Here is a 57,671-nt window from a genome sequence, read left to right as displayed (position 1 = left end):
TTTTCTGCATCATAACAGTATGTTTTATAAGGAAACGATAACGTAATGTTAACTGCATTTCATTAAGTCCCCAGCCAGCATCCTTATAATTAAAGTATGACCATATTGTTACAATTAGTAAAAACAGTAAAGAAAAATATCCATATGGTCTAAAAAAAATGATTGCAGCTAGTGTAATTGGAATGGCAAAAAGACTGCTACAAAATAAATATCTCTTTAATGCTCTTTTTGGAGCAGGGGAGATTTGCGGCTGCAACTGATAATCCGGCAGGAAAGATTCTAGCAATTGGGGTATAGAACTTTTTTTCACGATCGGTAAAAAAAGAATCTTTGAGCTTTCTTGATTTTTAACAGAGCCACCTGCACTTTCAACAAACACTGATGCATAACCAATCGGTTGCCTTAATAGGTTCTCGCTTATCCTAATTGCTTGGATTCGATGAAGCGGAATCGTTAGTTGCCTCTTCTCTAATAATCCACGTGAAATAATAAATTCATTTTCAACTTTTTTTACTGTAAATTGTGCATATTTAATCATCGTACCTGTCAAGGCGATGAGCCAAGCGATAACAAAGCCTAAAAAAACCATAAAGCTTACGACCATTATTCCGCTAGAAATAAAGTTCTCTAGCCCCCGAAAAATTTTTCGATACGGTATAATCTCATCAAATTGTGAGACAAAAGCAGCAACTGCCGAAATCACAACCCCTACTCCACCAGAGCTTGAAGCAAGTAAAAACAGCTGAGGAGTTGTGATTTTGTAGATGATCTCTTCCGTATCTACCTCTTCAGCCCTCTCGTCTTCTTCCCTTTGCTTTTCTCCTTTTTTTATAAGAGAAAAGACCTCTTGAATTCTCTGTGCTTCTTGTTTTGTTACAGCAGATAAAACCGCCTCTGCTTCTAACCCTGATCCAGCTGTCTCCACCTTTACTTTTACCAAACCAAAAGGGCGATGCAAGATGCCTTCTGATAAATCGATGCTTTGAATTTTTTCAAACGGAATATATCGTTTCTTTTTAATATAAACACCATATTCAATCCTTAGTTCACGCTCTTCAATGCGATATGAAAATCGGAGCCATGAAAGAATCCCGCTTATTAATATAATCACTACCGCACCAATAGATATGTATAAATCCCAATTCGTACCCTTACTTCCAAACACGACTAGGAAAATAAATGGAAGCAGCATCTCCTTTAGCTGCTTAAGGGTTCCAGATACAGCAGCGATTGGATGTAGCCTTTTAGAATTAGACATCTTCATCCGCCACCCTTGCTAATTTAGAAATATAAGAGCGCATTTCCTCTGCTTCTTCTAAATTTAAAGCTGGTATTTCATGTACGGTGGCAGCAGTCGACACGGTAACAGAGGCCAAACCATATTTTCTTAAAATAGGACCTTGTTTTGTATCTACATGCTGAACCCTAATCATCGGTACTAGCGTTCTTTTCTTAATTAAAACGCCACGCTGTAATTCAATTTCTTGCTCTCTAACTTCATAACGCCATCTTTTCCACTTTAGTTTGGGAAGCAAAAACACTAAAACATACACATTTATCCCTAAAAATAAGATCCCTGCTCCTATAATCCATTTAGGTAAATCAAACAAAATAGTAAGTACAATCGCACCTGCAGCTAGCAGTAAAGCATAAATAGAGTAAATAGCACCTGATATTTTCCAAACACTGAGGGCGCGTATTGAAATTCTCTTTTTCGGTTCTGTAATCATTTCATCCCCCCTGAATTTCCAATATTACACATTATTACTATACATTATATAATCTTCTTAATGAAAAACTTTTTTCACCATTTTTAAAAATAAAAAATGCCTAGCCTCTCATATCCAATAAATGGAACAGGAAAGGCTAAGCACTTCTTAAACAACTAATTAATAGCTTTTTGATTTTGATTTTTCGGAGTGGCTAGAACGTCCATGTGATTGACCTTGTCTCGAACGATAAGGTGCTCTTTTCTTTCCATTGGAATCATAGTTGCGTCTGCCTTCAAAAGATTTTCTTTCTCTTTTTTGAGGAAGAGACTTCTCTTCAGTTAATTTAACTGGTGTTGTGTCAGGTTCTTTTGTTAACATTTTCAATACCGCAGCAACTATTGTTTGAGCGTCTTGCTGCTCTAAAAGCTCTTCTGAAGCCTGCTTATAGTATTGAAGATTATTTGAATCGATCGTCTGTAGAATTTTTTCAATTACAGCTTTTTGTTGACCTTCTAAAGCTTCATCTAAAGTAGGCGGCTTCATACGATCCATTTTTCTTTTTGTTGTCTTTTCAACAATTTGTAAATATTGCTTTTCTCGATGAGTAATAAATGTCATAGCCATTCCTGCTTTACCTGCGCGTCCAGTTCGGCCAATTCGATGAACATAGCTTTCAGGGTCTTGAGGAATATCAAAATTATATACGTGAGTTACACCAGAAATATCTAGTCCTCTCGCCGCAACATCTGTAGCTACTAGAACATCAATGGAGCCTTCTTTAAATTTACGCAGAACTGACATTCTCTTTGCTTGACTTAGGTCTCCGTGAATACCTTCTGCCATATAGCCTCTAAGGTTTAAAGCTTCTGACAGCTCATCTACACGCCTTTTCGTACGACCAAAAATAATAGCAAGCTCAGGAGATTGAATATCAAGCAATCTTGTTAATACATCAAACTTACTTTTTTCCTGAACTTCTAAATAGTATTGTTCAATAAGTGGTACTGTTACTTCTTTCGCTTTAACTTTCACAATTTCAGGATTCTTCATAAATCTTTCAGCCATTTTTCTAATTCTTGGCGGCATTGTAGCTGAGAACAGAAGCGTTTGACGTTCTGATGGAATCTGAGAAAGGATTGCTTCGATGTCATCAATAAAGCCCATGTTTAGCATTTCATCTGCTTCATCTAGAATTGCTGTGTGAACATTATCTAATCGTAGTGTTTTACGATTAATATGATCGAGAATACGTCCAGGTGTTCCGACAATAATATGAGGATGCTTTTTTAACGCTCGAATTTGGCGATTAATATCTTGCCCCCCGAAAATTGAAAGGACGCGCACCTTTTTACCGTAACCAATCTTATACAGCTCTTCTGATACTTGGATAGCAAGCTCACGTGTTGGGGCAATGACGATCCCTTGAACAAAGTTACTGTCTTTGTCGATTTTATCAACCAACGGAATACCAAATGCTGCTGTTTTTCCCGTTCCAGTTTGCGCTTGACCAATTAAGTCCTTATTCTCTAAACTAAGCGGAATTGTTTGTGCTTGAATTGGAGTCGCTTCTTCAAACCCCATTTTCTTTAGAGATTTCAATGTAGCTGAACTAATACCTAAATCTTGAAACATTGTCAATGTATTCATTCTCCTTCTAAATTCATTAAAAAATATTTATTAAATAACTTTCTTTCCAAGTTGTATTCGCCGGACATAGCAAGAAAAGCGGAAGTGCCTTGATCAGCCCTGAAGAAAAATGTTCTAATGGCTCAAAAAGTGTTTTTTACTTTTAGAGACATTAGGTTATTTTTCACAAGAGCTAAGCGCTGGCCGATTAAGGACGCCACGTCCTGTGGCAACATCGCCACTAGTACGTTCTGTACGTCGGAGCTAGACACTCATCTAACTTCAAAAACATATGCTTTCTTTACTTTAAATAAAAACCTTGTACTTAAACCGATTAATAAAGTGAAAAAAGACATTCTCTCTAGGAGTATGTCCGGGATTCTAAGGATTTTCACTAAGACACTTTGGTTTTAATTGTAACATTTTTAAAACTTATTGGCAATAATATCATGCACAGGGAACGTTCATTATTGGTTAAGAAATAAATTATCGGAAGTTAGACTGGCATTTAGCTCCAGCACTTTACGTCGATGAGCAAGGGCGCTTGCGCTTTTCTTATTTATCATCTCTTTTTCCATGCAAAAAATGTAATACTTGAAAAAACAATTGATCTCTTTCATGGCTATGGCAAATTAAATGCTTCGCATCCTTTAAGTAAAGGATTTTCTTATTCACCGTCCCAATATGATGATATAAATATTCTGCTGCTCTAGGTGGGACAATCCCATCACTTTCACCTTGTGCAATTAACGTAGGGATACGCACTTCTGACAATAAAGGACGGGTAGAAGCGACAAGCTTACGGAATTGAAGAGTGGCTGCAATCGGAGTTTCTTTTAATTTTCTTTTGTAACGATTATATAGTTCATTTTCAAAAAGCTTGCCTTTAAATGCATCTCTTACCATTTCTCCTATATCCACTCTTAACTGCCTTGGGTTTACATAGTAGGCAGCAGCACTTAATAAGACGAGCTTTTTAATTGGATAATGAACCGCTAAATAACTAGCAATAAGCCCTCCCATAGAAAAACCAATCACATAAACGGTATCACATTTTGCAAGTAAAAGCTTTAATTCATTTTCAGCATGTTCAATCCATTGATTATATTGAACCCCTTTAAGATCGAGCGTTTCACCATGACCTGGTAGAGTGGGTATTACCAAGGACCAATTAGTATTTTCCTGTAAATACTGAGCGAGAGGCTCTATTTCAGAGGGAGCACCCGTAAAGCCATGAATGCACAAACACCCAATCATCCTAAGTCACCACCAAAGAAAGTAGATTTACTTTTATTTTACACTTTTTACACTCCATCATTCGAATCTTTTTTCTTCTTTTTATATTTGTGTGAAACAAAGACATACCAATGTATGATACATTCATCAGGCGGAGTAGATACTCCACCTGATTCCTCATGTTTTAATGTACTGATAGTGAGTTCAATTTTCTTTTAATGAAGCCACAACTTCTTCTAGTTTCATTCCTCTTGATCCCTTGACTAAAATAATCATGTCCGATTGACAATATTTTTTCACTTTATCAATCAGTTCTTGTTTTTCAGTAAAGGCAAAAACACGTTCAGATGGGAACACCGCCTTAGCACCTTTGGCAATAAATGAGCCTAGCTTTCCAAATGTAAAGACATAGCTTATTTTCTCTTGGTTAATCAATTGACCGATTTGTTCATGAAACTGTTCTTCATCTGGACCGAGTTCAAGCATGTCACCTAAAACAAGAAGCTTATGTTCGTAATCAGGAAGATTTGAAACTAGATCAATTGCGGCCTTCATTGAAGTTGGGCTGGCATTATAGGCATCATTAATGATTTTTACACCATTTATACCCTCTACTAATTCCATTCGCATGCCTGTTAGCTTTAGATTATTTAATCCATTCTTCATTTCATCAAAGGAAATATCGAAATACTGCGCGACTAACATAGCACCCAATGCATTCAACACATTATGAGTCCCAAGTACAGGCAAAAAGTACTCAGCATTCGATGCATTGATTTTGAATTGGCTTCCGCTGCTGCTTTGATTGATGTGGGTTGGGAAAAGATCATTTGAATGATTGTTTCCAAACGTTTTAATCTCTATTTTCCCATTTCGATTGATTCGTTCTGATAAAAGAGTTTCATCTCCAAAATAGATGACTCTTCCATTCTCTTGAAGACCATTTAATATTTCTAGCTTCGCCTCGGCAATTCCCTCTCGTGAGCCCAAATCAAGCAAATGAGCTTCTCCTATGTTTGTAATGATTACCGCATTTGGCTTTGCGAGCTTGGTTAAAAAATCGATCTCTCCTTTACCGCTCATTCCCATTTCTAGTACAGCTATGTCTGTATCTTCATCTAGCCTTAGAATGGTTAAAGGAAGTCCGATATGATTATTAAAATTCCCTTCTGTTTTCTGCACCTTATATTTTAAAGAAAGCAGACTTGCGGTCATATCTTTTGTAGAAGTTTTCCCATTGCTTCCCGTAATGCCAACTACTTTCGTATGAAGCTCATTCCGATAGCTTCTAGATAATTCCTGCAATGCAGTTAAGCAGTCTTCAACGATCAATATGGGTAAATGAGTAGGTGGATTTGGGACATCCTTTTGCCAAAAAGCTGCTGCAGCACCTTTTGAAATCGCATCTTCTACGAAACGATGCCCATCCGAATGCTCTCCCTTAAAGGGAATAAATAATTGGTCCGATTCAATTTTTCTTGAGTCAATAGAGACGCCATGAACCATGACATTCTCAAAAGGAGTAAGATCATTCTCAATCTTAATCATGTCTGCTATTTGCTTTAATGATCGGCAAATCATTCGTTAACCTCCTAAAATAAGGAACACGGCTATAAAAAGCCGTGTACCATGTTGTTAAAATGTATATTTAATTTTTTGTTTTTCTTCATGTCTTTCTAAAGCAAATTTGACAAGCTTTTCAATGAGCTCAGGGTAATCAACACCAGAATGCTTCCAAAGCAATGGGAACATGCTAAATGGCGTAAAGCCAGGCATTGTATTCACTTCATTAATATAAACTTTTCCATCTTTCGTTAAGAAGAAGTCTGCTCTCACAAGACCAGAGCAATCCAGTGCTTTGAATGCTTTTATCGCGGTTTCCTTAATTAAGCTGTATTCCTCATTTGTAATATCAGCAGGAATAACAAGAGCTGTATCACCATCTTCATATTTAGCTTTATAGTCGTAAAATTCCGTTTTCGGTACAATTTCACCTGCAACGGAACATTCAGGCTCATCATTACCTAAAATACCAACTTCAATTTCTCTCGCTGTTACCCCTTCTTCAATGATAATCTTTCGGTCAAATTGAAAAGCTTCTGCAAAAGCTGCTTCAAGCTCAGCTCTGTTCGTACATTTGCTAATGCCTACACTCGACCCTAGATTTGCAGGTTTTACAAAGCAAGGATATCCTAAATCGTTTTCAACCTGATCATAGATAGAAAGCTTGTTTTTTTCCCATTCACTTCTAATAAAAGAGACATACTTTACTTGACTAAGGCCTGCTGCAGCAAATATGTTTTTCATAATTATTTTATCCATACCAGCTGAGGATGCAAGCACACCATTCCCAACATATGGTAAATTAAGTAATTCTAATAACCCTTGAACCGTTCCATCCTCACCATTGGGACCATGTAAAAGTGGGAAGATAACATCAAAAGGACCTTTCTCCTCAGGGGCTTGAAATAAGGTTGGCGATAGGGCTGTTGATTGTAGTTCTCTAGTCGCTGTAAAGGCAAGCTCTTTCACATTTTCAACGGGTCCAGTTAGCTTTGGACCTTTCACCCATTGCCCTTCCTCGGATATGTAAATTGGATGAACATCAAATTTATTAGGATTTAACGCTTTTATTACAGCTAATGCCGTTTGCATGGATACTTTATGTTCGGCGGATTTTCCCCCATATAATAATCCAATTTTCGTTTTCATTTTTGAGACCTCCATTATTCGATCAGACTCATATATTGTACCACAGAACATGGATCTGAAAATTGATTTTCCATAACAGAAAGGAGAATATATTCTCTCTCCTTTACCATAATTATGCATAAAAAGCCTATTTGTAGCCTGATTATATATGTTTAAATTGGAAATATTAAAAAATGAAAAGGAGAGGGCCTCTTCCAAATGAGTTCCCTCTCCTTTTACACTTGTTTATATAGATAAGACATAAGTAATGATACTTACATAAATCAACAAGAACAAACTATATTTAATGGTCATCCTAAAAAGTGAGGACTCTTCTCCTGTTTTTTGAACAGCTGCTGTCGCAATTGCAACAGATTGAGGTGAAATTAATTTCCCCATTACACCTCCACTTGTATTGGAAGCAATTAGAAGCTTCGGATCAGCTCCAATTTGATTGCCTGTTACCCCCTGCAAATGACCAAACAAGGCATTACTTGAAACGACAGAGCCTGTAAGGAATACGCCAAGCCAGCCTAAAACTGGTGAAAATAACGGGAATAAATCTCCCGTTTTAGCAAGGGCTAAACCGAGCGTAGATGATAAACCTGAAAAAGTAGCAATATTTGCAAACCCTAAAATAAAACAAACAGTAAGAATAGAAATATAGAAATCTTTAATGGTCTCCCCTAATATGTGAAGACTTCCTTTTACGTTTAAATTTTTAGAAAAAAGAACGACGATCATCACAGACACTAAAATTGCTGTACCGGTAGCCGAAATAACATCTAGCTTAAAAATGGCATCATACGGGACTTTCTCAGGAGCAATTGGAGGGATTTTCAAAACCTCCTGATGTAAAAATGGCATTTTCAACTTAAGTACAGTAAATGATAATGGTCCATTATCTGCAAATAAGCTTTTAAAAAATGGCATGCTCCAAATGACAATGACACCAGTTAAAATATAGAAAGGTGACCATGCGATCAGAATATCTTTGAATGAATATTTTTTATCATCTTGTTTGCCGTTTTTCATACTATCTAAACGAAAAATCGATTTTGGCTGCCAAAATCGTAAGAAAACAGCCAATCCTCCCATACTAGCAAGAGAAGCAATGATATTTGCTAATTCTGGACCAAGTGTAACCATTACTAATAATTGTAGACCTGAATAGATGATACTTACGAATAGCAATGCAGGAAATGTTTCTTTAATTCCTTTAAACTTGTCCAATATAAACACAAGCAAAAAAGGAATAATAAATGAAATGACTGGCAGGATAAAAGCCACTTTTTGCGTTAATTCAAGTGTTTCCATCCCTCCAACCTGTGCACCTACGATAATAGGAATTCCGATTGCGCCAAAAGCTCCAGAAGCCGCATTTGCGATTAAACATAGAGACGCTGCATATAAAGGTCTGAAGCCCAATTCAACTAATAAAGCTGCTGAAATGGCAATGGGAACACCGAAGCCTGCAGCCCCTTCTAAAAAGGCATTAAAACAAAAGCCAATGAGTAGCAGCTGCAATCTTTGATCGGAGGATATGCTCGATATACTTGATTGAATAATAGTGAATTTTCCCGTTTTAACCGATATTTTATATAACCAAACAGCCATGATAATAATAAAACCAATTGGCCAAAAACCATTTAATATTCCTAAAAACGCTGCTGATAGAACTTTTAACAACGGCATTCCAAAAAGAAAGCTGGCAATACACACAGAAATAATTAATGTAATGAGTGAAGCCACAATTCCCTTCATTTTCAATAAGGTTAGGGCTAACAAAAAGAACACGATTGGCAATGCAGCAACTAGTGCTGATAAATATATATTTCCTAGTGGATTATAGTTTTGAATCCAAATATCCATCTTTTTTACTCTCCCTTTACGATGTCGATTCTTTGCTTAGCGACGAGTTCCCTACCAGAAAACATAATAATAAAAGATTAATAACTGTAAAAATATTATTATCGTTATCAACCATAATAATGCATAATTCCTTTAAAACCTCTTCGTTTTTTAACAATTGTGTGTCAATCTTTTTCAAAGAATGCTCTTTTTAAAAAAAAATTCACCAGTGAATGTCTTTTCTCAAGACCATACTGATGAACATTACTCCTATTGAATACAACTTTGTTATACTTAAATCCATCTAATAGGATGGAATAATGATTGAGCCCTCGTCTTAATGACATTCTCCTGTTGAATAGGATAGGAAACGATAAAACAGGTCGAAGGGCCAGAAGATTTCAAAACATCTACATCCACCTGTATGAGCTGATCACTTATTTCTTCCGAAAAGAATTGATTTAACTCATATAATATCCCTTTTGAACCAACGGGAATGATTATAACTCCTTCAATTCGGGAAATTTCATAGAATAAAGATAATGGAGCGATTTCCTCCTGCTTTTCCATTACTTCTTTCCCTACTAACGGTAAACCAATGACAGCTAGCTGCTGTTCGCCCATATAAAGCTTAGGTTGATTTTTTCCGGCTGCAGCTTTTCCTAATACGGTCATTCCAAGAACCGATTGCTTTAATGAAAAATTACTTTCCGTACTCCCGGTGATATGAACATCATGCCCAAACCCTAGCTCCTCGAGCCCAGATTGTACACCATTCACAAGCTCCAGCCAAGCATCATCATCACAAAGATTATGGATAATAACCGAAAAAGGATGCCCACCTGCTGCTATACATTCCATCACAGAGGTACGAAAAGCAAAATAAGAAATAATCGAATAAGGCGCCTTTAGTTCGTCATACTCTTTCATTCCAATAGCTCCACTATTATCAACTGCGACAATAATGGATTCGTTCTCGCTAAAAGGAATAATCGAAACATCCCTCATCGTTTCTCCCATCTCACCTTAAAAACTGGATAAAGTCGAGGAATGGCCAATAAAGCAAGACCAATATTCAATAATGAACCAATTAATAAAGAAGGAACAATCATAACATAAAAGGCCTTACCCATAATAAATAGAAAAGGCAAAGGAGCAATCAAAGCATTCCCTAAAAGAAAAACAAGTCCTGCGATCATTTTTTTCCCACGTTGATAAATCCATGCAAACATTAAGATGAGTATAGCCATTTCTCCTGCGATAATTAAATGGAAAGGACCTAAAGGCATTCCACTTAAAAAAGAAGATATAAGATGGCCAAAGGCTGCGACAACAGCTCCAGCCGGACCTCCTAAAAGAGCAGCTGCAATTAAACTTGGGAAGCTATCAAGTGCTACACTCCCCACAATCGCAGGGACTTTAATAAATGCTCCAGCTGTTGATAAAGCAACAAAAATAGCTAGCAAGGTCCACTTATTTTTTTTCATTTGCATTCTCTCCCTTTCTTTTTCCTCCGCGAAAGACATTTGCACTGCGAATATATTCAACGTCTTTAATTTCTAATCGATAATTGATCACTCTGGCTAAAGCGAAGAAATAGTCTGAGAGACGGTTTAGAAATTTAAGCGGTGTTTCTGGTACATTTGAGTTATTCTTCATAAGAGAAACTACGAGCCTCTCTGCTCTTCTAGTTACCGTACGTGCAATATGAATGCTAGCTGCCGCTTCTGCTCCTCCAGGTAAAATAAATCGTTCTAATGCAGGAGCCTCATCAATAAAAAGATCAATTTTCTTTTCTAAATAATCAATCGCCTCTTCCGATAGTTTAAAGGGACGATTTTTTGAAACATTAGCTAAATCTCCCCCGCAATCAAACAATTCATGCTGTATTTTCTCAAGATCCTCTAAAATATCTTGAAAGATTTCTTTGTCTAGCTGAGTCATCGCTTGACCAACAAAACAATTCACTTCATCTACAGTTCCGTAGGCCTCTACACGGATATCATCTTTATCGACCCTTCCTCCAATAATGCTTGTTTGACCTTTGTCGCCTGTACGAGTGTATATTCTCATATGCTTGTCTCCTTTTATATTTATTGTTCAGGTTAGTTTCTTTCCACTATGGCGTCAGCTAAAACATTCACATTCTTACTTCAATCTTTGATTAAGACCATACCAAACGACATCGACACGATCAGCTTGTTTGACTGCATCTTGAAACACCCATCCTGTAACGTCTCTCCACAATCGATCCTCCATAGCCATCGGAACAATTCCCTTTGTAATATCGGTCCCAATCAAAATGAATTTGCGATTCGGATGCTGTTTTTCCCAGCTGATCCATCTCCTAATCTCGTCCTTAAAGAAAACTCTAGTCTGATCTGGTGACCGTTCATCAAGCTCCGTTTTCACCCACTGCTCTAAGCCTTCGATAATTATTACTTCATTATTGGTCTGATTCACATCACTTAAAGTGATCGGTTCCTTATAAGCTGAAAATATAGGAAAAGAATTTGAATACCTTGACTGATAGTAATTCTTTACCCATTCTTTCTTACCGTTAAAAGCACCTCCTGTAACAAAGTGCACGCTTGCCCCCTCCTAAATGCATCTTTACTTTCCCATGCTAGTTTATAGCCATTTCCATGTGTAACAGGCCAATCCCAAAATCCTTTTTTTTCATTACTAATGGAGGATAATAGGTACCTGATCACTCCCCCATGGGTCACAATAGCGATATTAGTAAAATGGTTCATCCTTACTTTCTCTATGATTTTATGCCAGCCGTGATCGACACGATTCGTAAATTCCTGAAAAGACTCACCATCAGGCGGCTTAACTTCAAAAGGATTTTGCAGCCATTCCTTATATTCCCTATTTCCTTTTAATTGTTCATAGGTTTTGCCTTCCCATCTGCCAAAATTCATTTCTCGCAATTCAAAAATAGATTCATTCGGAAGATCAGGGAACAATCGATTTGCCGTTTCTAAACAGCGCTTTAAATCACTAGTTATGACAAAATCGTAAATATCATTTGTTGATCGTAATTGTGTCTTTCCTAATATACTTAACGGAGAGTCCATCCAGCCTATATAAGCCCGGCGCTCATTCTCTTCTGTCAACCCATGACGAAATAATGTAATAGCCATACCGTCATCCATAATAATAACTCCGTCCCTTCAACAGCAGCTCCAATCACATCACCTGTAATGCCTCCAAACCACTTAACTGCTTTTCGGGCTATGATCAAATAAAGAATCATTGCGGCAAGTATGAGTATTGACGCTCCAATTAATGCATTAACACTCATCCAAGCTGATAAAATAAGAATAAAAACACCATATAAAGGGTAAATTTTAAAAACGTTTTTATTTGCTGATTTTTTAAAATAAGCCCCTAGTCCGTCACTTTTCGCCCCTTGCACTCTTACAAGTAAAATCCCCATGATGCTTTTACTTAGAATCGGGATCATCATCATGAAAAAATACGACTGCTTTTCTACCTGAATGCCAATTTCATAAACAAAGAAAAATTTTGATGCTAATAACACAATAACAGAAAGGACGCCAAATGCCCCAGTTCTAGGGTCCTTCATGATTTCTAACCGCTTTTCTTTATCCTGGTAAGCAAAAAAAGCATCACTCGTATCAATCCATCCATCAAGATGAATGCCTCCTGTTAAAATAATCATTGTCAGCCAAACTGAAAAAACAGCTGTAAGCAAAGAAAAAGGCGTCCAATGGATGAAAACATAGAAAACAAATGAGTAAATGATTCCTTGAATGAATCCCAAAACAGGGAATGTTTTAATCGCTCCATTTACGTTGTTTTTGTCCATTGAAATCGAGATTGGAATAGGGATCGATGTAAAAAATTGAAAATTAATAATTAAGCCTTTGATCCATATCATTACTTTTTCCACTCAAATACAATCTTTTTTACTTTCTCCCAATCCAAGCTTTTTGCCACCTCTTCAGCAAGCTGATCATATCGATCTCCTTTATAAGACATGCTTTCTTTTTGAGGCAGCCCCTTTGCTTTTCTTCGTTCATTTAACCAACTGCATCGCCATTCATCATTATGAAATAAATGATGCAGATAGGTTCCAATCACTCGCCCGTTTTCACTATAAAAACCATCCTGTTTATCATGATCTAAGACAAGAAAAGGAGCTTTGTTTGATGTATAGATCGTTTCTCCTAGATGAATTTCATAGCCACTCATCGGCAAATCTAAGCCAGTTTGTGGATGACAGATTCCATATGCCCGCACAGTTTTTTTATCCTTTTGAAAAATCGTCTTAGCAGGAATCAAGCCTAGTCCATTTTCTTCGGCGGAGGAAATCCCTGTATCTGTACCATCTGGATCGATTAGTCTTTCTCCGAGCATTTGATAGCCTCCACATATGCCAACGATCGATCCTCCATTTTGCACATAGTCTATAATTTTTTCATCTATTCCTTTCTCTTTTAGAACCTGTAAATCTCGTATCGTGCTTTTTGTCCCTGGAATGATAACTCCATCCGGAGATCCAAATTCCTCAGCATGCTTAACAAAACGAATGGAGACATCTTCTTCACGATAGAATGGTTCAATATCACTGTAATTTGAAATAAATGGGAGATCGATAATAGCAATATCTAAGCCGGCTGCCTTCCTCATGTTTTTATGCTTGTCTAATGATAAAGAGTCTTCTCCATCGATTCCATGATGTTCTATATATGGCAGTACAGCAAGGACAGGGATACCCGTTTTTTCCTCGATCCATTTCACTCCATCTTCGAATAATTGAAAATCACCGCGAAATTTATTTACAATAATCCCCTTAACTCTATCTCTCTCTTCTTTTGTAAAAAGCTCAAGCGTTCCAACGATACTAGCAAATACCCCTCCTCGGTCAATATCAGCCACTAAAATAACAGGAATATCAGCTATTTCTGCAACCTTCATATTAACAAGCTCTCGATCCTTTAAATTAATCTCAACAGGACTCCCTGCCCCTTCCATAACAACGACCTCGTAATCCTCTGCTAGCTTCTCTAGTGAAGTCTGAATGACTTCAACCCCTTTTTCATAAAACGATTCGCGGTATCCTTTACCTGACAACGTTTGGATCGCTTTCCCAAGGAGAACAACTTCAGATTGTGAATCTGAACGGGGCTTTAATAAAATCGGGTTCATCAAAACGGTTGCTTCTGTTTTTGCCGCCTCTGCTTGAATCCCTTGTGCTCGTCCGATTTCTTTTCCATCGATTGTCACATATGAATTGTTAGACATATTTTGTGATTTAAAGGGCGCTACTCTTATACCTTCATTGACAAATAAACGGCAAAAAGCAGTTGCAATCAGGCTTTTCCCAACATCTGAGGACGTTCCTTGTATCATTACCCCTTTCATAAAGACTCCCCTTTCATTAATAATGGAATTCCAGCTTCAACGAGATAAACACGTTTGGCTATTTTCACGATTTGTATATGCAGCTGGGCAAGTAGCTTAGCATATAAAAGAACCAGTTTTTGATCCATTGGCTCAAAAAGAAGCTCATTGCTCACTATAATGAGTTCCTTGCAATTTTTTGCTAAGGCGATTACCCCGTTCATAATATGATCCTTCACTTTTTCTTGATAGGACTCATTCTCCCAATCTCCCGCGCCATTAAATAGTTCATTGCTTAATAGAGTCGTTAAGCAATCAAGCAACAAAACGTCCTTTTTTTGAAAAAAGGAGGCAAGTCTGCCAATCTCTTTTGGCTGCTCCCATGTTTGCCATGAATAGCGCCCTGCTTGTCTTTCCTCTTGGTGACGCAAAATTCGACCGGCCATTTCTTGATCGGTTACTCTTCCGGTAGCCACATAATGGAGCGATCCGGACATGCTTTCAGCTAATTGAATAGCTGTTCTTTCTGCAAATGAGCTCTTGCCGCTTCTTACTCCACCTGTAATAAACGTCAACGATACTGCTTGCGCCATTCTTTTAACGCCTCCATTAATCGGTCGTTTTCACTTGAACGTTTGATAGCAAAACGCAAATAGCGTCCATCGATGCCTGGAAAATTATATGTATGCCGTGGAATCAAGCCCCTTTGTAATAGATAAGTAAAAAGAAGCTTTTGTTCGTCTATGAGAGGATCCCTTAGTAAATAAAAATTCACTTCAGAAGCTGAAATCTCAAAGTGATTCTCATCGTAAAAGCTTCGTAGTCTTTCCCTCTCTGCTTTTATGTATGCTTTTGTTTCATCAATAAACCATTTATCATCCAGACACAATGATCCTGCATAAAGGGCGATACCGTTTACACTCCAATGAGTCTTCCATTCAGCCATTTTTTTGATGATTGTTTCAGAAGCTATCGCATACCCTAATCGAAGGGCAGGAATAGAAAACATTTTTGTCATTGACCTAAGGATGATTAAATTTGTATATTTCTTCAAAAAACAGGTAATAGTCTTATAACGCTCAACAAAATCGTAAAATGCCTCATCTATTATGAGAAGACAGTTAGCTTCCTGACACGCTTCTAAAAGCTCTATTATTTCATTGTGAGAATAATAGATTCCTGTAGGATTGCTCGGATTACAAAGAAACATAGCATCCATTCCATTTAGGTTCTGCTTAAGAAGATCAAGCTGCAAGCTCCATTGTTGTTCCTCAAGCTGATGATAGGAGATAATGCAATCATTTGCTTGGCAAGCTTTTTCATATTCAGAAAACGCTGGCTGAACAATTAGCACCTTTTTCCCCGCTAGCAGCCTTGCAACTAAGGAGATGAGTTCTGCTCCCCCATTCCCTATTAATATATTGTTTTCCTCTATCTTTTCTTGTTCGGCAATTTTTCTTTTTAAATGCAGTCCATACGGATCAGGATAGCTCTCCAAACACGAAAGGAAGGAATCCCAATGCTCCTTTATTGCCTTAGGAGGACCAAGGGGATTAATATTCGCACTAAAATCAATCCACTGCTCCGGAACTTCGATACCTGCAGCTTCATACAAGTATTGCGGATTAGCACCATGTGACGGCCAAGACATAGATGATCCCTCCTATCAATAGCGTCATGAGAAACGAAAGTGAGGCTGATTTTAATAGATTAATAGCTTTTAAGATATGGGTGTGATCAAGTGAAACAATCGGGTCTCCCATTTTTGCCCGATTAGAGATTTTTCCTTTGTAATAATTTACTCCTCCTAATTGAACCCCCAAAAGAGCTGCAACTGCAGCCTCACCCCACCCGCTGTTTGGGCTTGGATGCTGTACTGCATCGCGAAACAATACCTTCCAAGCAGCATTAGAGGAAAAATGCACTGGTTTTCTAGTCAATAATAAAAGAAAGGCTGTTAATCGGCTTGGAATCCAATTGACGACATCATCAAGTTTTGCAGATGCCCAGCCAAAGTCCTTATAAATATCATTCTTATACCCTACCATGGAGTCACAAGTATTAATCGCTCGATAAACCATCGCTAAAGGAGCCCCGCCAATGAAAGCCCAGAATAAAGGCGCCGTTACTCCATCACTTGTATTTTCTGCTACCGTTTCAACGGTTGCTCGGACAACTTCTGATTCGTTTAACTGCTCCGTATCTCTTCCAACAATATAAGAGAGCTTCAGACGCGCTTCCTGAAGATTGCCCGCCTTTAATGGAATATACACATCCATTGCAGCCTCCATTAAGCTTTTTTGTGCAATGGTTGTTGAAATGATAATGCTCTCCACTAGAACGCCTGCCAGCGGATGAAGCTGATAGAAGCTCCAAGTTATGAAAAAGGTGCTAGAAAAAACGATCAATAATACGGTCATCAGCATTCCAAGCCCTTTTTCTTTTTTCCTTGTGCCTTTATTCCAGTTCTTATCTAATATGGATATTAGAGATCCAATCCATTTAACTGGATGAGGCCAGTGTGGAGGATCTCCAATGATACGATCGATGATAAAGGCCAAAATCATTGCTATTAAATGATAAAAAATTAACATAGAAATCTTCTCCTACTCATTTGCAGTGCTTCTTTCGTGCATTCATAGACTCCTTTTCCTATAAGTTTGCCTAAAGGAGTAATCGTGCCTGCAAAGTCCAGCTTCTTTCCTTGTTGAGTGGCTGCTACTAATATACTGTCTGTAGAGGTCCCTGTCGCAACGGTATTCGTTACCTTGTCTATAATATTTAAGTCTTGAAGTACTTTTGCTTTTGACTCCGTTGCCGTCATAATGCTTTGGATAAAAGCTTCCTCCGACAGCTCTCCATTGATAAAAAGCCACGTATTAATCGTACTAGAACGCATAGAAAAGACATGCTCTTCTCCTTTTGAAGCATCTACTGCATTGCCTGCACCTGCTGTGACAACGACAAACAAAGAGAAGCTATCCCCCTTGTATAAGCGATACGAAACATCCTCAAGTACTACAGCCGTCATCATTCCAACCGTTTCACTCGGCTCAAAACCATTATTTTTTAAGAATGAAGCCATTTCATTTTTAAAATCATCGCACTGGTAATCTTTTCGAACATGGCGGTTGACGAAATATTGGTACCATCCTGTTCCTGCTCCTAGGACGCCTGAAGACATTGTTCGAAGCTGAGAAGGAGCTTTTAGGGAAATCCATTCGTCCTGAATAACTAAACATGATTCATCGATCACCACAACTTCCTTCATTGATCCCGTATCAGGCTGAATGACCATTTGTGGAGCAGCTACCATTGGATGTGGAAGCTTTTTCACTTCTGTACGGTAAACATTTTTTATCCTTTCCTCTTTTAGTACTTCATTCGGACAGTCATCAATATTTATTTCTCCATTTTCAAGCAAAAGCAAACGGTCGCAATATAACCCTGCCAAATTCAAATCATGAAAAATAGAAATGACCGTTAACTTTTTCTGAATGGTCCATTGTTTCAGTAAATCTAGAAGTTCTTTTTGAAAGGAAAGATCTAAATGATTGGTTGGTTCATCTAAAAGCAGGATTTCTGGCTCTTGAGCGAGCGCTTGAGCTAAAAAAACGCGTTGGCGCTCTCCTCCAGATAGTTCTTGAACCAATTTTCTTTCCAAGCTTTTTATATTTGTTTGTTCCAATACCTGTTGAACAATGGCTTCATCCTCTTGGCCCCAAGCTCGAAACCACCCTTTTTGATGGGCATATCGACCAAGAGCAACCGTTTCCTTTACTGTATAGGAAAAGGCTTGCGAAGAAAGCTGTGGAAGGACAGCCATAATCTTTGCTAATTCTTTTGGAGTATAGTGATGAAGCAGACGATTTTTTAATACAATTGAACCGCGTTGATTAGGTAAAATTCCGCTTAGAAGCTTTAATAATGTTGTTTTTCCACTGCCATTCGGACCTAAAATACCAAATAACTCTCCCTTTTGAACATAGAAGGATACATCCTTAATAATCGCATTCTCTGTGTATCCTCCTGAAACATTTTGCAGCTTAAGCATCCTTTACCCTCTTCCTTCTCTTCTTCTATTCATCAATATCAACGCAAAAACCGGCGCCCCAATTAAGGCGGTAATAACACCAATAGGCAGCTCTCTTGGAGAAAGAACGGTTCGCGCAGCCAAATCAGCTAATATTAAAAAGCCACTTCCAGTTAAAATCGATAAAGGTAATAAATGCTTATGATCAGATCCCCATAATAAGCGCGTTAAATGCGGGATCACTAGACCAACAAAGCCAATCGTTCCTGAAACAGCTACTGCTGCTCCAGTCAAAATAGACCCTGCTGTTAAAATAAGCATCTTCCTTTTTTGAACATTCACACCTAGATGATGCGCCTTTTCTTCGCCAAAGGTAAGAGCATTTAGTTCATTAGCATTGATAATAAGGATGATGGAGCCAATGATGAAAAAAGGAAAAATGATTTGAATATAAGCCCAGCCTCTCATCGAAACTCCTCCAAGAAGCCAGCCAATGATTTGTCTAAGCTCTTCGCCAGTTAAGGCAATCATTAAAGAGATAAAAGCACCCAGAAAGGAACTAAAAATAATGCCTGTAAGAATGATTGTCTCAACTCGCATCGATCGTTCTACTTTTTGTGCAAATAATAAGACGAACAAAATCGTAATCCATGAAGCAGCAATGCTTAGTAAGGGTAAAGTATAAAGACCCAAAAAAGGGATGCTTAAGTGAAAGAATATTGTCAAAACAGCTCCTACAGAAGCACCAGATGAAACCCCTAACGTATAGGGGTCAGCTAAAGGATTTCTTAATAACCCCTGAAAAGCTGCTCCCGCAATGGCAAGAGAAGCCCCTACTATACCTGCAAGAATAACACGTGGAATACGAATATTCATGACAATGGCTGATAAGCCCTGATCTACTTGATCCTTCGGAATCACATGAAACACTTCAACCAAAATAATTTGAATAAAGTCCTTCATTGGGACAGAAACAGTTCCTACTGAAATAGCAAGGAAAATGGAGACAATGAGAAAAAAAGCGGCTATCACATAAGCCGCTCCTTTCTTCTTATTTAAACACGTCTGGATAAACTGCTTTTGCAAGCTCCTCTACCCCTTCAACGATTCTTGGACCTGAACGAGTCACTTTGTCAGAATCGACATCTACTACTTGTTTATTTTTAATCGCACTAACATTCTGCCAGCCTTCTCGGTTTAATACTTGATCGACTGCATCTTTTACATAATATCCATATGTTGTAACGATCACATCCGGATTTTGTTTAATGACTTCTTCTGGATCAACCTTAACCCAACCATCTTCAGTAATAATGTTTTCGGCATTTATAACTGACAACATTTCATCCATAAATGTATTTTTCCCTGTAGAGTAAACGTCTGGAGCACCAGATATTTCAACATATACCTTTTTCTTATCTGCGGCTTGAATGTCTGCTGCTTTTTTCTTAATGTCAGCGATCTTGTTTTTCATCTCGTCAACAAGGGTGTCTGCTTTTGCTTTTTCACCAGTAGCTTTCCCAATCATTTCGATAGAATCATACACTTGATCAAAATTTTGAGCATCATTTACAACAAGTACCGTAATGCCAGCATCTTTAAGCTGCTGCAAGCCCTCTTTAGAGTTATGAGCACTAGAAGCATGAGCCAATACTAGGTTCGGCTTTAAGGAAATAATTTTTTCAACATTAAAATCCATTCCGCCTACTTTTTCCTTTTTGGCTACTTCTTCAGGATAATTATCAAATTCAGAAACGCCAACTATTTCATCCCCAAGTCCTAATTCAAAGGCAATCTCTGTATTACTCGGAATTAAAGAGACAATTTTTTCGGGCTTCTTATCGATAACAACCTCATTATCGCCAGCATCTTTTATCTTTACCGGAAATGCTGCTTGTTCCGTTTGCTCTGTCTTTTTCTCGTTTGAGCTGTTTTGGTTATTCGTTTGGCCACATGCTGTTAGTACCCCTAACACAAGCATTACAGCCATTAACAATGAATATAATCTTTTCACTGTGCAATTCCTCCTATAAATCATAATTAAGGTTCTCGCGCAAAAAACATAAAGTTAGGGCAGAACTTAACTGTCTTTTTTTCCTAACTAAAATAAAAAGCATCCCCACATAGTAGAGATGCTTGAAAGGCTAGTTGAAAAAAACAACCATGACACTCGTCTTCATAAGCACATCCCTATCCTCGTAGGTTTTTTGTGTGATGAATGAGGCAGGTCTCCTGGCTTTTGATCATCGCTTTCTGCGTCTTCCCATACATATCTTGTATAGTGACAAATCGTGCAGATTGCTCCCAATTACAGTGACGGGATCGCGTTGGATTTTCACCAACTTCCCTTTTAAGCTTTCAAAAGAAAGCACCTGAATTCATTATGTATGAAATTTCACGCTAAAGTGATTATACACTATGATGCTGAGGAAATGACAAACTTTTTTATTTTATATTGAACCTGAAACTTCCGTTAGTTTGTTTAAGATTTTGGGAAACTATACTTTTTTAATATATATTTACTTTCCATTCTCTTGTCTTTTTATCAAATATAAGTTTAGCATCACTTTGTTGATTGGAAACCTTCTCGTACTCATCATACATGTTGTCCATATCAGAAAAATCTCCTAAAACCCAAATTGGAATCTCCATTCGATTTCGATTTTGCCAAATTTTTTGAAGAGAAATAACGATCCCTTCCTTCATCATTTCAATTAAAGGAACAATTACCTCAATTGGTACTGATGGATACTGTTTCTTTTTTTTAATTCCTAACAATGATTTTTCCAGCTTTAAATGACTTTTTTTATACGCAATGACATCCCCAAGCATTTTATGAAAATCATTTAAGCTGCGATAATAGGTTTTGTTATACCAACCATCATCATGAGCCAAATAGACAAATTGGTTGTTTAGATAGTTGTAAAACGGCGGTTTCAGGTGATCCATAAGATGCCCTAGGTAAAGAAGCTCTGCAATTGCTTGTCCAGGAAGTTCATTTAACCCATCCAACTCTTCAAAATCTATCCAACAAAAGTTTCCATATGCATATACATCATCTTCTGCCAAACTTTTTAGTTTTTTCTTTGAAGCAAACTCAAGAAGGGTATGTACATTAAAATCACCATCGTCAAATGAATGCTCTAATAAGAGTAATTGATTTAATGAGTCAGATAAAGAATAATAAAATTCCGAAAATTCAATACCATAAGACAGGACATAGTGCTCTGCTTCATTTAAATGAACATATATGACTTCATGGATGTCTTGGTTCTTTCTTTTCATAATTGAAACCCCCGAATTAAAAATAACAAAGGTGAAATAAGAAATGCGTAAGGCGCCCGCCTATCGGCGAAAAGCATAAGGTGTATCACGCAGAAAATCCTGATTGACTTGCGTATTGTGGTTTATGATCCGAGCAGCTAGGCGCTGGTCGATTAAAAACGCCACATCCTGTGGCAACATCGGCACTAGTACGTCCTGTATGTCGGAGCTAGACACTGGTCGCAGTTCCGAAAACTTAACTCTTAGCCTTTAAGAAATGTGAAGATCATGAAAGCTAGATAATCAATGTACTTCATTAGGTTAGTTTTTAATCTTTTATTGAGACTATCTGTAATACCAATACGACTCTTATCTGTCCATTCTCCACTTCATATTTTACCAAAAAGCAAACACAATATCTTATATTATTTTTTCATTAAATTTTTTTATAAAAAAAATAATTTCCAAATAGTTTTTTATTTTTACAAAACTTTCATTTCAATTAAGTTTTATATTTCATATAATAATCATGGAATGACAACCTATGACATCTCGAGGAAGGAGCGTGAGAAGTATGATTAAAAATCTTTCAGAAAACCAAATCACACTTCACGTAATAAAAGCATTAAAAGAAAACAAGAAAAATGAATTTGAGCTCATCGTAGATGAACTCCAGCCGTATGATATTGCTCAAATTTATGAGAACCTTCCCGAAAAGCATAGGACCAAATTCCTTCTTTACTTAAATATCGATTTATTAGCGAAATTAATTGAAGAACTGAATCGTGATCAACAAATCGAAGTTTTAAATAAGCTTGGGATCGAAAAAACTGGTAAAGTCCTTGATTTAATGGATAATGACGATTTAGCTTCTTTATTGGATGATTTATCTCCAGAGAAAATGGAAGCACTTTTAGCTGGAATGAAACTGGAAGAATCAAAAATCGTTCAAGACATTATGAACTATCCAGCTGAAACAGCTGGACGTCTAATGACGAATCGGTTTGTATGGATTCGCGATTACTATTCCGTTCGTGAAGCTGTCGATAAGCTAAAAACGTTTGCCGAATTTGCTGAAACCATTAATTATCTTTATGTCATAGATCATGATCGCAAGCTTGTAGGTGTTGTGTCTTATCGAGACTTGCTTATCGCTGAGCCCCAAGAGATCATTCGCAATATTATGTACGAACGTGTTATTTCCGTTTCTGTCACAACCGACCAAGAAGAAGTTGCACATATCATTCAGAAATATGATTTCCTAGCTATTCCAGTTGTAGATGAAAACGAAACCCTTATGGGGATTGTTACATTCGATGATATGATTGATGTTGTCATGAAAGAAGCAAATGAAGACATAGAGAAGCTATCAGCATCTGGAAAATCCATTGATTTTGACACAAAAGCTTTTGTCGCTTCCTATAGAAGATTACCTTGGCTTATTCTTCTCTTATTTATAGGACTTGTTTCTGGCAGTATCATTAGCAGCTATCAAGCAACTCTGGAAAAAGTAGTAGCTCTTGCTTTTTTTATGCCAATGATATCTGGTATGACAGGAAATACTGGGACCCAATCGCTTGCTGTTGTCGTACGTGGACTTATTTCACACGATATTGATAAAAAGACCGTTTCTAAGCTTGTTTTTCGAGAGTTACTAGTTGGTGCCATTATAGGGCTTTCATGTGCCATTCTCATCTCCTTGATCGCCTATTTTTGGCAAGGAAATCCTATATTAGGTTTAGTCGTAGGCTGCTCGCTCTTTTTTACATTAATCATAGGGACACTAGCAGGAACAGTTATTCCACTTATCCTTTATCATTTTAAAATAGATCCCGCCGTTGCTTCGGGACCTCTCATTACAACATTGAACGACATATTTTCACTCGTGATTTACTTTGGAATTGCAACTATGTTTATAAAACATTTAATGTGAAATAAAAAGTGTCAATCATCTTTTTAGGTGGTTGGCACTTTTTATTTCATCTTTCCTAACGATTTAGGAAACCCTTGCTTCTACTGTTTCGTCTATAAATACATACATAGAAATTTATGACAAATTTTTTATTATATTATTGAAATAAGGTGTGTATTCTATGAAACGATCATCAAAACCAATAGATCGATTTGATTGGACATTATGCTTACTTTTGCTCTTATTTTTTATTGTTAGCTGCGTTGCCATCTATAGTGCACAACAAACAGCAATACCAAAGGACAATTATTTATTTAAACAAATCCGATGGTATGTAATAGGAGTCATTATTATAGCAGGATTTATGTACTTTGATAGTGAACAAATTAGAAAAATCACTTGGGGACTCTATGGATTTGGGATTATTCTACTGTTTATTTTAGCTGTCTCACCAATAACGAAATTCACACCCTCTATTAATAATGCACAAAGCTGGTTTAAGCTTCCGTTTATTGGTACCATTCAGCCTTCAGAATTTATGAAAGTTTTTCTAATCCTGGCATTAGCAAATATCGTTTTTCAGCATAATGAAAAAACGATAATCAAAACGTTGAAGACAGATTTTTATTTATTAATTAAAATCGGTTTCATTACTTTTCTGCCAATTGTTCTTGTTATGTGTCAGCCTGATTTAGGTACTTCTCTTGTCATTCTGGCTATCATGACAGGTATGATATTTGCTTCAGGAATTTCTTGGAGAATTATTTTACCTATTTATGGAATGGGAGCTACTATCGCTGGAACGATTTTATATTTTGTAATATGGGCTCCAAGTATACTTGAAAAGTACTTACATGTAATGCCATACCAATTTGATCGTATATATTCTTGGTTAGATCCAGCAAGTAATCCAACTACTGGGTATCAATTACTAAATTCTTTAAAAGGAATCGGTTCAGGACTATTAACTGGGAATGGGCTTGGGGATAGTAAAGTGCATATACCTGAGAATCATACTGATTTTATTTTCAGTGTCATTGGAGAAGAATATGGATTTATCGGGAGCAGTATTGTTGTTAGTTTATTTTTCCTATTAATTTATCATTTAATCAAAACTGCTTTGGATACAACTGATTCCTTTAATACATATTTGTGTGTAGGTATCATTTGTATGATTACTTTTCACGTATTCCAAAATATCGGGATGACGATTCAAGTCCTTCCAATTACAGGAATTCCACTTCCGTTTATTAGTTATGGTGGAAGCTCTTTAATGGGAAATATGATGGCAATGGGATTAATATTTAGTATACGATTTCATCATAAATCGTATATGTTTTCTTCAGAGTAAGAAAAGCGGAAGCGCCCTTGCTCATCGATGTAAAGTACTGAACTGAATCGAGTGGAGATATAGGAGAGTCGAAGGACGGTAGTCGTTCGTTCTCGACTTATCGTAGACGAGATGAGGGAAGCACTTCTAGTCGATAGGGTGCTGGTCGATTAAGAACGCCACGACCTGTGGCAACATCGGCACTAGTACGTCCTGTACGTCGGAGCTAGACACCAGTCTACCTTCAAAAAATTATACTTTCCTAAAAATAAAAGAAAATGCTGCTCACTATGAACTAAGAGCAGCTGTTTCTTTTATTAATACAGAGCATACATTTTGGGTACTTTAAAAAAAGATCTTTCATTCCTTTAACAGTTTTGATTATATTAAATATAAATTTAAAATTATTTTAATTTAGTATTGATTTTAATTTAATATTTGATATAATTAACTTATAAATAATTAGGAGGTAATAAAAATGGCAGTTCAATCTACAGTAACTACTCAATTACAAGTTTCATTAAACACGCAAATCGCAAACTGGAGTGTACTTTATACGAAGCTTCATCATTTCCATTGGTATGTAAAAGGTCCTTCATTCTTTACCCTTCACGCAAAATTTGAAGAATTATATGATGAAGCAGCTGGAGTTGTCGACCAAGCTGCGGAACGTTTATTAGCTATTGGCGGAGAACCAATTTCAACTTTGAAAGAATTTTTGAATACAACAACGTTGACCGAAGCATCAGGTGAAAAAACAACGAATGAAATGGTTGCCTCTCTTGTAAAAGATTACAAACAATTAAATGAAGAATTAAAAGCTCTTGCCGCTCTTGCGGAATCTGAAAATGATTCAGTAACACACGATTTCGGGATCGAACTTGTGGAAAAAAATGATACACATATTTGGATGCTAACTGCATACTTAGGTGAATAAATTAATAATATTCTTTTTATTTAAAAAAGTCAGTGATTATTATCACTGGCTTTTTCTCTTATTCGAAAAAAATACACTTCTTTCCAAGCAACGATTGACAATCCTTCACACGAGTAGTATTTTTAGATCATCAAAAACACTAAAACCTTGCTGAATCTTATTTAAGACCGGGGGAACCACTTAACTCTAGGGGTGTATCTTACTTTGTAAGAGGAGATCTCTCATTCTCTAACCCGACAGCTAACCTCGTAAGCAATTGAGAGAAGGGCCAATACATATTATATTGACCATTCTTATCTATAGATTTGAATGGTTTTTATTTTTTATTTTCAAAACAGCACTTTCCCATCTTGAAATTTTACATAGCGAAAGGAGTTATATTTCATTCATAATGACTATTAAAAAAAAATCAAACAAGCTAGAAAAAGAAGGGATTTAATGTGATTAAAAATATGAAGAGAAAAAATATAACGATGAATCCAGCTCAATTGCTTATTTTTATTTTTTTGATATTTATTTTAATTGGCACCGCACTATTAAAACTGCCCTTTGCAACAACAGAAACAATTTCTTGGCTTGATGCACTTTTCACGACAACTTCTGCTATGACAGTAACAGGACTTGTTGTATTTGATACAGCCACAGTCTACACCTATTTTGGAGAAATTGTCATCATGTGCTTGATTCAGCTTGGCGGACTAGGTATTATGTCTTTTGCAATTCTAATTTATATGATGCTAGGGAAAAAAATTGGTTTTAAAGAAAGACTGCTCTTACAGCAAGCTCTAAATCAAACCTCTATTGGAGGGGTCATCCGCTTAGTTCGAAATTTATTTATTTTTTCTTTCACTATTGAACTTGTAGCTGTCATTCTTTTAAGTGTAAGATGGGTTCCACAATTCGGGTGGGCGAAAGGAATTTATTATAGCTTTTTTCACTCTATTTCTGCTTTTAATAATGCAGGTTTTGCTCTATGGGAGGACGGCTTAAGTCAGTTTGTTGGTGACCCAGCTATTAATCTCATCATTTCTCTTCTGATCGTTGTTGGAGGAATAGGCTTTACTGTATTAGCTGATCTTATCCATGCTAAAAACTTTCAACAGCTATCTTTACATTCCAAATTAATGATTATTGGCACTCTAGTGATTAATGTAGTTTCAATTATTATCATCTTTAGTCTTGAATATAATAATACTCGTACAATTGCGCAGCTTCCCCTTTCGGATAAGATATGGGCTTCTTATTTTCAAGGGATTTCTCCTAGAACAGCTGGCTTTAATACGATTGACATGACAGGAATAGAGGATCCAACAGCATTTTTTATGCTTTTCTTAATGTTTGTTGGTGCTGGCAGCGGCTCGACAGGTGGTGGAATTAAGCTCACGACCTTCATCATTATGATTCTAGCTGTGATCACCTTTACAAAAGGAAAAAAAGAGATTGTTCTTTTCCGCAGATCAATTCATCCATCTTATGTTTTAAAAACCTTAACGATTGCTATGATCTCAATCATGGCCATTTTTATCGCCGTATTTATCTTATCAATAACGGAAAAAGCTCCTTTTATCAAAATCATCTTTGAAGTTATATCTGCTTTTGGTACGGTAGGTTTATCGATGGGGATTACAAGCAGTTTAAGCGTCATAGGGAAATTAGTGATCATTCTTGTTATGTTTATTGGGAAGCTTGGTCCGCTTACGTTAGCCTTTTCATTAGCTAAGCCTTCTAAGGAAAAAATCCGCTATCCAAATGAAGATGTTTTAACTGGTTGAAAAAATGACTCAATAACATTGTGCACTGCACTTGTTATTGAGTCATTTTTTTAATATGTTCTATAAACATACGGGTCTTTCGGCTGGCTTATTGTTTGCCACGAGGTTACCTTTATAATCGGGATTGTTTTTTTAAATGGCTGATAATAGATCGTTTCTAACTTCCCGGACACCTTCAGCCATTCGTCATTTTTTACTTTCAAATCATCTGGGAATTCCACGAGCATTCCATATACGCCTGAATCAGCAATACAATGAATAATTCCAAAGCGAAATAAGAACAATTGATTATTAGCAAGCTCACTCGTTTTATACGAAAAACCAGTAATCGACATGTCTCTTCCAATAAAATCTCCTGAGTAATTATAAACAGTCTCTAAGTCTGATAAATAATTATCTTCATTCAGTGTGATTTCAGGCTTTTTTAAAAGTTTTTTTAATGAGCTGTCCATTAAATCTTCATACCCTTCTTCCCCGTAGTATACACTCGTATCCGGCTGAAGAAATTGGTGCCTGCTATATGGATCATTATCATCGAATACAGGAAAATTGAAGCCTTTTTTCTCAACAATATTAGAATCAAGAGTAGCAATAGGAAAAAAGAGCCCTGATACAATCGGAAATAAGAAAATAAGATAAGTTGCCCATCTCTTCCACCATCTATTTATTTCGTGGGAATGATCATGGTCACAATGTTCATCATGACAATGAGAATGACTAGTTTCCCCTTTTTGATAAAAGTAAATCGAAATAAGAGTAAATATAAGCAAAATATAAATGGCAAACTCCGATATATACGCATACTTCATATTAATATATTTCGATATATCTCCAGATGCATGCAAATGAATAAATAAATAGGTAAATCCAATTAAGATAAATACTCGTATCATGAAAGCACCTCTTTTAGGTTAAACAAATAACGTAACCACTAAAACAGTCACTGAAATATATAGAGTTAAATATAAAACAAACTTTGCTTTAAATGTCCCAAGCAACATAACCGTATTTTTTATATCTAACATAGGTCCAAATACTAAAAATGCTACTAAGGAACCTGTAGAAAAGCTGCTTCTAAAGGAAGCTGCGACAAAAGCGTCCGCCTCTGAACAAAGTGAAAGGACATAAGCTAGTCCCATCATAACTAAATGGGAGGAAACAAAGCCATTTCCAATGTCTAATAGCATAGATGTTTTTACATAGGTTTGAACGCTTGCGGCGATAAAAGCCCCAAAAATTAAAAATTTGCCAACTGAAAAAAATTCATCAATGGAATGCTTTAGCATCCCTATAAATCTAGCCTTTAAGGATAATGATTTCATTTGAATAGAATCATCATTTTTTAACTGAGATGTTTTAAATTGTGCTGCTAATATAAAACCAACAATGATTGCCACGATAAATGCTAGTCCACCTCTATAAAATACCATTTTCCAGCTATTCCCGAATGCAATGTAGGTTGAGAACAATACAATAGGGTTAATGACTGGACCTGTTAGCATAAAGGCAATCGCTGCATGGAGTGGGACACCTTTTGTCATTAACCGCTTTGTAATAGGGACAATTCCACATTCACAAGCTGGAAATAACGCACCTATAACTGAAGCGAATAAAACAGATAAGAAACGATTTTTTGGAATAAGTCTTGCCATCATTTGCTCCGTTACAAACATTTGGATCGTTCCTGAAATTAGTACACCGATTAATATAAAAGGCAAGGCCTCTATCAATATACTTATAAAGATCGTATTCATTTGTAAAAAAGATTCCATATTCATACTAAAACTCCTTAACGCCTTCACATGCTTTTGTTAATTGAGTGTAAAAAAAGCGTTTATTTTCTTAAATATATGTCAATAGTGGTGATAATCATTGACAGTGATAAAAAAAATCTTTTATACTTTTCGTAATAATATAGCTCGTTTTAAAGGGGAGTAGCTAAACAATAAGGTCGTGCTTACATGTAAATCACTGGCTTTATTCACTGAACAACTATGTTGTCGCTGGACCTTTGCCAATATAGAACATATTTTGGCAAAGGTCTTTTTGTATTCGTAACACATATACTATATCTATGTGAAAAAGGTGCTTAACCTAATCTAACCTACAAAAAGGAGAGGAACTTTTTTGTTATTAAGAAAATATATGTGTCAATTGGGCATTGGTTCTGCAAAGGTTGATCTAATTATTGAGAAGTCTGGATATATCTCAGGAGATATTGTAAAAGGTGAAATTTTGATTCAAGGTGGCACAATTGAACAAAAGATGAATCGAATTGAATGTGATCTAGTCGTTTCAAATCAACTCGAAAAAACGGAAAAAACGATTGTCACAACCAAAACGATTTTGAGTGCTAAAGAAATTCAATCCGACGAAAAAACCAAATTTACGTTCGAATGCCATTTGCCTGAGGATTTAGCGCCTTCATCCAAAGTAATCTCCTATCATTTTAAAACAACCCTTTTCTTTGAAAAGGGAGTAGAAAGTCTTGATTTTGACCCTATTCAAATCTATAACAAATAAACCCTTTTCCGCAAGATGAAATGTTACCCAGCAAAATTGAGAACCCCACCTATACCGTTAAATAGGTGGGGTTCAAACAGGTAGAGTAAATTAATGACATTTTGCTTTCTGAACGATATTAATTAGCTTTGAGCATTATTGCTAGTCAAAGTGACATAGACCATTTTTAATTTTCCTTGATGATACACTTGAAGCTCTACTTTGTCACCAACCTTTGATTTATTATACAAGTATTTTCTTAAATCAATGGCCCCTTCCACCTTGCTGCCATTAATGGAGACAATGACATCCTGAGCTTGCAATCCAGCTTTAGCTGCGGCAGAATTCGGATCTATATTGGTTATAACTGCCCCTTTATCTACATTATCAGGTAAAGTAGGCATATACATTTGTGGAACCTCTTCTAAATCAGCCAAACCAACACCTAAATAAGGCCGAATAATTTTACCGTCTTTAATGATTTGATCAACAATTGGAATTAAATCGTTACTTGGAATAGCAAAGCCAAGACCTTCTACACCGCTTTCTGAAATTTTCATACTATTGATCCCAATTACTTGCCCTGCTGCATTGATAAGTGCTCCCCCACTATTCCCAGGATTGATCGCTGCATCTGTTTGAATGACATTTAAGTCCCAATTTCCTGCAGAAGTAGAAGCTGTTACACTTCTATTCACCGCACTAACTATCCCTTGTGTCACGGTTCTTGATAAATCAAGACCAAGCGGATTTCCAATAGCCCATACAGGATCACCAGGTCGAAGAGTAGTTGAGTCCCCAAAATGTATCACATCTGTAACATCTTTTGAATCGATTTTTAATACAGCTAGATCTGTTAGTGCGTCCGACCCAATTAATTTTGCTTCCACCTTTTTACCGTCATAAAGGGAGATTTCAACTTTTGAAGCCCCTTCAATAACATGATTATTGGTTACGATATAAGCGGTGTCCCCCTCTTTTTTAAAAATAATTCCAGATCCAGATCCTTTTTGAACAGTCTGTGAGCTTTGGGAATAGAAATCATTTTGTTTTTGATAATTCACGATTCCTACAACCGCTTTTGATGCTTGCTCTACGATATCCGCAATTGAAGAATTCGCTGGTGCTGCTGTTGGCTGAGTTTTAACATTGGATGAGCCTGATGTTTTTTCTTGATTACTAACAGCAGCATTCTGCTGTTCAATTTTTTGATATTGCTCTTTAAAATAATCCGTATGGGGAAATGCAAACAATGTTATACTTGATCCTAATATTCCAGATGCAAGAATAGCAGCAAAGCCTTTTAAATTGCCTTTTTTTCTTTGCTTGTTCTCTCTTGACATGACGGTTCCTTCATCAATTGGAACGGTCTCCTTCTCATTCATTTTATCACCTATGACTGGCTCTTCTTCCCGCTCTTCACTCATTCGATGCTCCTCCATTTCGTTTTCTACATGGTCAATCATGTCTTTCATATCCGTCGCTTTATTATTTACACTTTCGTCTATATTGTTAAGCTCTTTTCTATTCATTTCATCCATGATAAAGGCCTCCTTTATATCTTTCCCTGTCATTATCATAGCTCTAAGTTATTACCAAATTATGAACAAACTTTTAATAGTTCAGGAAAGAAATATTGAAAATTAGTGAAATAGGACCTTCCAGATCGGAGGTCCTATTTCATTATTCATAAGTATGTAAACTAGTTGGGAATGGAAATCGAATGACAAATTTTGTTCCTTGTTCTTTTTGACTTGTGACTTCAATTTCCCCATTGTGGAGCTGAACTAATTTTTTTACAATCGACAATCCTAGACCAAACTCACCATAAGGATTGCTTGTCCTGGAAATATCAGCTTTATAAAACCTTTTCCAAATGTTTTCAATTTCTTTCGGTTCGATTCCAATACCAGTATCTTCAATTTCAATGATGGTTTCTTTATAGCTTGCCATACCACGCAACCAGATTGTTCCATTTTTTGTGAATTGAATACTATTCTTCGTAATATTGATTAAAATCTGTACCAATCTGTCATAATCTGCATAGACAATTATATTCTCATCTACTTCTACGATGAGCTTCGTCCGCTGATCCTCAGCTTGCAAAAATAATTGCTCTTTAATAATTTCTAATACTTCCATGACCTGAATATTTTCTTTGTTTAATGTAATTTGATTTGAACGAATTTTATCATAATCTAAGTTCTCATTTACTAAACGTATTAATCTTTTTGTTTCATGACTGACTAAACGCATTCCCTTTTCTTTTTCTTCTTCAGGAATCATATTGTTTCTCAACCCTTCAATTACGCCACTAATGGTTGTCAAGGGGGTTCGAAGCTCGTGAGAAACATCAGACATGAATTGTCTCCTTCTATTCTCTAAACTTTCAATTTCTTCCATCGATGAATGAAGCTTTACTACCATATGATTAAAATCATTCGCTAATTCACCAATTTCATCAAAATCAGAAGCCGGCACATGAACCGTAAAATCTCCAGAAGATACAAGAGAAGCCGCTTCTTGAATTTTCTTGATTCTATTGACATGAATTCTAGATAAAAGCCAGCTGAGTAAAAGCGATACAGATAGAGCAATAATCACTGTATAGAATAAAAATTTGTTAATCTCCGATATCATTTCTCTAGATCCACTAATTGGAGAAAATAAAAAAATCCCTCCTACGAATTCACCATCAGACACATATGGCATCGCAACAAAAGTTACCTCTTGATCAAATCGTCTAATATCTTGCCTAATGACGACTGTTTGACCATTTTTAATTTGCTTCCATATACGTTCCCATTCCTCTGCCGTCGTATCAATTTTAGGGAATTTCCCAACTGGCAAGATCGGCAGTAACCTTCCATTTTCATCAAATATAACAAAGTGTATCTTTCTACCATCTAATACATTGTAATATTGCAGCAATACATCTCTCTGTCGGAATTGATTGAGCTGCATATCCTTCCATATGTGCCCACCATACTGCTCCAATTCCTCAACTTTATTTTGATACACCTGTGTTTCCACATAGTAAGCGAATAATAGGCTTAGTACTAAAAAAGCTACAATGATGACACTGATATGACTAATGAATTGCTGATAGATATATTTCATTCTCATTTTCTTCCACCATCTTATTCAATTTATTACCTACATAAAGAGCCTAGAAGATATTGCCCTCATACTCATTAAAACGAATGAAGAGCTGATTGGCAACACATTCAAAAGATTTCTCATTTTATTAATGTCTGTGAAATAGTTTGGTCATACTTTTTTCAAATTTATTAAATAAGCTTGTTAACATCAAGATTTCATTTTTGCAAATAAGGAGAGTGTGTATGAATTTTTTAAAGCGATCGTTTCTGAATGTTAAAGCTCGAAAAGGGAAAAGTTTATTACAAATTTTTATTTTTTCAGTGATTTGTATTTTAGTATTATCTGGTCTTTCTATTCAATCAGCTGCAGAAAAAGCTAGTGATTTAGCAAGACAAAAGCTCGGTGGAGATGTTACGTTACAAGTTGATATGGAAAAAATGAGAGAAAAAATGCAGAGTTCAGGCTCACAGCTACGATTTGGGCGTGAACCTATTCCTGTCAAATCGGCGGAAGAACTTCTGTCTTACTCTCAATTAAAAGGGTACAACTTTTATTCTTCTACTTTAGGGAAAGCCAATAGCTTTAATCCAATTGAAAATGAAACATCGGGTACAGAGGAAAATACAAATCAATCAAATACCGGTCAACCTGATGGAGGTAGAATGCCAGGCGGGATAGCAAATGCAGATGTAAGCATTCAAGGGGTTTCTTTTACCGACTCTGTACAAGAGTTTTTAGACGGTAATTCCAGCATAACGGATGGGAATCATATTACAGACAATGATTTAAATTCAAATGTTGCTCTTGTTGAAAAAACGTTAGCAGAAGAAAATAATTTAAAAATAGGGGATACCATAAACGTATCCTCTGCAAGGGATGAGAGTACTTCAGCAGAATTAAAAATTGTTGGGATCTATGAAACGTCTTCTTCAGGTGATGACCAAGCCATGAATTTTACTGCAATGAATCCCTACAATAAGATTTATGTTCCATACACCGTTGCGAATACGTTAAAAGGGACAGATTACAAAGACACGATAGATAATGCGGTTTATTATATGAAGGACCCTGCTAAAATGGATAGCTTTGTTTCTGAAGCAAAGAAAAATAGCAGCATTGATTTTAATACTTTTAAACTGGATGCAAATGATCAGTTATACCAACAAATGATGGGCCCGATTCAAAATGTCGCCTCTTTCTCTAAAAATGTGGTCTACTTAGTAACCATTGCAGGAGCGATCATACTTGGATTAATTGTCATGATGTCTATCCGGGAAAGAAAATATGAAATGGGTGTTTTGCTTGCGATTGGGGAAAAACGCTGGAAACTTATTGGCCAATTTATTACTGAAATTTTAATGGTCGCTGTTATCGCTCTTGGGATTGCAACGGTTAGTGGAAAGGTCGTTGCCGATAAAATAGGCGATCAACTATTAAGCCAAGAGCTGACCGCACAAACTAATGAATCTGCCTCATCTCCTGCATCATTCGGTGGTCCTGGAATGGGATTTGGAAGAGGGATGCAAGGAATGCTGGGAATGCGAGTACAACAGCAAGTTGATCCTGTCGACGATCTGCAAATCGAGGTGACATCTCATGATCTGGGCATGTTGTCCTTAATCGGGTTTCTAATCGCCGTACTATCTGCTTTACTGCCATCTTTATCTGTTCTGCGTTTACAGCCAAAAACCATTTTAACAAAACAAGATTAAGAGAGGGAGATTACATGAGTACTTTACTAGAATTTCAAAACGTTAACTACTGGTATAAACATGAAAATAAGAAACACGAGATCTTAAAGGATATCAATATCACTTTTGATAAAGGAAAGTTTTATACTGTTGTTGGTCCCTCAGGATCCGGTAAAACAACTTTTCTCTCACTGGCAAGTGCATTAGATATACCGAAAGAGGGCAGTATCCTATATGCTAAAAAAGATATAAAAAGAATTGGTTTAACAAAATTTCGAAATAGGTATGTATCGATTGTTTTTCAGTCGTATAATCTCCTTCCATATATGACAGCATTACAAAATATCATAACCGCTATGGAGATTACTCATTCATCACATAAAAATAAAAAAGCGTTTGCTTTAGAAATACTTGAAAAAGTAGGGATATCCGATAAGCAAGCAAGACAGAAGGTTTTAACGTTAAGTGGAGGACAGCAGCAACGTGTTTCGATCGCCCGTGCCTTATGCTGTGATGCAGAATTGATTGTAGCAGATGAGCCAACCGGCAACCTCGATGAAGATACTGCCAGAGAAATCGTTAGGCTGTTTCAAGATTTAGCTCACAAGGAAAATAAGTGTGTGATTGTTGTTACTCATGATCCGCAAATTGCGGAAATATCCGATATTACTGTAAAGCTATCAAAAGGAAACTTTACTATTTCTAATAAATTGAATCCTACCATGGTATAATATGAATAAGGGACTGATTTTTCAGTCCCTTTTACATTTAACCCTCGTTAACGGGCAGTTATCCCCAGCTAGTTACGACTACTGCTGAGTTCTAGCCCTGTAATTGTCTTATTGAGAAACATTAATTTTATTCTAGTGAAGATGGGTTCACTAGATCAAAATTATAAAAGCTGCTCATCATTTTCCATCCAATAAATTAAACAAGCCACCGGCAATGCTGCCTTCATCCTTTGTTCCGCCACCTTGAGGCATCGCAGCAAACACACGACTTGCTAAACGGCTGAATGGAAGAGATTGAATCCACACTGAACCTGGTCCTCTTAATGTTGCGAAAAACAGTCCTTCTCCTCCAAACAAAGCTGTTTTGATCCCTTTAACAAATTCAATATCATAGTTAACATCCTTTGTCATCGCGACTAAACAGCCTGTATCAATTCGAAGCACTTGACCTGGAAGGAGATCTTTTTTAATAATCGTTCCGCCTGCATGTACAAAAGCCATGCCATCTCCTTCAAGCTTTTGCATAATAAAGCCTTCTCCACCAAAGAAGCCTGCCCCAATTTTCCGTTGAAATTCCACTCCGATTGTTACACCTTTTGCCGCAGCGAGAAAGGCATCCTTTTGGCAAATCACTTTGCCACCTAATGTACTCAGATCCATGGGAATGATTTTACCAGGATATGGTGATGCGAAGGAAACATGCTTTTTTCCTTGTCCTTTGTTCGTAAAGGTCGTCATAAACAAGCTTTCGCCAGTTAGCATGCGTTTTCCTGCACTAAAAAGCTTGCCCATTAACCCTCCTGATGATGAACCTCCGTCTCCGAAAATCGTCTCCATATGTATGCCATCTTCCATCATCATCAATCCGCCAGCTTCTGCAACCACTGTCTCATTTGGATCTAATTCTACTTCTACAAATTGCATATCATCGCCATAAATTTTGTAATCTATTTCATGATTGTTCATTGGTAACCCTCCATATATGCATTGTGATGTAAGTCCATAAACCTATTTTATTCGATTTTTTCTATTTAAGCTAATTTTGTATAAAAAATATTAGCACCCTTCAACACTTAAAAAATCGTTCTATGACTAAAGTCAACAGAACGATTAATATGTATTCACTAAATAATTATTTACTAGCTTCCCAATTTGCCTGATGGTCTCTCTGCCATCTTCTTGGGCGGAAAGCTGATCAATTAACACAGCCATATACACTGTTATTCCATTATATTGAATAATAGCACAATCATGCTCTATTCCTTCAAGCTCCCCCGTTTTATTAGCAATCCATCCCTTTTCAAGATTCATGTAAGCTGGAAGTTTCTCTTTAAATTGCTGCTTTCGCATCATCGACAGAATCTCTTCCTTACTCTCTTTAGATAATAAGCTCCCTTTATAAATCTCTTTTAAGCATGTTCCTATATTAACTGCACTCGTCCAATTATCTTTCCCTAATTTAATCGCATCTAGATCCATCATTTTCCGATTCAATCTCGTACTAGTCAGATTTAATGCTTTAATGCATTGATTAATCTCATGCCATCCGATAAGGTCAATTAATTGATTTGTTGCCGTATTATCAGAAACAATAATCATTAACGTCATCAAATCATGGATAGTAAAAGAAGCTTTGCTAGATAAAGAAAATAGCACACCTGCTCCACCGACTTTTTCTTCCTTTGAAATCGAAACTAACTGCTCTACGTCTAATTTTCCCTCTTCTTTTTGACGAAAAGCTTCTATTAAGATAGGTACTTTAATCAGACTAGCAGCAGGATAAGCTTGTTTACTATTTATTTCAATAATTTCTTTATCCATTTCAATCCATATACTCACTCGCCCTTGGCACTTCTTTACATGATCATTTATATTACTCTTGAATTTGTCAATATCCATTTTTCACTTCCCAAGAGCAGATATTTTTTTACGTTGATCTGTCTTATCTCAACCATATAAATGACAAGCAACAAAGTGGTTGGTTTTAATTTCTTGCCACTCTGGTTTCTTCTTTGCGCATGTATTCATTACATATGGACACCTTGTTCTAAATACACAACCACTTGGCGGGTTCAGAGGGCTTGGCAAATCACCTTTTAAAATGATCCGCTCACGCTTATCCTCGATATCAGGGTCAGGAATCGGAATCGCAGACAATAATGCTTGTGTATAAGGATGAAGGGGGTTCTTATACAATTCTTTACTTTCGGTTAGCTCTACCATATTTCCTAAATACATCACACCGATTCGATCACTTATTTGCTTAACCATCGATAAGTCATGGGCAATAAATAAGTAGGTTAGCCCTTTTTCTTTTTGCAGTCTTTTCAGTAGATTTACCACCTGTGCCTGTACAGACACATCTAATGCCGAAATAGGCTCGTCCGCAATAATAAATTCAGGATCTAATGCAAGTGCACGAGCAATACCAATTCGTTGCCGTTGTCCGCCACTGAATTCATGAGGGTAACGGTTAGCATGTACACCGTTTAATCCGACAGCCTCAAGTAATTCAACAACTCGTTCTAATTGGTCTTTTTTATTTTTATAAAGACCATGAACTTCCATCGGCTCTGCAATGATTTCTCTCACTGTTGAACGAGGGTTTAACGAAGCGTAAGGATCCTGAAAAATCATTTGCATTTTCCTGTGAAAAGAAAATTTTTCTTTATCATTTAAAGTGTGGACGTTTTTCCCCTGATACAGAACCTCCCCTTCTGTCTGGTCATACAAACCAATAATTGTTCGTCCTGTTGTAGATTTACCACAGCCGGATTCCCCTACAATCCCGAAGGTCTCTCCTTTGTTTATGTGAAAGGAGACGTCATGAACTGCCTGGAGTGTTTCATCCTTCCCTAGGAAGAAAAATTTCGATAAATGCTTTACTTCTAATAGTTTTTTATTTTCCATTTTTCCCCTCCATCTCTTGCCAATAACGTCTTGCTTCACATAGCTCCGTTTCATAATCGGTTCCTGCTAATGAAATGATTTCAACTGCTTTTCCCGTTTTAGGAGCATGAATCATTTTTCCATTTCCATAATAAATTCCTACATGATGGATCCGCCCTTTTCCTTCCTCGTAAGCAAAAAAGAGTAAATCGCCTGGCATTATTTCAGTTAACTGAATTTTTTCCCCTTGAACGGCTTGCTCATGAGCATCTCTTGGAATTACATAGCCATTTGCTTTACACATCGAATAAGAAAAACCAGAGCAATCATAGCCAAATCCGCTTACTCCTCCCCAAAGATATGGCAACTGAAGAAATTGTTCACCATTTGAGACAATATTTTCACCAGATCCTTTAGGAATCGCATTCAAGGATGAGAAGATAGATGCATCTTCTTTTTTTATTACCCCAGCTCCTGTAGGCGTTTGAACCTTGATCCCATCTTTTAGATCTTCTATTAATGGAAGAACTGTTTGAAAGCTTATTTCAAGTGTTTGATCAGAATCTAAATGATGCAAAATAGCTGTATTACTTTTAATCCTGGCAACAGGAGACTGATCTATCGTCCAGCTTGAAAGCTGGATTAACTGACACTTTGGCATCCAACCAGGATAGCCGTGTTCATCTTTTGATGAAGGCTGCTCTAAGACTAATACTTTTGCCCATTCTCCCATCTCTTCAACAACCAATACTTCCTGACCATAAAGCACTTGTGTTTGGACAAGATTTTGATGGCAGAGGGCTAAACGATTTTCATAATCTAACGCATTTAGCCACTCTCTTATTCTTACAGGATAACAAATTGCAGCTTGGTCCATCTCTCTCGCAGATTGATAGGATGTCCATATGGTTGCAACTGACACATTCACAAGCCATTTCTGATGTTTACTCATATGGGGACCCTCCTTTCATCAACATATACATCCTTTATTCCAAGGCCAGCTGTATTGGGTAAAGTAATTTTTCTTCCATTATAATCTATGCCGCCTTCAATCGTTTCCTTTGCCAGCATTAAAGGAGCGTCAAAGTCATAGCGAGTAATATTCTTTTTACTAGCTGCAAAATGAGCAGCCGCTGTAATACCCAGTCTCGTTTCAATCATGCTTCCTACCATGCATTCAACCCCTGAAACCTCAGCTAGCTGATTGATGATCTGCCCCTGATAAATGCCGCCAGATTTCATTAGCTTAATATTGATAAGATCGGCACTTCTCGTCTTTAATACTTCATAAGCTTGCTTCGGTGTAAAAACAGCTTCGTCAGCCATAATCAAAGTATCGACTGCATCCGTTACTTGCTTTAATCCTTCAATATTATCAGCTTTTACTGGCTGCTCTACGAGCTCGACATTTAAAAGTAAATCTTCTATTTTTCTTATCACTTGAATAGCTTCCTTTGGCTTCCAGCCTTGATTCGCATCAAGACGAATTTTAATATCCATTCCAACTCGTTTTCTGATTTCTTTAATTCTTTCAATATCCGTATGGATATCATGCTTGCCTACTTTCACCTTCAATACATTGAATCCTTTTTGGATATAGGATACGGCGTCCTCTCCCATCTCTTCTGGACCATTCACACTTACTGTATAATCTGTTTCTAATTCTTGTTTATGTCCACCTAACAACTGATATAAAGGCAGCTTACAAAATTGTGAAAGGCAATCATAAAGAGCCATATCAACAGCCGCTTTTGCACTTGAATTTCCAATCAATATCGATTGAATCCCTTGAAAAATTTCTTCGTAGTTTAGTAGAAAACGATTTATTAAAAAAGGCTTAAGAACATGATGAATCGCTGATTCAATGCTTTGAAGACTATCACCTGTAATCACAACCGTAGGCGGTGCTTCGCCCCAGCCAACAATGCCGTTATCACAAATAACCTTCACATAAATCGATTCTGCAACTTTCACGGTTCTTAATGCGGTTTTAAATGGTTTTATGAGAGGGACAGACACCCGATAGGTTTCAATTTTATTTATTTTCAATTGTGGATCACCCTTATGCCTATTTCTATTATTGCGTTATATCTCCAACAGATCATGAAATTGATTAACCTTCCATTCTTAAAACTCTATTCTCGTGTAAGTGTAGTCTATTGAATGCCGCTTTCTATAATAAATTGTTTTGAGAACGTGCTTAACTTTCCATTAGCTCCAAAAGGAATGGCGATATTGGGTGAACAATGACCTATTTTGAACCCCTTTAAAGCTGGTTTTTGAGCTAAATGCATATAATGATCAATTACCTCTTCAAGTGTTAGGGAAGGCTTTCTTTTGATAGGATGACAGTTATGAAAATCCCCAATGATGATTCCAGCTGCATCTGTGAGCTTCCCTGCCAAAAATAGGTGGTTCATCATCCCATCTACTCTATACGGTTCCTCATCAATATCTTCAATAAGCAGTAATTTACCTTTTGTGTCTATTTCAAATGGAGTACCAAGTGTGCTGACTAATAAGGAGAGATTCCCTCCTGTAATGAGCCCTTCCGCTTCCCCATCAACAAGCGATTCCAAAGGAGAAATTTGCTCATCATAGACAATTTGATGATGATCAAACAACTGCTTAAACATTTGTTTTGAAAGGGGGTCAACCTCTTCCTTTCCAATATCAGAAGCAAGCATTGGACCATGAAAAGTGATTAGCTTTGTCTTTTTGAAAATGGCTGTATGTAAAAATGTAATATCGCTGTATCCCCAAAAAATTTTAGGATGATTCTTGATAAGATCATAGTCTATCATGGAGGCAATACGACCTGTACCATATCCGCCGCATGCACAAATAATCGCCTTCACCTCTGGATCAAGAAACATTTGGTGTAAATCATCTAGTCTCTCTTGATCTTTACCAGCTAAATAGCCGTATACATTCGAAAGATTCTTTCCAAACTTCACTTTTAAGCCAAGCTCATCCAAAAAGGAAAGCGATCTTTTTAGATTTTCCTGATTAGGTGGACTCGCTGGAGCAATAATTCCAACTGTATCGCCTTTTTGAAGTCTTTCTGGCTTAATGATCATGTGTGATACACTCCTTAAAAAATCATTTTTTCCCCTCACTCTTTATTTATGAAATGAAAGGAAAAATGATCATTTATTTTTAGCAAAAAGAGATGTTCAAACGAACACCTCTTTTCTAAGAAATGCGCAAGGCGCCTGTCTATCGGTGACAAGCATAAGACGAACTGGCGGGAAAGGTGCTCTTTACCTTTCTCGCCAGTTTGGCTAGACCATAGAGCCGATGGCGCCTGGAGCTAGACACCAATCTACCTTCAAAAAATTTCTACTTTTCTTTATTAGCAAGATGACCTACTTTTTATCTGCCCATTTTAATTCTAAGTAGCCTACCGGATGACGGATAATACCAGATACAGCATCATTTTGCAGATACGGTTGATTGTAAAAATGAATCGGGATAATTGGAGCATCGTCAAAAAGAAGCTTTTCTGCTTTATACATCATTTGATAACGCTTTGTTTCATCTGATTCATTTTTTGCATCTTTAATGAGCTGGTCATATTCTGCATTACTCCAGCCAGTACGGTTCATCGATTGGCCTGTTTGAAAGCCTTCTAAGAAATTAATTGGGTCCGCGTAATCAAATAAGAAGGAGCTTCGAGATAATTGGAATTTTAAAGCCTTTTGATCTTGAGCAAAGACGTTTAGTTCCATATTCGCCAGCTTTACATCTACACCGAGATTTTCTTTGAACATTTGTTGAAGGGCTTCAGCAATTTTTTTGTGTCTGTCGTCTGTACTATAAGTTAAAGTGACTTCAGGAAGCTCTTTATAGCCTTCTTCCTCCATCCCTTTTTTAAGCAAAGCTTTTGCTTCTGTTGCATCTGTTTTTATAAGGTCCCCACTAACTTTTCTAAAATCTTTTCCAGATGGATCATTGAATCCAGGAGAAATCAAACCATGTGCTGCTTTTTCTTTATTTTTCGTTACATAGTCAACCATTTGCTTTTGATCAACTGCCATTGCAAATGCCTTGCGAATATTCTTATTTTGGAAAGGCTCTTTTGTCACGTTAAAACGGTAAAAATAAAGTCCTGCTTGATCCTCAACTTTTACTTTTCCTTCGCTATACAGCTTTTCGCTTAAATCGGCCGGTACATCTGAAGAATCAAGCTCTCCTCTTTGATACATTTGATACTCGGTATTTGTATCATCAACCATATCCCAATGTACTTTATCTAGCTTCACATTCTTTTTATCCCAATATTGATCATTTTTAACAAAAAGCATTTCACTATCATGTTTCCACTCTTTTAAGTTAAATGGACCATTTCCGACAAAAGAGTCTGCTTCTGCAAACCAATTTGGATTTGCTTTTGCTACTTTTTCATTGATAGGGAAAAAAGCTGGATTTGTGATTACACTTAAGAAGTAAGCTTGAGGGCTTGTTAACGTTACTTCAAATGTTTTATCATCAACTGCCTTCACCTTTACATCATCCGCAGAGCCTTCGCCATTATTATAAGCTTCTCCGCCTTCAATAAAGTAGCCTAAAAAAGCAGCTGCTGAACCTGTTTCAGGATCTAAAAGTCTTTTCCATGCATATACAAAATCGTTTGCTGTTACATCATCGCCATTCGACCATTTAGCATTTTTACGAATTTGGAATGTATATACTTTACCGTCATCTGATACCTTCCACTTTTCAGCTGTAGCAGCTTCTGGCTCATTTTTGGCATTCAAGCGAGTTAAGCCTTCCATTAAGTTGTTTAACGAATTCCATGAAACGGAATCGAATCCAATAGGCGGATCATAAGAAGTTGGCTCAGATCCATTGTTGAGATTTAATATTTTTTCTCCGCTATCCTTATCCTTAGAATCGCTTCCTGTGCTTTCTTTAGCTGTACAAGCAGCAAGAACAAATATTAATAATGCTGATATTACTAAACTTAAAAGCTTTTTCATCATTTCCCCCTCTTTCATTTTTAAAAATTAATTTATTTTATCGTCCTCTAATTTCCTTTTCAGAAAAAAATCGGACCATAAAGTCGAGCTTTTTATACATTTCTTTTACTTGATTTGCTGGTAAACACTTTGTGCTCTTTTATCTAGCAGCCAGCAATCAACTTGATGCTCCTTGCTTATATATGTTTTATAAGGATACATTCTTTCACAAACTTCCATCGCATACTTACACCGAGCGGTAAAAGGACAGCCGATTGGAGGTGAAAATAAATCTGGCGGGGAGCCTTCAATCGGGATAAGCTCATCCATCTCTAAATCTAGTCGTGGAACAGACTGGAGTAAGCCTTTCGTATAGGGATGCTGAGGCTCATAAAAAATCTCTCTTCTCGTCCCTGCCTCGATAATTTTCCCAGCATACATGACCGCAATTCGATCCGCTACCTGTGCAACAACTCCTAAATCATGGGTGATTAGGATAATTGATACGTCTGTTTTTTTCTGAATCTCTTTAAATAGTTCTAATATTTGCGCTTGAATGGTTACATCTAATGCTGTTGTTGGCTCATCAGCAATTAATACATCAGGTTCACAGACGAGAGCCATTGCAATGACAATTCGTTGCCTCATCCCTCCGCTAAATTGATGCGGATACTGTTTCAGTCTAACTTCTGGACTCGGAATCCCTACCAGCTCTAGCATATGAAGGGCTTGTTCCCTTGCTTCTTCCTTATGTATTTTTTTATGCTGTATAATTCCTTCTGTAATCTGATCACCAATCGTTAAGGTGGGGTTTAAAGCTGTCATCGGGTCCTGGGAGATCATCGAAATTTTTGCCCCTCTTAACTTTCTCATTTGAGGTTCCTTTACCTTCGTTAAATCATACCCATTAAATAAAACCGATCCAGCTGTAATATTTCCTGGCGGTTCTGGGATCAGCCTCATGATGCTCTGCGATGTAACACTTTTGCCGCAGCCTGACTCACCTACTATGGCAAGCGTCTCACCTTTGTATAGGTCAAAACTTACTCCCCTAACTGCCTTTACTTCTCCCCCATATGTAGAAAAAGAAACATGAAGATTCTTTACTTCTAGCACTTTATCCATAATCATCACCTCCTTAGCTTAGGATCAAGAGCATCTTGAAGTCCGTCACCGAGTACGTTAAATGCAAACATCGTTAAAGAAATAAAGAGAGCTGGAAAAAAAAGACGCCACCATTGTCCTGTTAAAATAGCGGATAACCCATCACTTGTCATGACTCCCCAGCTTGCAAAGGGTGATTGAATCCCTAAGCCTAGAAAACTTAAAAAAGCTTCCGCAAAAATGGCAGATGGAACGGTCAGTGTCATTTGAACAATGATAGGACCCATTGTATTTGGGAGTAAATTTTTTCTAAGAATTCGGGATGTTTTTGTACCAAATGTTTTCGATGCGAGAATAAATTCATAATTTTTCATTTGCAGCACCTGCCCCCGAACAATACGTGCCATTCCAACCCAGCCAGTGACAGAAAGAGCAACAATTATAGTCGTTAATCCGGCTCCCATTACAACCATTAATAAAATGACCACTAGGAGATACGGAAGACCATAAAGGACCTCGACAATACGCATTAAAATATTGTCTGTTTTTCCACCTTTATACCCGGCGATACCTCCATATATCACGCCAATGACAAAATCGATCAGTGCAGCAATGATACCTACTGTTAAAGAGATGCGTGCTCCATACCATGTTCTTGTAAAAATATCTCTCCCTAGCTCATCCGTTCCAAACCAATAGGTAGAAGAAGGAGGCAAATTTTGCTTCATAAGAGACTGACCTCCAACGGTATGAGGAGAAATGATCGGACCTATGATCGCCATTACTGCTAGGAAAATAAGAAAAATAAGTCCTGAGATTGCTAGCTTATTTTTTAGCAAATGATGCCATGTATCCTGCCAATAAGAAAGACTTGGTCTAACAACGGCTTCGGCATCTTTCTTATCCTTATTAATCGGAACAAACCATTCATCTGGAATGTCAACTATTGAATTCATCTCTTGTTTTTCCAGCCCCATAATCAACCCTCCTTCTTATATAGTTTAATTCGTGGATCGAGTATGCCATAAGCAATATCGACCAAAAATAGCATGATAATGAGAAATGTACTGTAAAAAACAGTTGTACCCATAATGACTGGGTAATCGCGGTTATTTATGCTTTCAACAAAGTATTTTCCCATTCCAGGAATAGCGAATATTTTTTCAATGACAAATGTTCCTGTTAGAATACTAGCTGCTAGAGCACCTAATAATGTCACGACGGGTAATAACGCATTTCGCAGAGCATGCTTAAAGACAATTTTTACAGGAGTTAATCCTTTTGCCCTAGCTGTCTTAATATAGTCTTGAGTCAAAACTTCCAGCATGCTTGTCCTTGTTAAACGAGCAATAATGGCCATTGGACCAGTGGCAAGAGCAATGGTCGGCAAGACCATATGCTTCCAGCTCGTCCATGTAGCTGCCGGAAAAATAGGCCAATTTACGGCAAATTGTTGAATCAAGAAGGTCGCCATGACAAAATTCGGAATCGAAATACCTAAAACGGCAATCGTCATGGCCAAATAGTCAATAATACCATTATGTTTTAATGCCGCGATGATCCCTAGAATGATTCCGGAAACGATTGCGACAACCAATGTCACCATCCCAAGTTCAAAGGAAACTGGAAAACCTCTTCCCAGCATGTCATTCACTGTTTGAGAGGATTGTTTAATCGATGGACCGAAATCAAATGTTAGGGCTGATTTCATGTACAGGAGGTATTGAATATACAATGGTTCATCTAGATGATAGTAGGACATTAAGTTCCTTTGCACTGTTTCATTTGTTGATCTCTCCTCGTTAAAAGGGGATCCAGGAATCCAATGCATTAAAAAAAATGTTAAAGTAATAATGATCCATAATGTTACAATCATGGCAAGGAGTCTTCTCATCAAATACGTTTTCATTCTCTCTCACCTTCTAACAAAATGTCGTTTTCATCGCTAATTCAGTCATCACAATCATCGCTTGATAAGCTTCTAAAATATTTTTTGCTTGAAAACGAACAATGGTTGTTCCTTCTTCTATTTCAGTACCAGGCATTAAATTTGCCCACTCCGCTTGCCCATAATTGGCAAATTCAATTCTAAGAACTGGATTTTCAGGTGGAGTTAAAGGTTTTACCTTCTCTTTATTTTCTAATGCTTCTATCACTTTTTCTTGGAGAAGCTTTCCTGCCTTTTCTGGTGTTAAAGATTTCGCAGCAGATCGAGAAACTGCTTCTTTGACGATAGCAGTCGTTACATTAGGAATAAGATCTTTTGCTTCCTTCGCTGCTTGGTCATCCCCTGCCACCATAATAACGGGCACTCCGTAATAGCCTGCAACATAAGCATTAAAGCCTAGTTCACCAACGACCACATCATTGATATACATATGACGTACGCCGTAAATCATCGAGTGAGACATTACCCCTTTCATCGATGCCCTGGAATGATAACCAATAAAGACCGCTCCAGAAAAAGTTTCATCTAATCCTTGAACCATTGAAAAAGGCTTAACATCCCCAGTAATAAGCTGAGTTTCTGGATGCAGCTTTTCAATTAAAAGATTATTCATTTTTGAATGACTATCATTGACGATGACCTCTGAACATCCATTTTGAAATGCAGCTTTTATGGCATAATTCGCTTCTTCTGTCATAATAAGGCGACTACGTTCATAGTTATACTTATGTGAGTCTACCTGAGTGTGATCAATCAATCCTGTAATTCCTTCCATGTCTACTGATAAGTAAAGTTTCATCTTTCATCCCCCTTTAAATTGGAAAACTATTATTTTATCATAATGTTATATTCCATAATTTACAATTGCAAGAAAAGCGTAAGCACCTTGTTCAGCCTTAGGCAACATAAGACGCAAGCCGCAGGAAATCCTGATCGACTTTCGGTTTCGGATTGTGGCTTATGATCCGAACGGCTAGGCGCTAAAGCTAGACACTCGTCGAAGTACAAAAATTTATACTTTCTTACCTTGTAAAATTAAAAAACCCAGCTGTTAGAAGGAGAATGTATCCTTTTCTAACAGCTAGGTTTCTTTTGCGTATAACAAAAAAAGCAGCTATTTACGTATATGTATTTGATTATATTTAAGATGCGCGTTTTTATAAGCAACCATTAAGGCTTTTTGTGATGATCCAAAATATCGATTTTCTATTTCGCTTAGTACAGGTTCTACATCTAAAATGGATTTACCTATAAAGATTGATCTTACAAATTGAGAAGTCAAGTTAATAGTGGATGAACATTCTGCGTCTAAGATCTGATTTGTTCCTTTGTCAATGACAAAAGCAATAAAGAATCCATTATATTTATGCATAATGGGATTATTGGAGGATGTTTTGCTTTCTCCAATAATATAAACCGTGTTTTGATGGAACATGAATGGTCCTCCTGTTAACACATGGATATTACATGAGGTATTTATGTTGTTACATAAATATTCATTGCAATGCTTGTGTTCTTAAGATAATTTTAATATAATATCTGCTTATTTGACAATATATTTTGCTATTTTTCGGAATATTTTTTTAATTCATATAATATTTGTGCATTAATCATACAAAAAAAAGCAAAATAATCATTGATTGAACGTTTTAGGTAGGAACAATTTGATGCTTACAATTCATCTATAATTGGGACAACTTTTCATATTCTTTAACACCTTGCTTCTTTTCAATAAAATTTTTCGGTACATTCCATTCATTATAACATCAGTCTCTTCGACAATTTTATACCTCTTCAAATATAATTCCTATATCTGTACCTAATAGCTTAATAAATGGTCGAATAATCTTTTTCCCAAATGAAAGTTTTTGATTTTTTGGAACAAATTTATCAAATATGATGATCCTTCCACCTTTACTGTTTACTCTCTCCTTATCTCAGACATTGCATTATTTGGATAATTTTAATAATGCCCTTTGGTTGAAGCTCCTTTGTTTCATCCGGTAAATTTATTTGCCTGTATCAAAACAGAACTTTAGTCACGTTATAACAAATACAACAAACTTCCTACAAAAAGTTCATAAAATATTCATATTTTTCTTTTAAGCTTATTTACAGCAATATAATTATTCTTTGATTAAGACTACTAAAACATGACAGGTAGAAGGAGGAAAAATCAATGTCTACGATTTCTAAAATTCTCGATTATAACAAGGCTTTTGTTGATCAAAACAGATATGAAGAGTTTCAGACTACAAAGTATCCAGATAAAAAAATAGTCATCCTCACCTGCATGGACACTCGTTTACTGGAATTGCTCCCGAAAGCAATGGGATTAAGAAACGGGGATGCAAAAATGATCAAAAACGCTGGAGCTGTTGTTTCCCATCCTTTTGGCAGTATTATGCGCAGCATCCTCGTCGCCATTTATGAACTGAAGGCTGAAGAAGTGTGTGTGATCGGTCATTACGGCTGTGGCATGATAGGCCTTCAGGCATCCTCTATTCTTGAAAAAGTAAAGCAGAATGAAACGGACGAGAATCGAATCGATACCCTTACAAACGCCGGGATTGATTTGGCCAAGTGGCTGACGGGTTTTCCATGTGTAGAAGAAAGTGTCGCTAACAGTGTCCGGTTAATTAAAAACCACCCTTTAAGTCCAAAAAATATACCTGTTCATGGGATGATTATCGATCCTGAAACAGGAAAATTGGATCTGGTAATCGATGGTTATAACGCTGTCGATTGGAACAGGTCTAACCTATCGAATCTCGAAAGCGGGGGGTATTTATAAATGATTGCCTCTAGCCGATTTAATGGATATAACATATTCCGGTTTCAGAAAGATGCAGTTTCTGGATTAATCGTTGGGATTGTAGCGATTCCTTTAGCGATGGCCTTTGCTATTGCTTCAGGGGTAAGACCCGAATATGGACTTTATACCACGATTATAGCCGGAATTTTGGTTTCATTGCTTGGCGGATCGAAATATCAAATTGCAGGTCCAACTGGAGCATTTGTCCCGGTCTTATTAGGAGTGGTGATGCAGTTTGGATATGAAAAATTGTTGATAGCGGGCTTCTTGGCAGGGATCATAATTTTTCTTTTGGGTGTATTCAAATTGGGGAGATTTATAAAATTTATCCCTCGTCCAGTTATCATCGGTTTTACCGCTGGAATTGCTGTGATTATCTTTTCTGGTCAGATTGCCAATTTCTTAGGACTTAGCAACTTAAAAAAAGAAGAAACATTTCTTTTAAACATGAAGGAAATTTTGTTAAGTCTCAATACAGTTAACGCTTACAGTGTTCTGATAGCTGTGATCAGTTTGTCGATTGTTATATTGGCGCCAAAATATATGCCGAAGATCCCTGGGGCACTTTTGGGATTGATTGTATCAACTTTAGTCGCTGCTTTTTTCTTCCCTAATAAAGTGGCAACTATTGGGTCGACCTATGGAGCGATTCCAAATAAATTACCGACCTTCGAGTTCCCGGAAATGACAGGAAATTTAGTAATTGAACTCCTTCCTGCAGCTTTCGTTATTGCGATGCTTGGAGGAATTGAATCTTTATTATCTGCATTAGTGGCAGATGGCATGACCAACAGTAAGCATAACAGTAATAAAGAACTGATTGGGCAAGGATTGGCTAATATGATTAGCCCTCTTTTTGGAGGAATCCCAGCTACAGGCGCCATCGCACGAACAGCAACAAATATTAAAAACGGTGCTGTTTCCCCTATATCTGGTATGATCCATGGGATTGTGGTATTACTAGTGTTAGTGATGTTAGCGCCATACGCTTCAGCGATTCCGTTAGCGAGTATGGCCCCTATTCTTATGTTTGTGGCATGGAACATGAGTGAGCGCAAAGAGGTTGCCCATATCTTAAAAACGAAAACCATGGATTCGTTCGTATTAATCGCTTCCTTCCTGTTAACAGTGCTTGTCGATCTAACAACAGGTGTAGGAGGAGGCATTATTTTAGCACTTCTAGCATTTGTTCGAAAAATGAGTGGTACGTTGAAAGTATCACAGGTATTGCCCGATCCAGCTGATAAACTAGTGAAACCAGAAATCGTGCAGCAAGGTTCCAACTGCCCACAAATTCACATTTATACATTAGATGGCCCTTTATTCTTTGGAACCACAGAACGGCTTGAAGAAGAACTGGAAAAAATTATTCGTTCGAAACCTCGAGTACTTCTATTAAGAATGAGCAAAGTTTCGTTCATTGATACCTCGGGAGAAGCACTCCTTACCAAAATCGTGAAGCAATTAAAAACTCAAAAACAACACGTCATGATATCTGGTATCCAACTGCAGCCAAAAGAATTACTTTGGACAACCGGGCTGCATAAAGAGATAGGAGAAAAACACTTTTTTGAACATACCGGGGATGCACTTAATTCTGCACTGGCACAATTAGAGACGAATAAGTGTATAGGATGTAAGCAGTTTGCTTTTAGGGAATGCTCCAAATTGTCTCTCCAACCAGTGAAAACAAAACGAATAAAAAAAGCACCTGCTGCTTCTACAACCTAACTGCATTTCAATCATAAGGTCAGAGATCCCAATGTTCACTTTCAATTATCGGTACAATTATGCTGTCATCTAAATGGGGTACCGCCACATGCCTATCAAGCTAACAACGTAAATTACTAAATAGAAATGACCATTGTTTCAAAACTAGCAAGTGATGGAAAAGTAGGTATGCAAAAAAAGCATATTAAAACACGTTTTTTTCACTAGGCAGCTTGTCTATGTTTCACCGTCGTTTCATACACAACCCCTAGAATATCAAAGACGGTCATCTTCTTATACCGATGACATTTACGATTGTTCTTTTTGAGCAGCAGATAAATGCGATGCAGAATTTTCAAAAGTTCTTCTGTGCCAACTGCTATCGCTTGAAACAGTAACGGAAAGTAACCTTTAATCATATAAATCGATTTGTATTCACTCAATTCCTGCTTTTTCTTTTCAAGCAGAAGCTGTCGCATTTGAAACATCGTAGAAGAACAGAGGAGAATGCCAATGAGTTGTCCATATAAATGGCACTCAAGGCGTTCTCTTTTAATATTTTTACATTTATCAATTTCAAAGAATGACTTCCACGTTTTAAATAAAATCTCAATCTGCCAACGAAGTAAATACAATGAATGCACAAAAAACGCCATCCTTTCTCGTAAACTTCTTACGATAAGCATAGCGTTTTTTCATTTTGAGGGTGTGATTTTAACTTCGCTTGATAGGCATGGTGGTTAATCCAATAAAAGCCCTGGTTATAAGTCAGGTTATATCATCATTTGGTATTGTATTTTGCACTATCACTAATCCCATTAATTATTTTTACTAGTAACCGTTGTCTAACGGGCGGTTTAGTCAATCATCACATATCCACTATTTTTTCTTGTTTCATTGCTGGATTAATTGTCATACTTAATATATTCCTTCTTTACCAGACTTTCTTTAACAGGTGAAAATCACTGTAAACGAAAAATAGCGAACTGGATCGGTGTCGCTATTCGCTATTTTTCGTTTATTTTTAAGGTCTACAAAAATTTTTTTCCTTCTAAGTTAAGTAAGTCTTAATTTATTTATATGTTAATAGATTGTACAGTGGAGGGGATATGAAAAAGCAAAAATAATTACTATAAAGTAATGCTAAAATCAACAGTGTCAAGCTCTTTAAATTAGGGTTTTATTACATCTCTCAAAGGGATAGTTTCTATATATATATGCTACCTGAAATCGGAAGTTAGTATCAAGCTAAGTAAACTTGGATTAGTACTTTTTTATCCAAAAGAAATCCCTCTTGTGTAGATAGTATGGTTTATTCCTACTGTCTATACAAGAGGGGAAGTATCAGATAACGATGGTTATTTAAATTCTTTAGTAATGATAACTATTACATATTAAATATCATTACATTTTCATATTGTAGTGGCTATGTCCTGAAGCCATTACCCAAATAGAACCTGCTACAATAATAAAGGCACAAATGAAGGCATAAATAATATTGATGGTTTGAACCTTTCCATCTTTCCCTTCATTCATATGCATAAACATAAATAATTGAAGACCTGCTTGAATTACAGCTAATGTTCCAATTATCCAAATAATTGCTGTTTTTGGCAATGAAGTTTTTAACGCTACTACTATTGCTCCAAAAGTTAAAATTAACGACAGCAGAAAACCAACGATGTGACTGATCGGAGATTTATGATTATTATTTGCCATGCGATCACACCATCCTTGCTAAATAAACGAATGTAAAGATAAAAATCCAAACAACATCAAGGAAATGCCAATACAAACCAATGATAAAGGTTTTACGAGCTGTCGTTGGCGTTAATCCTCTTTTGACTAATTGAATAATAATCAAAATAGCCCAGCCAATCCCCAAGCTAACGTGTGCTCCATGCGTACCTAATAGCACGAAAAAGCTAGATAAGAAGGCACTTCTTTGCATTGTTGCACCTTCATGAACATAATGAATAAACTCACTTACTTCCATGAAAATAAACCCAGCACCTAGCAATAATGTAATGACAAGCCAAGTAAGTAATCCTTTTAAATTATGGCGTCTCATTTCAAAGATTGCTAGACCGCAAGTAAAGCTACTTACCAATAGTAGCAACGTTTCAATTAGTACATCTTTTAATACGAAAATATCATCAGGAGTTGGTCCTCCCGCAAAACCGTTCTTTAATACTCCATGTACCCCGAACAATGTAGAGAATAAAACGATTTCTGCTCCTAAGAAAATCCAGAATCCTAAGATCGTCATTCTGTCTTGTTCCGTTTGATATTCTAATGGTAAAGATGTATCGACTTTTCCTGCCATTATTCTTCACCTCTCCATGCACGTTCCGTTTCCTTAATCTCGTCTACCTTAACATGATAGCCCTCATTATAATCAAAGGAACGAATTACTAATCCTGCAACAATTCCGAGTGTCGCAATTGCAGCTGGGATAAACCACTCAAATACAAGGAAGAAACCAACAATTCCAAACATCACACACATAAAGAATGGTACACCTGAATTGCTTGGCATATGAATTTCTTCAATTTCACTATCTTTTAGCTTCAAGCTTTCTTTATTTTTCTTCATGTGCCAGAAAGCGTCTAATGATTTAATTTCTGGTACTTTGGCAAAGTTATAATGCTGAACTGGTGATGCTGTATACCATTCAAGCGTTCTTGCATCCCATGGATCATGAGAAATGTTTCGATCTGCATAACGTGCACTCCAGTAAATGTTATAACAGAACACGGCAAAGCCAGCAGCTAAAATGACTGATCCAATAGCGGAAAGTAAGAACAGGCTTGAAAATCCTGATTCAGCTGAGAATGTGTACGCACGTCTTACCGCTCCTTTTAATCCTAAGAAGAACATTGGGAAGAACGTAACATTAAATCCGATCGTGAATAACCAGAAATGCCATTTTCCTAGTTTTTCATTCAACATATGACCGAACATTTTTGGCCACCAATAATACAAGCCAGCAAATACCGCAAATACAACCCCTGGAATTAGTACATAATGGAAATGTGCTACCAAGAACAACGTATTATGATATTGAAAATCTGCTGCTGCCATCGCAAGCATAACCCCTGTTACCCCACCAATGATAAAGCAAGGAACAAAAGCTAATGACCATAACATAGCGGTTGTAAACTCAATGCGCCCTTTTCTCATCGTAAAGAGCCAGTTAAATATTTTAACCCCTGTTGGCACTGCAATTAGCATCGTTGTAATAGAGAACACTGAGTTAACAGCCGGTCCTGTCCCCATTGTAAAGAAATGGTGAACCCAAACAATCATACTTAAAAATGCAATTCCAACAATCGAAGCGATCATGGATGAATAGCCATAAAGGGTTTTTTTCGAAAAAGTTGAAATGACTTCTGAGAACATACCAAACGCTGGAAGGACAACAATGTAAACCTCTGGATGCCCCCATAACCAGAATAGATTAGCCCATAGCATATCTAGTCCGTCGCCTGATAAGGTAAAGAAGTGCGTGCCAAACATACGGTCAAATGTCATTAATGCTAAAGCAACTGTAATGATTGGAAATGCTGCTACAATGATAATTGCCGTAATTAAAATCGTCCAAGTGAACATTGGCATTCTCATCAATGTCATGCCTTTTGCTCTCATTTTTAGGATCGTCACAATGAAGTTAATCCCAGTCATCAATGTCCCAATCCCGGCAATTTGAATCGCAATCGCATAATAATTATTACCGATCCCCGGACTAAACTCTTTACCAGCTAGTGGAAAATAAGCTGTCCATCCTGCGTCAGGTGATCCTCCGATAACGAAGGAAATATTAAATAACATAGCTCCACTGAAAAACAACCAAAAGCTTAATGCATTTAATTGAGGAAATGCTACGTCTCTTGCTCCAATTTGAAGAGGAACAACAACGTTCATGAGCCCGATTAATAATGGCATAGCCATAAAAAGAATCATAACAACACCGTGAGTAGTAAAAATCTCATTATAGTGCTGTGCATCGAGAAACTTCATTTCAGGCCTTGCTGTTTGTGCTTTCATAAGCAAGCCATCCATTCCACCACGGAAGAACATAAGTACTCCAGCTAGAATGTACATAATTCCAATTCGTTTATGATCAACAGTCGTTAACCATTCTTTCCATAAATAGTTCCACTTTTTAAAATAAGTGATTCCACCAAAAAGAGCAATTGTAGTTAGCGCAATGGCAATTTGCGATCCAATAATTAATGGATCTCCATTAAGCATAAAAAATTCTTTTAAGAACTCATTAGTGCCCATCATGTTCACCCCCATGTGAGTCTTTTTGATCCATATTCTCATGATTCATTTCATCATGATTCATATTTTGATCTTCTTCGTCAAATATTTTCCCTTGATAACCATGTGTTTTGTACATTTTAGGATTTAAGTAAAGTTCAGAATTGTGATCAGCATGGTCAATCCATTCTAGGTGAGTATTTGAGTAAGATAAGCGCCCTAAGTGAGTTGGTTCAAGAATTTCTTTATACTTTTCTTCTGTCAGCTTCGGTGCTTTGTCTTTTACCTCTTGTACCCATTTATCAAAATCCTCTGGATTTTGAGATTCGACTTCGAATTCCATTCCGGCATAACCGCGGCCATTAAAGTTTGTATTTTTCCCCACATAAGAACCTTCATGGTCAGCGACAACATAAAGCTCCGTTTGTGATTGATTCATTGTATATTTTTGTCCAGCTAAAGCAGGAACCCAAAATGACTGCATCGTTCCAGCAGAAGTTAGCTTAAATTGTACAGGTCGATCTTCAGGAATATTCACATAGTTAACTGTTTCAATCCCTTCCTCAGGATAGCTAAAGATCCATTTCCAATCCGCTGATGTAACATGAATAACTAGTGGCTCCTTATCTTCATAACCTTTTGGAACCTTCTCTAAATCATAAAGAGTTTTCACAGTAGGAATGGTTAGAGCTATAACAATCAGGATTGGAATCGCAGTCCAGATCACTTCTAAAACCATATTTCCATGTTCCTCAGGTGGTTCATAATCTTTATTTTCTGGTTTTGCTCGGTATTTCCAAACGATATAACCGAATAAACCAAATACAACAACGACAATAATCAGCATAAAGATCAATGACCAGTTGATTAAATCTAAAATGCTTCTTGCAGCAGGTCCCTGTGGCTGAAATACAACCATTTCACATCCGCTTAAAATCATAATAAGAATGATTGCCATAAGTGAAACGATAAAGCCCTTTGTCGACTTCATATCATTTGCTCCTTTCGGTAAAAAAATTTGTGTAATTATTCACACGTTAAAACTTGGATATACAGTTTAGTTCATAAAAATGACACAATATTAATAGATTGTTAGCTATTAAGAAATGTAAACACTACCTACATGATAATAACATAAATGTAAACAATAAATTGTGACAAAATTCGCAAGTTAAAAATTGGTAATTAAATGAATGCTTTCACACCAAAAAAACATAAAAAAATCGACATTTTCTTATGCCTATTACATAAAGAGAGTATGATGTTCATATTATTTGTTGGTAAAAAACTAGGATAAAATAGTTTATCTTTATTTTCACTCAGTCTATGTATGGTGACTTTTGTCACAATTTAACCTCTATCACTATGAATATCATTTTTATGATCTATTCTATTATCACAGAGACCATATAGGATATACAAGCATTATGTAGATATTTGTATTAAAAAAAGAGTGAAATGACTGACATTTACACTCTTTTTTCAAAGGATAAGATAGTATAAGTTTCTGAAGTCCGACTGGTGTCTAGCTCCGACGTACAGGACGTACTAGTGCCGATGTTGCCACAGGACGTGGCGTACTTAATCGGCCAGGCGCCATCGGCGAAAGTCTAGCCAAATCACTCCAAAAATCAGGATTTTCTGTGTGATTCGTCTTGTGCTTTCTCCGATAGGCGGGCGCCTTGCGCTTTTCTTATTTCCTTATTGGTTAAATATCTCTTTTATCTTTTCTTTTAATTTTTGTCCGATGGATTGACCTTCCTTCGTAGATTCATCAATGGTTTGTTTCCATTGGTCGCTTTTTTCCTGAAACTCCTTTTTTATTTCCTTCGCTCTTTGTTCAATCGCTTCCTCCGTTATTTCTTTTTTTTCCTTACCTGCTAGAACATCATTCACAGATTGAACATCAAATGAAGCAGGTTCTACAAAAGATGTAGATTTTTTCATCACTGCTTTAAAAATCGGTATTACGTTTTCTGAGCTTCTGCTGCTTAAATAATGTGTTTGATCTGTTTGATCATAGCCAAGCCATACCGCTCCAACTAAATTTGGTGTATATCCCACAAACCATTGATCCTTCGTTCCATTTATATTAGCATAGGGCAGCTGAGTTGATCCTGATTTCCCGGCTAGTGGTACATCAAGGAGCTGTGTGCCTTTCCCCGTTCCAGTTTCAACGACATTTAACAACATGGAGGTCATCTCATCTGCA

At 36.9% G+C, this 57,671-nt stretch carries 51 protein-coding genes, 2 pseudogenes and 2 riboswitches (2 of these 55 cut by a window edge); of the genes and pseudogenes, 10 read left to right on the top strand and 43 right to left on the bottom strand.

From position 1 onward, the window contains the following. The 21 genes from FDO66_RS13975 to FDO66_RS13875 form a co-directional block, all read right to left on the bottom strand. Window positions 1–1,258, bottom strand: the 5' portion of a protein-coding gene (locus FDO66_RS13975) for a PH domain-containing protein (protein WP_141433276.1). Its footprint begins 167 nt before the window's first position; 1,258 of the gene's 1,425 nt are visible here — the first part of the coding sequence; it begins with the start codon at window positions 1,256–1,258; its stop codon lies off the left edge, out of view. Beyond that, window positions 1,251–1,730, bottom strand: a complete 480-nt coding sequence (locus FDO66_RS13970) for a PH domain-containing protein (RefSeq protein ID WP_141433275.1) — start codon at window positions 1,728–1,730, stop codon at window positions 1,251–1,253. The genes FDO66_RS13975 and FDO66_RS13970 overlap by 8 nt, the downstream gene beginning before the upstream one ends. 159 nt (window positions 1,731–1,889) lie before the next feature. Then, window positions 1,890–3,350: a degradosome RNA helicase CshA gene (cshA, locus tag FDO66_RS13965; RefSeq protein WP_141433274.1), complete on the bottom strand. Its 1,461-nt coding sequence runs from the start codon at window positions 3,348–3,350 to the stop codon at window positions 1,890–1,892. Between the two features lie 543 nt (window positions 3,351–3,893). Then, a complete protein-coding gene (locus FDO66_RS13960; protein ID WP_141433273.1) occupies window positions 3,894–4,595 on the bottom strand; it encodes an alpha/beta hydrolase in 702 nt (233 codons plus the stop codon). A gap of 183 nt (window positions 4,596–4,778) precedes the next feature. Next, window positions 4,779–6,155, bottom strand: a complete 1,377-nt coding sequence (locus tag FDO66_RS13955; protein ID WP_141433272.1) for a UDP-N-acetylmuramoyl-tripeptide--D-alanyl-D-alanine ligase — start codon at window positions 6,153–6,155, stop codon at window positions 4,779–4,781. Between the two features lie 54 nt (window positions 6,156–6,209). Beyond that, window positions 6,210–7,286, bottom strand: coding sequence for a D-alanine--D-alanine ligase (locus tag FDO66_RS13950; RefSeq protein ID WP_141433271.1), 1,077 nt, complete (start codon window positions 7,284–7,286; stop codon window positions 6,210–6,212). A gap of 225 nt (window positions 7,287–7,511) precedes the next feature. Further along, window positions 7,512–9,131, bottom strand: a complete 1,620-nt coding sequence (locus tag FDO66_RS13945; protein WP_141433294.1) for an L-lactate permease — start codon at window positions 9,129–9,131, stop codon at window positions 7,512–7,514. Between the two features lie 279 nt (window positions 9,132–9,410). Beyond that, window positions 9,411–10,124 (bottom strand): ATP-binding protein, encoded by a 714-nt coding sequence (locus tag FDO66_RS13940; RefSeq protein ID WP_141433270.1) that lies wholly within the window; start codon window positions 10,122–10,124, stop codon window positions 9,411–9,413. After that, window positions 10,121–10,603 (bottom strand): ECF transporter S component, encoded by a 483-nt coding sequence (locus FDO66_RS13935; protein WP_141433269.1) that lies wholly within the window; start codon window positions 10,601–10,603, stop codon window positions 10,121–10,123. The genes FDO66_RS13940 and FDO66_RS13935 overlap by 4 nt, the downstream gene beginning before the upstream one ends. Next, window positions 10,590–11,189, bottom strand: coding sequence for a cob(I)yrinic acid a,c-diamide adenosyltransferase (locus tag FDO66_RS13930; protein ID WP_141433268.1), 600 nt, complete (start codon window positions 11,187–11,189; stop codon window positions 10,590–10,592). The genes FDO66_RS13935 and FDO66_RS13930 overlap by 14 nt, the downstream gene beginning before the upstream one ends. A 75-nt stretch (window positions 11,190–11,264) precedes the next feature. Beyond that, complete coding sequence (locus tag FDO66_RS13925) at window positions 11,265–11,705, bottom strand: bifunctional adenosylcobinamide kinase/adenosylcobinamide-phosphate guanylyltransferase (protein WP_141433267.1); 441 nt, start codon at window positions 11,703–11,705, stop codon at window positions 11,265–11,267. Continuing rightward, window positions 11,657–12,277, bottom strand: coding sequence for a histidine phosphatase family protein (locus FDO66_RS13920; RefSeq protein WP_141433266.1), 621 nt, complete (start codon window positions 12,275–12,277; stop codon window positions 11,657–11,659). Before FDO66_RS13920 ends, FDO66_RS13925 begins: the two co-directional genes overlap by 49 nt. Beyond that, window positions 12,235–13,026: an adenosylcobinamide-GDP ribazoletransferase gene (cobS, locus tag FDO66_RS13915; protein WP_141433265.1), complete on the bottom strand. Its 792-nt coding sequence runs from the start codon at window positions 13,024–13,026 to the stop codon at window positions 12,235–12,237. Before cobS ends, FDO66_RS13920 begins: the two co-directional genes overlap by 43 nt. After that, window positions 13,026–14,513, bottom strand: a complete 1,488-nt coding sequence (locus FDO66_RS13910) for a cobyric acid synthase (protein ID WP_141433264.1) — start codon at window positions 14,511–14,513, stop codon at window positions 13,026–13,028. The genes cobS and FDO66_RS13910 overlap by 1 nt, the downstream gene beginning before the upstream one ends. After that, complete coding sequence (locus tag FDO66_RS13905) at window positions 14,510–15,085, bottom strand: bifunctional adenosylcobinamide kinase/adenosylcobinamide-phosphate guanylyltransferase (RefSeq protein ID WP_141433263.1); 576 nt, start codon at window positions 15,083–15,085, stop codon at window positions 14,510–14,512. Before FDO66_RS13905 ends, FDO66_RS13910 begins: the two co-directional genes overlap by 4 nt. Then, window positions 15,064–16,143 carry a threonine-phosphate decarboxylase CobD gene (gene cobD / locus FDO66_RS13900; protein WP_141433262.1) on the bottom strand — a complete coding sequence of 360 codons (1,080 nt, stop codon included), beginning with the start codon at window positions 16,141–16,143 and terminating at the stop codon, window positions 15,064–15,066. Before cobD ends, FDO66_RS13905 begins: the two co-directional genes overlap by 22 nt. Next, window positions 16,118–17,086, bottom strand: coding sequence for an adenosylcobinamide-phosphate synthase CbiB (gene cbiB, locus FDO66_RS13895; RefSeq protein WP_141433261.1), 969 nt, complete (start codon window positions 17,084–17,086; stop codon window positions 16,118–16,120). The genes cobD and cbiB overlap by 26 nt, the downstream gene beginning before the upstream one ends. Continuing rightward, entirely contained in the window at window positions 17,080–18,546 is a 1,467-nt protein-coding gene (locus tag FDO66_RS13890; protein WP_141433260.1) for an adenosylcobinamide amidohydrolase, read from the bottom strand. Before FDO66_RS13890 ends, cbiB begins: the two co-directional genes overlap by 7 nt. A gap of 3 nt (window positions 18,547–18,549) precedes the next feature. Next, window positions 18,550–19,611 (bottom strand): FecCD family ABC transporter permease, encoded by a 1,062-nt coding sequence (locus FDO66_RS13885; protein WP_141433259.1) that lies wholly within the window; start codon window positions 19,609–19,611, stop codon window positions 18,550–18,552. Next, window positions 19,577–20,539, bottom strand: coding sequence for an ABC transporter substrate-binding protein (locus FDO66_RS13880; protein ID WP_141433258.1), 963 nt, complete (start codon window positions 20,537–20,539; stop codon window positions 19,577–19,579). The genes FDO66_RS13885 and FDO66_RS13880 overlap by 35 nt, the downstream gene beginning before the upstream one ends. Window positions 20,540–20,730: 191 nt before the next feature. Then, window positions 20,731–20,917: riboswitch (cobalamin riboswitch) on the bottom strand. A 116-nt stretch (window positions 20,918–21,033) separates the two neighbouring features. Further along, window positions 21,034–21,810: a hypothetical protein gene (locus tag FDO66_RS13875; protein ID WP_141433257.1), complete on the bottom strand. Its 777-nt coding sequence runs from the start codon at window positions 21,808–21,810 to the stop codon at window positions 21,034–21,036. Window positions 21,811–22,363: 553 nt separating this feature from the next. Between FDO66_RS13875 and mgtE the strand changes: the two genes are divergently transcribed. The 4 genes from mgtE (at window position 22,364) to FDO66_RS13855 (ending at window position 27,740) form a co-directional block, all read left to right on the top strand. Then, the gene (gene mgtE, locus FDO66_RS13870; RefSeq protein ID WP_141433256.1) at window positions 22,364–23,722 is read left to right on the top strand and encodes a magnesium transporter; all 1,359 of its coding nucleotides are present in this window, start codon (window positions 22,364–22,366) and stop codon (window positions 23,720–23,722) included. A gap of 160 nt (window positions 23,723–23,882) precedes the next feature. Continuing rightward, window positions 23,883–25,052 (top strand): FtsW/RodA/SpoVE family cell cycle protein, encoded by a 1,170-nt coding sequence (locus FDO66_RS13865; protein WP_141433255.1) that lies wholly within the window; start codon window positions 23,883–23,885, stop codon window positions 25,050–25,052. 457 nt (window positions 25,053–25,509) lie between these two features. Continuing rightward, complete coding sequence (locus FDO66_RS13860) at window positions 25,510–25,968, top strand: Dps family protein (RefSeq protein ID WP_141433254.1); 459 nt, start codon at window positions 25,510–25,512, stop codon at window positions 25,966–25,968. 138 nt (window positions 25,969–26,106) lie between these two features. Then, window positions 26,107–26,238: riboswitch (cyclic di-AMP (ydaO/yuaA leader) on the top strand. A 182-nt stretch (window positions 26,239–26,420) separates the two neighbouring features. Then, a complete protein-coding gene (locus FDO66_RS13855; RefSeq protein WP_141433293.1) occupies window positions 26,421–27,740 on the top strand; it encodes a TrkH family potassium uptake protein in 1,320 nt (439 codons plus the stop codon). Window positions 27,741–27,790: 50 nt separating this feature from the next. On the opposite strand, the gene FDO66_RS13850 is transcribed toward FDO66_RS13855, so the two are convergent. Together FDO66_RS13850 and FDO66_RS13845 are read right to left on the bottom strand one after the other, a co-directional pair. Further along, window positions 27,791–28,633 carry a TIGR03943 family putative permease subunit gene (locus FDO66_RS13850; RefSeq protein WP_141433253.1) on the bottom strand — a complete coding sequence of 281 codons (843 nt, stop codon included), beginning with the start codon at window positions 28,631–28,633 and terminating at the stop codon, window positions 27,791–27,793. An 18-nt stretch (window positions 28,634–28,651) separates the two neighbouring features. Then, window positions 28,652–29,518, bottom strand: a complete 867-nt coding sequence (locus tag FDO66_RS13845) for a permease (RefSeq protein WP_141433252.1) — start codon at window positions 29,516–29,518, stop codon at window positions 28,652–28,654. Window positions 29,519–29,867: 349 nt separating this feature from the next. Between FDO66_RS13845 and FDO66_RS13840 the strand changes: the two genes are divergently transcribed. After that, a complete protein-coding gene (locus tag FDO66_RS13840; RefSeq protein WP_141433251.1) occupies window positions 29,868–30,263 on the top strand; it encodes a sporulation protein in 396 nt (131 codons plus the stop codon). 122 nt (window positions 30,264–30,385) lie between these two features. Here FDO66_RS13840 and FDO66_RS13835 read toward each other — a convergent pair whose 3' ends face one another. Continuing rightward, complete coding sequence (locus FDO66_RS13835) at window positions 30,386–31,783, bottom strand: S1C family serine protease (protein WP_309475284.1); 1,398 nt, start codon at window positions 31,781–31,783, stop codon at window positions 30,386–30,388. Window positions 31,784–31,925: 142 nt separating this feature from the next. Then, complete coding sequence (locus tag FDO66_RS13830; protein ID WP_141433250.1) at window positions 31,926–33,368, bottom strand: HAMP domain-containing sensor histidine kinase; 1,443 nt, start codon at window positions 33,366–33,368, stop codon at window positions 31,926–31,928. 218 nt (window positions 33,369–33,586) lie between these two features. On the opposite strand from FDO66_RS13830, the gene FDO66_RS13825 reads away from it, so the two are divergent. Then, on the top strand, window positions 33,587–35,056 hold the full coding sequence (locus FDO66_RS13825; RefSeq protein WP_141433249.1) for an ABC transporter permease: 1,470 nt from the start codon (window positions 33,587–33,589) through the stop codon (window positions 35,054–35,056). A 14-nt stretch (window positions 35,057–35,070) separates the two neighbouring features. Then, window positions 35,071–35,766, top strand: a complete 696-nt coding sequence (locus tag FDO66_RS13820; protein ID WP_141433248.1) for an ABC transporter ATP-binding protein — start codon at window positions 35,071–35,073, stop codon at window positions 35,764–35,766. A gap of 177 nt (window positions 35,767–35,943) precedes the next feature. Here FDO66_RS13820 and FDO66_RS13815 read toward each other — a convergent pair whose 3' ends face one another. The 12 genes from FDO66_RS13815 to FDO66_RS13760 all read right to left on the bottom strand — a co-directional run bounded on the left by FDO66_RS13815 (window position 35,944) and on the right by FDO66_RS13760 (window position 48,103). Then, a complete protein-coding gene (locus FDO66_RS13815; RefSeq protein WP_141433247.1) occupies window positions 35,944–36,732 on the bottom strand; it encodes a TIGR00266 family protein in 789 nt (262 codons plus the stop codon). 144 nt (window positions 36,733–36,876) lie between these two features. Then, window positions 36,877–37,587 (bottom strand): serine hydrolase, encoded by a 711-nt coding sequence (locus tag FDO66_RS13810; RefSeq protein WP_181444578.1) that lies wholly within the window; start codon window positions 37,585–37,587, stop codon window positions 36,877–36,879. A 126-nt stretch (window positions 37,588–37,713) separates the two neighbouring features. After that, window positions 37,714–38,676, bottom strand: coding sequence for an ABC transporter ATP-binding protein (locus tag FDO66_RS13805; protein WP_141433245.1), 963 nt, complete (start codon window positions 38,674–38,676; stop codon window positions 37,714–37,716). Next, a complete protein-coding gene (locus FDO66_RS13800; RefSeq protein WP_141433244.1) occupies window positions 38,666–39,607 on the bottom strand; it encodes a C40 family peptidase in 942 nt (313 codons plus the stop codon). Before FDO66_RS13800 ends, FDO66_RS13805 begins: the two co-directional genes overlap by 11 nt. Then, on the bottom strand, window positions 39,604–40,704 hold the full coding sequence (locus FDO66_RS13795) for a dipeptide epimerase (protein ID WP_141433243.1): 1,101 nt from the start codon (window positions 40,702–40,704) through the stop codon (window positions 39,604–39,606). The genes FDO66_RS13800 and FDO66_RS13795 overlap by 4 nt, the downstream gene beginning before the upstream one ends. Before the next feature lie 107 nt (window positions 40,705–40,811). Beyond that, complete coding sequence (locus tag FDO66_RS13790; RefSeq protein ID WP_141433242.1) at window positions 40,812–41,735, bottom strand: S66 peptidase family protein; 924 nt, start codon at window positions 41,733–41,735, stop codon at window positions 40,812–40,814. Between the two features lie 288 nt (window positions 41,736–42,023). Further along, window positions 42,024–43,637 (bottom strand): peptide ABC transporter substrate-binding protein, encoded by a 1,614-nt coding sequence (locus FDO66_RS13785; RefSeq protein ID WP_309475283.1) that lies wholly within the window; start codon window positions 43,635–43,637, stop codon window positions 42,024–42,026. A 105-nt stretch (window positions 43,638–43,742) separates the two neighbouring features. Then, a complete protein-coding gene (locus tag FDO66_RS13780) occupies window positions 43,743–44,741 on the bottom strand; it encodes an ABC transporter ATP-binding protein (protein ID WP_141433240.1) in 999 nt (332 codons plus the stop codon). A gap of 5 nt (window positions 44,742–44,746) precedes the next feature. After that, the gene (locus FDO66_RS13775) at window positions 44,747–45,697 is read right to left on the bottom strand and encodes an ABC transporter permease (protein WP_141433239.1); all 951 of its coding nucleotides are present in this window, start codon (window positions 45,695–45,697) and stop codon (window positions 44,747–44,749) included. A 2-nt stretch (window positions 45,698–45,699) separates the two neighbouring features. After that, the gene (locus tag FDO66_RS13770; RefSeq protein WP_141433238.1) at window positions 45,700–46,629 is read right to left on the bottom strand and encodes an ABC transporter permease; all 930 of its coding nucleotides are present in this window, start codon (window positions 46,627–46,629) and stop codon (window positions 45,700–45,702) included. Window positions 46,630–46,642: 13 nt separating this feature from the next. Continuing rightward, window positions 46,643–47,467, bottom strand: a complete 825-nt coding sequence (locus FDO66_RS13765) for a M55 family metallopeptidase (RefSeq protein WP_141433237.1) — start codon at window positions 47,465–47,467, stop codon at window positions 46,643–46,645. Window positions 47,468–47,782: 315 nt separating this feature from the next. Continuing rightward, window positions 47,783–48,103 (bottom strand): DUF3870 domain-containing protein, encoded by a 321-nt coding sequence (locus tag FDO66_RS13760; protein WP_141433236.1) that lies wholly within the window; start codon window positions 48,101–48,103, stop codon window positions 47,783–47,785. Between the two features lie 744 nt (window positions 48,104–48,847). On the opposite strand from FDO66_RS13760, the gene FDO66_RS13750 reads away from it, so the two are divergent. Both FDO66_RS13750 and FDO66_RS13745 read left to right on the top strand, forming a co-directional pair. After that, window positions 48,848–49,462 carry a beta-class carbonic anhydrase gene (locus FDO66_RS13750; protein WP_141433235.1) on the top strand — a complete coding sequence of 205 codons (615 nt, stop codon included), beginning with the start codon at window positions 48,848–48,850 and terminating at the stop codon, window positions 49,460–49,462. Next, window positions 49,463–51,214 carry a SulP family inorganic anion transporter gene (locus tag FDO66_RS13745; RefSeq protein WP_141433234.1) on the top strand — a complete coding sequence of 584 codons (1,752 nt, stop codon included), beginning with the start codon at window positions 49,463–49,465 and terminating at the stop codon, window positions 51,212–51,214. 203 nt (window positions 51,215–51,417) lie between these two features. Here the strand turns inward: FDO66_RS13745 and FDO66_RS13740 are convergent. Further along, window positions 51,418–51,837, bottom strand: a pseudogene (locus FDO66_RS13740) (transposase); the annotation flags it as partial. A gap of 74 nt (window positions 51,838–51,911) precedes the next feature. On the opposite strand from FDO66_RS13740, the pseudogene FDO66_RS21520 reads away from it, so the two are divergent. Next, window positions 51,912–52,152, top strand: a pseudogene (locus FDO66_RS21520) (Nramp family divalent metal transporter); the annotation flags it as partial. Window positions 52,153–52,597: 445 nt separating this feature from the next. Here the strand turns inward: FDO66_RS21520 and qoxD are convergent. The 5 genes from qoxD to FDO66_RS13710 form a co-directional block, all read right to left on the bottom strand. Continuing rightward, window positions 52,598–52,912 carry a cytochrome aa3 quinol oxidase subunit IV gene (gene qoxD / locus FDO66_RS13730; RefSeq protein ID WP_141433233.1) on the bottom strand — a complete coding sequence of 105 codons (315 nt, stop codon included), beginning with the start codon at window positions 52,910–52,912 and terminating at the stop codon, window positions 52,598–52,600. Window positions 52,913–52,916: 4 nt separating this feature from the next. Further along, on the bottom strand, window positions 52,917–53,519 hold the full coding sequence (gene qoxC, locus FDO66_RS13725; protein WP_141433232.1) for a cytochrome aa3 quinol oxidase subunit III: 603 nt from the start codon (window positions 53,517–53,519) through the stop codon (window positions 52,917–52,919). Next, window positions 53,519–55,483 (bottom strand): cytochrome aa3 quinol oxidase subunit I, encoded by a 1,965-nt coding sequence (qoxB, locus tag FDO66_RS13720; protein WP_258535732.1) that lies wholly within the window; start codon window positions 55,481–55,483, stop codon window positions 53,519–53,521. Before qoxB ends, qoxC begins: the two co-directional genes overlap by 1 nt. Beyond that, on the bottom strand, window positions 55,470–56,450 hold the full coding sequence (gene qoxA, locus FDO66_RS13715; protein ID WP_141433231.1) for a cytochrome aa3 quinol oxidase subunit II: 981 nt from the start codon (window positions 56,448–56,450) through the stop codon (window positions 55,470–55,472). Before qoxA ends, qoxB begins: the two co-directional genes overlap by 14 nt. 710 nt (window positions 56,451–57,160) lie before the next feature. Continuing rightward, on the bottom strand, window positions 57,161–57,671 hold the 3' portion of the coding sequence (locus FDO66_RS13710; protein WP_141433230.1) for a transglycosylase domain-containing protein. The gene runs 1,571 nt beyond the window's last position; the window shows 511 of its 2,082 coding nt (coding positions 1,572–2,082); the start codon falls outside the window, past its right edge; its stop codon occupies window positions 57,161–57,163.

Source organism: Bacillus sp. 03113, assembly GCF_006546985.1.
GTDB lineage: Bacteria > Bacillota > Bacilli > Bacillales > Cytobacillaceae > VATK01.
Note: the sequence above shows the minus strand (reverse complement) of the source record. Positions and strands in the feature narration are given on the sequence as shown.

Excerpts from the sequence above, each read along its gene's own strand:
- FDO66_RS13970 (WP_141433275.1), bottom strand. The coding sequence starts at position 1,730 with ATGATTACAGAACCGAAAAAGAGAATTTCAATACGCGCCCTCAGTGTT.
- FDO66_RS13960 (WP_141433273.1), bottom strand. The coding sequence starts at position 4,595 with ATGATTGGGTGTTTGTGCATTCATGGCTTTACGGGTGCTCCCTCTGAA.
- FDO66_RS13955 (WP_141433272.1), bottom strand. The coding sequence starts at position 6,155 with ATGATTTGCCGATCATTAAAGCAAATAGCAGACATGATTAAGATTGAG.
- FDO66_RS13950 (WP_141433271.1), bottom strand. The coding sequence starts at position 7,286 with ATGAAAACGAAAATTGGATTATTATATGGGGGAAAATCCGCCGAACAT.
- FDO66_RS13940 (WP_141433270.1), bottom strand. The coding sequence starts at position 10,124 with ATGAGGGATGTTTCGATTATTCCTTTTAGCGAGAACGAATCCATTATT.
- FDO66_RS13935 (WP_141433269.1), bottom strand. The coding sequence starts at position 10,603 with ATGAAAAAAAATAAGTGGACCTTGCTAGCTATTTTTGTTGCTTTATCA.
- FDO66_RS13930 (WP_141433268.1), bottom strand. The coding sequence starts at position 11,189 with ATGAGAATATACACTCGTACAGGCGACAAAGGTCAAACAAGCATTATT.
- FDO66_RS13920 (WP_141433266.1), bottom strand. The coding sequence starts at position 12,277 with ATGGATGACGGTATGGCTATTACATTATTTCGTCATGGGTTGACAGAA.
- cobS (WP_141433265.1), bottom strand. The coding sequence starts at position 13,026 with ATGATATGGATCAAAGGCTTAATTATTAATTTTCAATTTTTTACATCG.
- FDO66_RS13910 (WP_141433264.1), bottom strand. The coding sequence starts at position 14,513 with ATGAAAGGGGTAATGATACAAGGAACGTCCTCAGATGTTGGGAAAAGC.
- FDO66_RS13905 (WP_141433263.1), bottom strand. The coding sequence starts at position 15,085 with ATGGCGCAAGCAGTATCGTTGACGTTTATTACAGGTGGAGTAAGAAGC.
- cobD (WP_141433262.1), bottom strand. The coding sequence starts at position 16,143 with ATGTCTTGGCCGTCACATGGTGCTAATCCGCAATACTTGTATGAAGCT.
- cbiB (WP_141433261.1), bottom strand. The coding sequence starts at position 17,086 with ATGTTAATTTTTTATCATTTAATAGCAATGATTTTGGCCTTTATCATC.
- FDO66_RS13890 (WP_141433260.1), bottom strand. The coding sequence starts at position 18,546 with ATGCTTAAGCTGCAAAATGTTTCAGGAGGATACACAGAGAATGCGATT.
- FDO66_RS13875 (WP_141433257.1), bottom strand. The coding sequence starts at position 21,810 with ATGAAAAGAAAGAACCAAGACATCCATGAAGTCATATATGTTCATTTA.
- mgtE (WP_141433256.1), top strand. The coding sequence starts at position 22,364 with ATGATTAAAAATCTTTCAGAAAACCAAATCACACTTCACGTAATAAAA.
- FDO66_RS13865 (WP_141433255.1), top strand. The coding sequence starts at position 23,883 with ATGAAACGATCATCAAAACCAATAGATCGATTTGATTGGACATTATGC.
- FDO66_RS13860 (WP_141433254.1), top strand. The coding sequence starts at position 25,510 with ATGGCAGTTCAATCTACAGTAACTACTCAATTACAAGTTTCATTAAAC.
- FDO66_RS13855 (WP_141433293.1), top strand. The coding sequence starts at position 26,421 with ATGAAGAGAAAAAATATAACGATGAATCCAGCTCAATTGCTTATTTTT.
- FDO66_RS13850 (WP_141433253.1), bottom strand. The coding sequence starts at position 28,633 with ATGATACGAGTATTTATCTTAATTGGATTTACCTATTTATTTATTCAT.
- FDO66_RS13845 (WP_141433252.1), bottom strand. The coding sequence starts at position 29,518 with ATGAATATGGAATCTTTTTTACAAATGAATACGATCTTTATAAGTATA.
- FDO66_RS13835 (WP_309475284.1), bottom strand. The coding sequence starts at position 31,783 with ATGGATGAAATGAATAGAAAAGAGCTTAACAATATAGACGAAAGTGTA.
- FDO66_RS13830 (WP_141433250.1), bottom strand. The coding sequence starts at position 33,368 with ATGAGAATGAAATATATCTATCAGCAATTCATTAGTCATATCAGTGTC.
- FDO66_RS13825 (WP_141433249.1), top strand. The coding sequence starts at position 33,587 with ATGAATTTTTTAAAGCGATCGTTTCTGAATGTTAAAGCTCGAAAAGGG.
- FDO66_RS13820 (WP_141433248.1), top strand. The coding sequence starts at position 35,071 with ATGAGTACTTTACTAGAATTTCAAAACGTTAACTACTGGTATAAACAT.
- FDO66_RS13815 (WP_141433247.1), bottom strand. The coding sequence starts at position 36,732 with ATGAACAATCATGAAATAGATTACAAAATTTATGGCGATGATATGCAA.
- FDO66_RS13810 (WP_181444578.1), bottom strand. The coding sequence starts at position 37,587 with ATGGATAAAGAAATTATTGAAATAAATAGTAAACAAGCTTATCCTGCT.
- FDO66_RS13805 (WP_141433245.1), bottom strand. The coding sequence starts at position 38,676 with ATGGAAAATAAAAAACTATTAGAAGTAAAGCATTTATCGAAATTTTTC.
- FDO66_RS13800 (WP_141433244.1), bottom strand. The coding sequence starts at position 39,607 with ATGAGTAAACATCAGAAATGGCTTGTGAATGTGTCAGTTGCAACCATA.
- FDO66_RS13790 (WP_141433242.1), bottom strand. The coding sequence starts at position 41,735 with ATGATCATTAAGCCAGAAAGACTTCAAAAAGGCGATACAGTTGGAATT.
- FDO66_RS13785 (WP_309475283.1), bottom strand. The coding sequence starts at position 43,637 with ATGAAAAAGCTTTTAAGTTTAGTAATATCAGCATTATTAATATTTGTT.
- FDO66_RS13780 (WP_141433240.1), bottom strand. The coding sequence starts at position 44,741 with ATGGATAAAGTGCTAGAAGTAAAGAATCTTCATGTTTCTTTTTCTACA.
- FDO66_RS13775 (WP_141433239.1), bottom strand. The coding sequence starts at position 45,697 with ATGGGGCTGGAAAAACAAGAGATGAATTCAATAGTTGACATTCCAGAT.
- FDO66_RS13770 (WP_141433238.1), bottom strand. The coding sequence starts at position 46,629 with ATGAAAACGTATTTGATGAGAAGACTCCTTGCCATGATTGTAACATTA.
- FDO66_RS13765 (WP_141433237.1), bottom strand. The coding sequence starts at position 47,467 with ATGAAACTTTACTTATCAGTAGACATGGAAGGAATTACAGGATTGATT.
- FDO66_RS13760 (WP_141433236.1), bottom strand. The coding sequence starts at position 48,103 with ATGTTCCATCAAAACACGGTTTATATTATTGGAGAAAGCAAAACATCC.
- FDO66_RS13750 (WP_141433235.1), top strand. The coding sequence starts at position 48,848 with ATGTCTACGATTTCTAAAATTCTCGATTATAACAAGGCTTTTGTTGAT.
- FDO66_RS13745 (WP_141433234.1), top strand. The coding sequence starts at position 49,463 with ATGATTGCCTCTAGCCGATTTAATGGATATAACATATTCCGGTTTCAG.
- qoxD (WP_141433233.1), bottom strand. The coding sequence starts at position 52,912 with ATGGCAAATAATAATCATAAATCTCCGATCAGTCACATCGTTGGTTTT.
- qoxC (WP_141433232.1), bottom strand. The coding sequence starts at position 53,519 with ATGGCAGGAAAAGTCGATACATCTTTACCATTAGAATATCAAACGGAA.
- qoxB (WP_258535732.1), bottom strand. The coding sequence starts at position 55,483 with ATGATGGGCACTAATGAGTTCTTAAAAGAATTTTTTATGCTTAATGGA.
- qoxA (WP_141433231.1), bottom strand. The coding sequence starts at position 56,450 with ATGAAGTCGACAAAGGGCTTTATCGTTTCACTTATGGCAATCATTCTT.